Source organism: Microcoleus sp. POL10_C6 (genome assembly GCF_036701585.1).
Classification (GTDB): domain Bacteria; phylum Cyanobacteriota; class Cyanobacteriia; order Cyanobacteriales; family Microcoleaceae; genus Microcoleus.
In genome coordinates this window covers 1-57,671 of the sequence record NZ_JAUBRB010000042.1, presented here as the reverse complement: position 1 = coordinate 57,671, position 57,671 = coordinate 1, and the positions used below count along the sequence as shown (strand labels likewise).

Here is a 57,671-nt window from a genome sequence, read left to right as displayed (position 1 = left end):
AAAATCCAATTCTGAAAAAAGAGCTTCGGAGAAAGCTAATTCTAAAAAATCTCGTACCGACAAAGCAGAACCAGATAAAAAAGGTCCTTCCAGATAAATGTTAAAAGATAGATGTGAAAAATTATGACTGACAATACTTTAATCGTTTCTCCTGAATGGTTAGCCACCAATACCGACAATCCGCAAGTTGTAATTATTGACTGTCGGTTTTCCCTTGCCGACCCTGAATTGGGACAAAAACAATATCAAGAAAGTCACATTCCGGGAGCTTTCTATTTAGATTTAAACCGCGATCTCGCCAGTTCAGTGGGCAAACACGGCGGTAGACATCCGCTGCCAAATATTGAAGAATTAGCTGATAAATTGAGCGCTATCGGTATTAATTCAGCAGAAACTTTAGTCGTCGCCTATGACGATTCGCGGCTGGCTTTTGCGGCTCGTTTGTGGTGGCTGCTGCGATATATGGGACACAGCAAAGTCGCTTTGTTAGACGGCGGTTTCAGCGGCTGGAAAGCGGCGGGATATCCGGTAACAAATACTTTGCCAGACCCCCGCGAGGGTAAATTTGTTGCTCATTTGCAGCAGGATGTGGCGGTAGATATTGAGGCTGTGAAAGAGCGTAAAGACTTGCCGGGAAAGGTTTTGATTGATTCGCGAGAAAGCGAGAGATATGAAGGTTTGCGGGAGCCGATCGACCCCATTGCAGGTCACATTCCGGGTGCGGTTAACTATCCTTGGCAAGGGGTGACGGATGAAACTGGAAAAGTGCGATCGGCATCCGAACAAAAACAGCGCTGGACGGAATTAGAAAAAGCGGAAGAAATAATTGTTTATTGCGGTTCCGGGGTGACGGCTTGCGTTAATTTACTGTCTTTAGAAATCGCCGGAATTCCCGATGCTAAACTTTATGTCGGTAGCTGGAGTGACTGGTGTTCTTATCAGTTGTAGGGTACAGGAGGGAGATGATTGTTGACTGTTGACTGTGAGTTTTAGGGTAGCAGGCATTGATGTCAACTTAACGTTAAACCCTCAGTCCGGCAGCGGTTTCAACCCCTTCCTCAAAGCGAAATTCCTGGCTATTAGGACTAATGAGTTCTTCAGTCCTCTTTGAGAGGACTTTAGCTATGAGACAGGGAATTCATTCCCTGGCGGACTGTTGGGTGAGCGGGAGGACTGGCGAACTAAAACCTTAAGTTGACACCAATAGGTAGCTGGGAATCACTTCCGCGCACCTCAATGTAGTTGTAGGGTGCGCTGCACCTTACGGCGAATTAAATAATACCCTAAAAATCAAAATAAATATAAGGTAAACCCCCTTCGGGAGCCAACACCCAAACGGCATACAAACAAAGCGGCACTAACACCAATTTCAGCGGCCAATTTAACTCTAATTTCAAACCCCGACTCAACGCATAATTCCCCAACATCGCCGCCGCCAAAGCTGCCAACATCCAAGTTAAATGCACTCTTTCCAAACCCAAAGCTTCGCCATAAACTTTCTCAGCAAACTGCACGTCAGCAGCGTGTCCCCACAAATGCGAAATCGCCCATCCAGAATCCTTTAAATCTGGAAGACGGAAAAATATCCAACTACCAAAAACCATCGCCTGAGTCAACAGCCAACCGATCGCAATACCGATCGGATTTTCCCACAAAAACTCGATCCGCAACCGCTTAAACAGCACATCAGTCAGCCTGTGAACCGCCAAAGCTAAACCGTGTAAACCCCCCCATACAATAAATCCCCAAGCCGCCCCGTGCCAAATTCCTGCAATTAACATGACGATCGCCAAATTCAGACAAGTGCGCCACAAACCGACTCGCGAACCGCCCAAAGGAAAATACAAATAATTGCGTAGCCAATCCCCTAAAGTCATGTGCCAGCGTCGCCAAAAATCAGCTATACTGGCACTAAAATAAGGAAAATCAAAATTTGGCGGCAAATACCAACCCAGCAGCAAAGCAGTACCGCGCGCCATGTCAACATAGCCACTAAAATCGAGATAAAGTTGCAGCCCGTAAGCAAAAATCGCCAGCCACAAATCCTCGCTACCCGCCCGCTGCAAGTTGGTAAAGCTTAAATCGACATAAATTCCTAAGTTATCTGCGAAAAGACCTTTTTTTACTGCACCAAAGGCGATCGTCCAAAGTCCCTCAGAAATGCGATCGGGCGTCGGAAATTGCTGGGTTTTCAGTTGATAGATCAAGTTGTGATACCGAGTAATCGGACCGGAAATCAGCTTGGGAAAAAACAACTTGTAAGCAGCAAAGTGCAGCAGCGAAGTAGCAGCAGGCGCGCCTCGGTACACGTCAATCAAATAAGCAATGCACTCAAAGCAAAAGAAACTCAATCCCAAAGGTGCGATGACGTGACTTTTTACCCAGTCAGCCCCGTCGATAGCTACAGGCCAATTGAACAAAGTGCCGATCGAACTCAATAAAAAAGGCACATACTTAAAGCCCAGAAGCAGCAACACATTCAGGCAGATACCTATCCACAGCAGCAACAAACGGCGGCGGTTCCAAGATTCATTAGCAATCCGCCAATCCAGAGGTTCCCCAATCGCCATCGCCAAGCAGTAATTAAACAAAGCCCCGACTAACAGCAGAGGAATGTACCAAATTTGCAGCGAAGCGTAAAAAATTAAACTACCCGCCAGCATGATAAACAGCCGCCACCACCGCACCGGAACCAACCAGTAAGCCGCGAACAAAACTAACAGAAACAGGGCATATTGAAGGGAGATGAAAGTCATACCATTTTAGATTTTAGATTTTAGATTTTAGAATTGGGAATGGCTTATTTTGTATGGGTTTGGATCACGGGCCTACTGTGGCATTATTTTTATTAATCGAGACTTTGCTAAGAACGAGATTTATCAGGGATTTTAGCCGATCGCCGACACGAAAACAGGCCCTCGGTAAGTCCCTACTATATAGTCGGCAACTGAGAACTGCTACATTTTACAGCACAAAGGTTAAATTCTGTTGCAAATTAAATAAATATTGCCTGCTATAAATTAACTCTCTTACGAACCATATAAAATTCGGTGAAAAAAATATAATTACGTTCGCAGCATCCGACTTCAGTCCTCAAAAGCTACAATGCCTGATATCGTTTCCCTTTGCATCGGAATAATATGTTTCACCGTGCAGGCCTAGCATCCCGTACAGCAAAAAAGTGATGTAACCCAAAATGTTTTGAATTCATCACGATAGCAGATATTTGACAAGTAGTTCGATCGCACTTCAACCCTTCCAAAACCTCAAATTCGGTCAGAGTCAGTATCATAATGTCGATAAAAATTGCTGGCGGTTGCTCAAAGAGCAGCCGCACCCAACCTTCACCACCGTTGGCGACCTATATCGCAGTACAATGAATTGGTGGCAAGTTTTTCAGCAAATACCGAAAAACTATCTTCATCCTCCCCATTCAAAACTTTGGCTGCTGAATCCGCCGCTGGCGATGGCCCGGAACCCCTCAAGCTACGAGAATTTGCGATCGCCAGCGATATTTCATCTGCCTTAGCAGCAGATATTTCCAAAGGGTTTTCTTCCTCTCCAGGATACAGAATCGGCAGTGTAACAAAAAAAGTCGAACCCACTCCGGGTGAACTTGTGATTTCAATGCTTCCCCCCAGAAATTCCGCCAGTTTTTTGCACAGAGACAATCCCAATCCCGTGCCTTTGACGCGCTTCTGCAAGGGGTTTTCGAGTTGGACAAATTCTTCAAAAATCTGCCTTTGGTCGGCTGGGGGAATGCCGATGCCCGTATCTGCTACTGAAAAAGTAACTGTTCCCTCCTCTCCTATTTCCGCAGCAACTCGAACTTCCCCTGCTTCGGTAAATTTGAGGGCATTAGAAATCAGATTTCGCAAAATCTGAGAAACTTTGCCCTCGTCGGTTGTGAGGATTGGAAGTTCGAGAGGATCTTCAAAAATTATAGACACGGCAGAGTTTTGGGGAAGCAGGGGGCGCATCATTCCTCGCAGGGCGCTGAACAAATCTTCGACTTCAAAATCAGCCACGCGAACAGTTAGTTTTCCGGCTTCCACTTTGGCTAAATCTAACGAGTCGTTGACAAGTTCTGCGAGAGACTCGGCAGATTTATGAATGTAATTTACTTGCTTTTCCTGTTCGGCGGAAAGTTCTCCGTCTAGGCGATGTAACAATATTTCGGAAAGGCTCAGAATTGCCGTTAGCGGAGTGCGAAACTCGTGGCTCATATTGGAGAGAAAGCTAGTTTTGAGTTCGCTGGCGCGGCGGAGAGATTCGGCTTTGTCGTTCAATTCAGCGTAAAGTGCCAGGACTCCGCGATTGGTATCTTCTAGTTGTTGATTTAATTGTACGAGTTCTTCTTGACGCTGGCGGAGTTCGTCTAAAGTGCGTAGTAATTCTTGATTTTGCTGCTGAATTTCAGCGTAGGGATCTTCGGGAATTTGGCGCGCTAGTTTGTCAAGTAATTGATTGAGTTCGATCGCACTCAGCGCCGGCATATTTTTGGAAAACTGTTTAATTAATTGTACAGCCGTTCCGCGATCGGGCGCCGAGTCGATTTGCACTTCGTCCATCAAGCGTTTCGCTGCTGCTAAACCAAGTCCCGCGCCGGTTTGCGATCGAAAATTGGGGCTTAACACAGCCGCTAAATCAGCAATTCCCGGCCCCGTGTCGGAAATCCGAGTCCGAAAAATTTGGGGCGATTCCCCTTCCACAATGAATTCTACTTTGCCACCGCCTGCATATTTGAAAGCATTGCGGGCAATTTCGGAAACTGCTGTGGCGATGCGGGTTTGTACTTGGGAATCGAATCCCAGCCCTTTAGCAATTTGGCGAGCTCTTTGGCGTACTTGTACGATGTCTTGTTCAAAACGGACTTCCGTCGTCAGGATTGGGTAACTCACGCTGCTTCTCTCATCTTGGCTACTATAACTGTCATGTCATCGCGAGTGCGTTTGAAGTCCCGGTAGAGCACGGCTGCGATTAAAGCAGGATGTCTGGAGGCTAAACCCGGGTAGCGGTTTAAATTCCACTGCGCCGCCAAACCGTCGGAGTGCATGATGAGTAGGGACTGCTGCGACCAAGGATAGACAAATTCTGCTACTTTTCGCATCATATGTCCAACTGTGCCGTTGTAGGAAACCATGCTGCGGCTTTGGTTCTCTGTGACAACTACACCGCTGATGTTGCCAATTCCGGCAAAACAAATTGTTTGTTGAGTACGATCGATTTGGGCGATCGCCGCCGCCGCTCCTCTGGTATTTTTTAAAGCAGCGTGCGCCTTCTCTAAAATTGCTTTCGGCCCAAGTTTGGCGTTTTCCTCAAATACCCGCACTGCTTCGCGAGACGCTTCCTGGGCCAAATCCCCGTAGCCAAGCCCGTCTGCAACTAAGATCAGGTTTTTGTCAAGGTGATTTTCTGCCGCCCATGAATCGCCGCAAATTTGCTCTCCTACTTTTGGCAAGTGGACGACCCCAAATTCCAAATAATTGCTGTTTTGGGATGCTTCCCGGCTATTTTGGGTCGGTTCCAGCCGCGCTAATAAGGCTGTCCCCTGTTTTGGTACAGAATGAATATCAAACAAAGTAGAGAGGCGTTGAATTGCCCCCAGTCCCGTTCCAGGGCTTCCCGCTGTAGAAAAACCGTCCCGCAGACACAGCGCGACATTTGCCATGCCCTGCCCCCGGTCTAGCGCTACTATTTCAATGCTATATCCTGCCACTGTTTTGAATGTTCGCAGCAAAATTTCTCCTTCGCGGGCGTGCTTGACCAGGTTTTTTGCGGCTTCGGTGGTAACAATTGCCACTTTACCGCGATCGGTCTCGTTAAATCCGACTTCGGCCGCCAGGGCGACTGCGATTCGCCGCGCTTCTCCGACTTGACTTTCTTCTGTAACGGGCAGGGCTACGGCATCTATCATTTTTTATCAGTTCTCATAATGAAATCCTCCCTACGCCAACCCTCTCCGGGTATGCTGTGGGATGCCAAGAATCACTTCTTGGCTTTGCTGGTTACTCTTTATACCAATTAAAAAAATAATACAACTATACGCAAGCTCCAAACCCCGATCGTCCTCACTCAATCGATTTTAGATTTTAGATTTTAGATTTTAGATTTTAGAATTGAAGCATTAACCCCACGGATTCATCCGGGGGCTTGTATCCTGGATACTTTGGGTCATTCCCAATGGTTTAATCAAAAATCTCAACTCTCAAATCCTATTACTGGTTCACCGCCAGCGGACGATCGCAATTTTAGTTCCCTTACCCACTTTGGAAACAATCTCAAATTCGTGCATCAACCGCTTGGAACCACTGAGCCCCAAACCCAAACCGTGATTAGAAGTATAACCGTCAGTCATTGCCAATTCGATGTCGGGAATTCCCGGGCCCTTGTCTTCAAATATCAGCCGTAGCCCTTTGCGAGTGCCTAATTGGAGTGTTTCGAGAGTTACAGTTCCCCCTTTGCCGTACTCTACAGTATTGCGGGCGAGTTCGCTGGCTGCGGTAACGATTTTCGTTTGGTCTAGTAAACCGAATCCCATTGCTACAGCCCAAGTTCGCACTTGCTGTCGGACGTGGACTATATCGGATGACGATCGGATTTCTAGTGTCTCACGTTTTGACATGGCGGCTACTGTACCAAAATAGAACTTCTCCCCAAAATATAGGACTTACGATCATCAACTTAGTTTCTCCTAATAGGACTTACGCACTTACTACGATTTTCTCTCAAAAGAGAAGATTGTGCAGGAATCTCAAACCCTTGATTTAACCCCCTTGAGTGCGTAAGCCCTGTCCTAAGAAATCTTCAGTTTGTCAACAAGGTATCTACAAACAAACTAGGTTTCTTGACTGCCTGTGCCTCAGTCAGGGGACAATTAATCGACTGCTTAAGCTTGCTCGTCAAGAGACAAACCCAAGGATTTTCTTAACAAAATCATGCCCTTTTCAACGCTTAAAGCTGTGCGAACTCCTGTCAGGGAAAGCCCCAACTCAACGAGCGTAATAGCAACCGCTGGCTGCATCCCGACCACAACTGTTTCCGCATCTAAAATTCGTGACATACTAGCGATATTGTTGATAATGCGACCGATAAAAGAATCAACAATTTCTAGAGAAGAAATTTCTATCAACACACCTTTGACGCCTGTTTTGACAATGCGGTTTGTCAGGTCATCTTGCAGCGTCATTGCTAAGCGATCGTGCATATCTACCTGAATTGTTACTAGCAAAAATTCTCCCATTTGAAGGATCGGTATTCGTTCCACAAATTCACCTATGTGTTAAGCTTTACTTGAATTTTAATCTCAGACTGCAATATGTTTATCTTTCCTCTTTAAGATTTTTTATAGTTAAACCTTGGCGCTGCAACGCGACTTTAAAAGCATCTGCTAAAGTAGCTTTTGTGAGAATATCCTGCAAGTCAACTCCCAAGTGAACTATGGTTTGAGCTATTTGCGGGCGAATGCCACTGATGATGCACTCAGTACCCATTAAACGGGCGGCTGCTACAGTTTTTAATAAATGTTGAGCAACTAAAGTGTCAACAGTCGGCACGCCTGTAATGTCTAAAATCGCAAATTCTGAGCCGCTTTCCATGATTTCCTGCAACAGAGTTTCCATGACTATTTGAGTGCGGGCACTGTCGAGAGTCCCGATCATGGGTAAAGCGAGAATGCCTTGCCAAAGTTTGACTACGGGTGTTGACAATTCGAGCATTTCTTGCTGCTGGCGTTCGATGACTTCTTCGCGAGCTTTGAGAAAAATTTCTGTCACCCAAAGGCCAAGCTGGTCTAATAAACTGGTGGAAAGCCAAAGTTGTTCGACAAGTGCGTCGCGGTTTTCTGTCAGTTCATGACAAAGCCGATCGAACAATGGCTTTTTGAAACATAAAATGAAACTCGCTATCTCTGAGGGAGTAAAGCCTCTCTGAACCCGCGATCGCGAAACTTCTGCTAGCAACACCCGCATATTTTCCCATTCGGGTGTCTGGATGTCGCTAAAGTTACCGTGCCCCACTGCAATGTGGAGCAATTGCAGGAACTCTTGACACTCGGAGCGCAATTCTTTGGCTCTCATCAAGTCGTCCCGCCGCAGCCCGGTATTTTGCAGTTCTTTGAGCCAGTCTGCTAGTAACTCTGCTTTGTGTCTTTGTAGGATTTCCGCGATCGTATTATTGCTTGTGAGTTCCATTAAAATTATCTCCTGCTTAGCAATTGGGATGAAGTTGTACGAGCGATTCCCTACGGGATAGCTTCGCCGCGCGTACCAAGCGTGTTTTTTGATGGGGCAACTTCTGAGTTTAGCTCACTGTTTGCTGTTTGTGATCGAGGGTTAAGTACCTAATTGTAAAATGCGTTTGACGATCGCACTGGTAGAACTCGGAACTTCTATTTCGATCAAGGAAATCTTGCCACCTCCGGCGATAACAGCCGGTGCTTCCGGCAGAGTTTCGACTTGATAGTCGCCTCCTTTAACGTATATATCAGGCTTCAGGATATTTATCAGTTTAGTTGCTGTAATTTCGGAAAAAATTACTACGGCGTCTACTGGTTTAAGGGCGGCTAACACTTCGGCTCGCTGATTTTCCGGTACGATCGGGCGGGGTGGCAATCCCGGCTGCTGCGGTTTGATAGCTTGCACGCTGGCGTCGCTATTCAAGCCCACCACGAGCGATCGCCCCAAATTTTTTGCTGCCTGCAAATAGCGGACGTGACCGCAGTGCAGGATATCGAAGCACCCGTTAGTAAACACGAGCGGACGCCACTTGTCCGGATCGGATGCGAGCGATCTTTCAAGTTCTTTCAACGTGTAAACATTAGAAATCATTGCGGTCCTTACCACCAAATTTGAACAGCGAGCAAAAATATCCTACCAAAAAATCTGATTTTTTGCACTTTTAATATTGAATAATAAATCCTTCAATCTGGCAATAATTAATAGTTACAGGTGCTTAACTAGGTATTAGTAATTTGTGACTTTTAAGCAAGAATTTATAAGTAAAAATTACCAGCGACGAAACTAATATGGTAAACAGAATTCCCAAGTAAAAAACCGCTATTCGTGTATTTGTGACTGCAGTATCGTGCTGTTGGTAATTGGAGGTTAAAAAGGTTGGTAAACAATTATTTATTCCCGCCCTCTCTTATATCAATTACTATAAGACAAGGGATTTAGTTCCACCGCCTCGGGCAGGCGATCGGGTAGTGGGAGCCCTAGGGGGTGAAACCCTACGCAACGCGCTCCTCCTGTGTCTATTATTTCTGACACCGCCACGCGAGCGAAAGCTAGTTAAAAGCACCGAACCCAAGCGTGCAGAGCTCATTTTTACGCTGGATTCCTCAGACTATAGAAGAAGCCAGCAGTTGCTTGCTGTAGTTTGTGGGCGCTATCTTGACCAAGCTTTACAGCCACCCCAGAAGCGCACAGCCTCCTGTGCCCAACTGTATATAGCTGTGCAGAAACTCGACCTTTTGGGTCGCAACCGCAGCCTGTGAAAACCCAGAGGAAAGTCGAGTTCGGTACCCGAAACAGCTATTTTGGTGGAAAATAGCTAAACTCGTTCAACAAAATCCACTCAACTACCCCCTTGAATCTAACGGTGTAGAATTATCTAACACGAATTATGAAAGCAAGTAATAGCCGTCAATTTTCTTCAGTAGCTGCTCGAACTCTAAAAGTAGTCGGGATTATCTTGATTCTCTCTGCTTTGCTTCAGTGCATTGTTCTGTCGCTGCCGGGAGAAACTTCGGACTTTCTCAATCGAGGCTGGCAGCTTGCCGCAGCAATTCAGATAGTTGACAGGGGCATTATTCCTTTGATCGGTATCGCCCTGCTGATGACTGGCTTTTGGGTGGACAGCAGCAGTGGAGTCTCTATTGAGCGACGCAATGTTTGGCTGGACTTGCGATTCTGGGCGCTGTTGATTTCCAGCTTGTTAGGTCTAGTTTACCTATCTCTGGTTCCCGTTCACCTCAACAATACTCGTTTGGAACTCAAGGATGCTCTGGCTCAAGTCGATCAAGAAGCGGGACAAGCGGAAGGTCAACTTGAGGCACAACTTAAAAGCCCTCAATTTAAAGCTCAGGTAGAACAGCTCAAAAGCCAGCGTCGAAGCCAGATAGGGGCGCTGCTGGAAGACAACGGGAAGCTGCAACAAGCACTCAAGAGTCCAGAGGTGCCCAAGGAATTGAAAGCTGTGCTGGAGGAGTCGAAAAATGACCCGAAAGCCCTCGACAAGTTCCTGGAACAGCAAGCTCAAGCACTTCCGACTCAAGCTCGTAATGAGATTCGCACCCGCAAGCAACAAAAAGAGAAAGAGTTAAGAACTCGATCGAGAAATTCGAGTTTGCAGACGGGAATCACCAGTTTGCTGTTAGCAATCGGCTACATTACTGTTGGTTGGACGGGATTGAGAAGTATGGGAATTCTGCGGTTCGGCCGCCGCAAAAATTGACCAGCGCTGGCAGGGATCGCGCTGGTCGAGACATCCCTGAGAAATAGTTTGTTTACCAAATAGTTTGCCCTTACTGAAAGCTGGGAATGTTCTCAATTTATATTCTGACTTACAACGAAGAGATTGATATCGCCGCTTGCATTGAATCGGCGCTGCTTTGTGACGATATCATTGTAGTTGATTCTTTCAGCACCGATCGCACCCTTGAGATTGTTCAGAACTATGCCGTGCAAACAGTGCAGCACCGCTTTGAAACTCACGGACGCCAGCGGACTTGGATGCTCCAAGAAGTGCCGTGCAAGTACGAATGGGTTTACATCCTCGAAGCTGACGAGCGGATGACGCCTGCACTGTTTGCTGAATGCTTAAAGGCGATCGAAAGTCAAGAATATATCGGCTATTACGTAGCTGAAAAAGTAATATTTATGGAGCGCTGGATTCGCCGCAGCACTCAATATCCCCGTTATCAAATGCGTCTCTTTCGCAAAGACCGAGTTTGGTTTACTGACTACGGTCACACTGAACGGGAAGTCTGCAACGGGCCTACTCACTTTTTGAAGGAAACTTACCCTCACTATACTTGCAGCAAAGGTCTTTCCCGCTGGATTGAAAAGCACAACCGCTACTCGACTGACGAGGCGGCTGAAACTCTCCGTCAATTAGAAGCAGGTCAAGTAAATTGGTGGGATTTATTGTTTGGCGCGTCGGAGGTGGAAAGGCGCCGCGCTTTGAAAGATTTTTCTTTGCGCTTGCCTTTGCGGCCTGTGGTGCGCTTTTTCTATATGTATATTTTACTCGGCGGATTTCTTGACGGCCAAGCGGGATTGGCTTGGTGCACGCTGCAAGCTTTTTATGAATATCTAATTTTGCTGAAAGTTTGGGAAATGAAGCATCTACCACTGCCAGCTTTAGAGGTATCGACAGAACAATCTCTTTCGGAAGTAGTAACAGTTGAGCAGTCAAAAGTTTCTTATAATCTTGGCGCTTCCGATACTCGAAATTAAAAATTCGTAAGAGGTACGCTCGCCTAGCGGTAGTATTTGGAACTTATACCCTCGCGGTTCCCCCGCCGATCGGACTCGAGGGGTAGCCTAAGTATTTAGAAGAGTTATTATATCCTTTCTGTGTGCATCGAAATTATTCATCTCTCTCTTCTCTTCCTCTGCGATCTCTGCGATCTCTGCGGTTAAATCATTCCGATGCAACCGGAATTAATATTAAACTCCTTAAATCCGAAGAAAGCGAATCCGTTGCAGAACTTCCTTTGTTCGCAACAACAAAACAGAAAAAACCCGGTTTCTGCAAGAAACCGGGTTTCTAAATACCCTCAAAGTTTTAGGTTTAATAAAGTTTTGATGTTTAACTCAAAACTCTCATGACTCACAACTTAAAACTGTTGAGATTTTGCTGTTGTTTTTGCCCGATCGAGCTTTAAGATCAAGACCCCCAAAGGTGGCAAACACAAGTCGATCGAATAAGCACTGTTGTGGAACCACCACTCCTCAGTCCACTTACCGCCCAAATTCCCCATATTGCTGCCGCCGTATTCCCGCGCGTCGCTGTTAAACAACTCCGTATAGAAACCTGGTTCCGGCACTCCTACGCGATAGTGAGAGTGCGGCTGCGGCGTAAAATTGCACACCGTCACCACAAACTCGTCGCCATCCTTCTCTCGGCGCACAAATGCCACGACACTGTGTCGGTTGTCGCTGCAATCAATCCACTCAAACCCATCCTCAGCAAAATCTTGACTGTAAAGTGCCGTTTCGCTGCGGTACAAATTGTTCAAATCTTTAAAAAACAGCTTCAACTTTTGGTGCGGCTCGAATTGCAGCAAACGCCACTCCAAATCCCCCCAAACGTTCCACTCTTGCCACTGGCCGAACTCCATCCCCATAAAGATCGTTTTCTTTCCGGGATGAGCAAACATAAAAGTAAACAAACACCGCACGTTTGCAAACTTTTGCCATTCGTCCCCTGGCATTTTCCCGATGATGTGGGCTTTGCCGTGGACTACCTCATCGTGGGACAAAGCCAGCATGAAATTCTCGCTGTGGTTGTACCACATACTGAAAGTTATGTTGTTCTGGTGGAACTGGCGGAACCACGGGTCCATGTGGTAATAGTCGAGCATATCGTGCATCCAACCCATGTTCCACTTCAGGTTGAAACCCAAACCGCCTACATAGGTCGGCCATGATACCATCGGCCAAGAGGTAGATTCTTCGGCGATCGACAGCGCCCCTGGGAAATAGCTAAAAATGACGTGATTCGCCTGACGCAGAAAATCTGCCGCCTCGATATTTTCCCGGCCCCCGTACTGGTTGGTCAGCCATTCTCCCGGTTCGCGACAGTAATCCAAATAAAGCATCGAGGCTACGGCATCCACGCGAATCCCGTCGATGTGGTACTTGTCAAACCAGAACAGAGCGTTTGATACTAGGAAATTCCGCACTTCGTTGCGGCCGTAGTTAAATACTAGGGTTCCCCACTCTTTGTGTTCGCCCTTGCGGGAGTCCGCGTGTTCGTACAAGTGAGTTCCGTCAAAGAAAGCCAAGCCGTGGCCGTCTTTGGGGAAATGTCCCGGTACCCAGTCCACCAGTACGCCAATGCCGTTGGCGTGGCACTGGTCAACAAAATACATGAAATCTTCAGGTTTGCCGTAGCGGGAAGTTGGGGCGAAATAGCCAGTTACTTGATAGCCCCAAGAACCGTCGAAAGGATGTTCGGCGATGGGCAGCATTTCGATGTGGGTGAATCCCAAATCTTTGACGTAGGGTATCAGCCGATCGGCTAATTCCCGGTAAGTCAGAAAGCGCGCCCCGGGATTGAGTTCCGAAACCTGCACGGGGGGTTCTATTTCCCCATTTGCTAGCACGGCGGGTTCGTCAGTAGCCGCGTGCAGCCAAGAACCGATGTGGCATTCGTAAACCGAAATCGGCTGCGTCAGTGGGTCTGTGTGCCGCCGCTTTTCGATCCAAGCGCTGTCGTGCCAAGTGTAGGTGTCTAAGTCGGTGACAATTGATGCTGTTTTAGGCCGCACTTCTTGCTGGAAACCGTAAGGATCGGACTTTTCGTAGGGATGTCCGTCTTGGTTTTTCACTTCGTATTTGTAGGAAGTTCCCACGGATAGTCCCGGAATAAATAATTCCCAGATGCCGTTTTGCGACTTCCGCATTTGATGTTTGCGGCCGTCCCAATAGTTGAAATCTCCTAAAACAGAGACGTTGCGGGCATTCGGAGCCCAAACGGCAAAATATACTCCTGTGATGCCGCCTACTTCGGTGAGGTGCGCCCCGAGTTTTTCATAAATGCGGTGGTGATTGCCTTCTGAGAATAGGTGCTGGTCGAATTCTGTGAGTTTGGGCGATCGAAAGGCGTAGGGATCGTAGATGAAGCGCTCGTGTTCCCCTTCTTTGACCCGCAATTGATAGTTTGCTAGTTCTGGGGTGTCGATCGTACATTCAAAAAAGTGAGGGTGATGTTCTGATTTCATCGGGTATTCGGCCCTGGCCTCCGGCAAAACTACGGATACCGCATCCGCATTCGGCAGATAAGCTCGGACGACCCAGACTTTTTTGCCATTTTCTTCGATCGCGTGAGGGCCTAGCACTTCAAATGGATCGTGGTGCTGATTCCAAACAATGCGGTCAATCTGTTCAAAGGGGACGGTCGCGGGCATAAAACTACTTACCTCAATCTTTTAACTAAATGGCTTTCAAAACCTAGAGCGGCGCTGCACTTTACATTTGGATACATTTTTGATCGCTGATCCTACCACTGATTAGCATGATCTTGACTGCTGCAGCTCCAGCGCGCGCCCTTGCACACACGGCAGGCTGTTGCCTTGCCGGCGGCAGAGCTGGGGTTTTGCTGCTAACATCTAAGTATAGAAATATTAAAACAAATTGAAAAATTTATATTTTTCCGAAATATCCTTGACTTATTATTTAATATGTGATATGGAAAATTTTCCAACTATTGTCGATTTGCCGCGACAGGAGGGTCAAGCCTGTAAGTGTGGGTCAGCAGTTAATAGTTTACCTGGAATTTTCAGGTAGGGAGGATAGCCTGATCGATAGACTTTCAGATTCTGGAGGCTGGGTTTCCCCACAAAGTCCATGAATTTGGGCAATACGCTCAAACAGCCAAGGATGCTTAACTCGGTATTGAGGAATCAAAGCTAAAGCACTCAGCATGGCGACAACAGCAAGCAATATCTGCCATCCTCAAGGAATTGCCTACCAAACTAGCACCATCCTACCAGCGACGGTGCAATAGGTTTAAAGCAGCACTGAGGCGCAACTGGAGCGAGTTTTGCCGAGGCAGGGTTAATACCGAACTGGTGCGGCACCAATTGAATCACTAAACTTGCTCAAAACAGACGGCTCGATGTGCTTGACCGCACAGACGCGAAACTCGTAGTCAACAAATCGAGTAGCAATGCCGCTGCTGTCATCGAGCCAGTTTTCGACGAGCATCCAAGTCTCTGCTTGCTTTCCTCTCGTCTGTGGGAACAGTTGCGGGGAAGGCAACCGAGACTGGATAGAGTGCAAAATTTGCGTCGAGTCTCGCTTGCCTCCGGTGGATATTCAGTTGAGGCAGCAGCAGTGGCAATGTCCTCAAACATCCTGTCACAGGTTTGAGTTTCAAGACCTGCAGGCCGGGAGTCATTCGATTTGAGATTTTAGATTTTAAATTTGAGATTGACACCACGGATAAATCCGGGGGCTTGAGGATGCAAGGATTTTGGATTTGGGATTGATTCCACGGATAAATCACGTGGCGGGTACCATCAAGAAATTATTGGTCAAATTTTCTAGTTGAAAGGGAATGTTTTTGTAACGCAGCGAATCAGCGGACTTTGCTGCGGTAACGGGACGTACTGAACTTTAGTAGTAAAAGCATCAGACAATCACTACCACCCAACTTGAGACCTAGACCGATGAGATGAAAAAATGCGAGGAGCGAACCATTTTTCACCCCGAGGCTAGGCTCGTTGGGCACCGACTCGGACAGAGCCCTTGTTAGGGCTTTTTAGGAGTAGGGGCAGGGCTAGTAGTGGGAGTGGCCTTTGGAGATGGAGAAGAAGCAGCAGGAGGAGTAGTAGTAGTAGTGCCAGGTCCGCCCGGAGAAGGGCTGGTGGGGCTGGTGGTCTCACCTCCGCAGGCGCCGAGGGCGGCTGCCAAGCCCACTACCAAAGTCAAACGAATTAATCCCTTGTTCATAAAAACTCCTTAACATTGAAAACCCATCGCAAGGAAGGGAATAGTGTACTTGAGAAACAATGCTGGCACGAATAGCTCAACGATTCGCTCGTTGATTACAATACTGCATTTATTAATAAATTTCACATAGATTATCGCTAACCAGCAAAGATTTCTTTTTTTTGGCAAATCCTGAAGTCAAAGAGACCAGTGGTAGGATGGGTTGGTTGGCTTGTGAGGTATCCTTGGTAAGGATAACCGATCGAACGCAGATAGCCACCACTGGCGATCTCGGAGACAAAAAACTTTTAACCTCAATCAAGCTGAAGCTACCCCATTTTACGTATTGGTGAACTCTATGACCGCTGCTATCAGATCCCCCGATTCTCCCCGCTCCCGATCGACCCGCAAGCCCGCTGCTGGCGCTGCCAAAAGCAAAGTTACTTCTATTGCCAAAGCTAGGCGGGCGAAGACAGGGCCGGTATTGCCCAACTACTCGCCAGCAGATGAACAGGCTCAGACTCGATCGTCGGCATCAGTGCTGAAAGTGTTGCCCAATCGCCAGCAGCAGCCAGTGTGGTTACGATCGCTCCTGCAGGCACAGCGCGCCTCCTCAGTGGTAGCGCTTATGCTTTTGGGCGGTGCTCTGAGTCTCTACGGCTTGACAGTTTACGGCGAGCAGCGCTGGAGTCAGGAGTATCAAAAACTGGAAACTCTGCGCCTCCGGGAACAGCAATTGAGTGCTTCTAGCGAAGTCTTGAAACACCAACTTGCTAAAGAAGCCCAAAATTCCGAAACCGGTTTGGTTCCACAGAATCCTGGGGACACGATTTTCTTGCAGCCGGCCCCTGAAACTCGATCGCCCGTTGCGGCACCAAATTCTGAGCCCGCTCTCAAGAGTCAAGCCGGTGTGGAAACACCGCTGGGCTATTAAACCTGTGTCAAAGCGGAGAGCGCCCGAGGGCCTGAGTGTCCGAGGGCTTGAGAATTGGAGGATCTAATTTCCTTTTTGACTTTTTTGCAAGTCGCGATCGATTTTCTGCTTCCCACCGTAAGTTACAGATTAAAAATAATTAAGACCACTTCAAAAAATAGAATGCAACTGTAGGTGATCCAAACCCTGATAGGGAATGCTCATATCATTTCCGGTTACACTCCTTATGATGTTGACGGTTGACGGTTGACAGTGGACAGTGAACAGTCAACCGTCAACAGTGAACAGCGAACTTGAATTTACTATTCCGATGCTAACGGATTTGATATCATTCCCAAGTCGTGAATTTTATCTTTTAAGATTTAAGTTATAAATTCTAAATTCTAAAACGCTCTAACTTGCTATTGAATTTTTAATGCCATGAGCTACGACCCCCGTTTTGACCGCTACAGATCGCCGAATTTTAAACGCAAAAAACAGGCGGGCGATTCCCTACGGAATAGCTTCGCCGCGCGTACTGGGTGGGAAAAACCAGCCAAACCTAGATCTTCCGGCAGTTTCGGCCGATCGCCACAACAGACGGCTGCATCTTGGGGGCGACCGGTGGAGCGTTTAAAGCGCAGCAAGTTCCGTTTGTGGGCGGTGTGGGCGGTGTTGATGCTGGGGGGGCTGGGGCTGGCTGTGAATTTGTTTTATTTGCAGGTGACGCGAGCTCCGGCGCTGCGTAAACAGGCCGAGCAGCAGCAAACTCTCAAAACGAAGCCCTTTGTACCGAGACGCCCGATAATTGACCGCGCAGGAAATGTTTTGGCGATCGACAGACAGGTGTACACGCTCTACGCTCACCCGAAGTTGTTTAACCACTCGAAGGCGGAAATTGCTGCTAAATTGGCTCCGATGCTGGCGATCGAACTGACTCCGGGCACTACGTCGGAAACTGAACTGATACGCAGGTTTAATCTTGCTGAAAGCGGTATTACAATTGCGGAGTCTCTGCCTCAAGAGGTTGCCGATCGCGTCGCTCAGATGCAAATTAAAGAGAGTCTGGTCGATGGCTTGGAGTTGCTGCGGCAGCAGCAGCGTTTTTACCCGCAGCAGGAGTTGGCGGCGGATATCCTCGGTTATGTGGACGGGGAACGGAAGGGACAAGCCGGGGTGGAATACAGCCAGCAGAATTTGTTGGAACGATCGATGCCGTCGATTCAGTTTAGCAGGTCGAGCAATGGGAATTGGGTTCCAGATCGGCTGACGGCGGGATTTGTACAGCTTGATGACTTGAAATTGCAATTGACGATCGACAGTCGCTTGCAGCGGGCTGCCCGAAGTGCCCTCAAGGAAAAAATGAAACAACACGATGCGAAGCGGGGCACAGTGATTGTGATGGATGCCCGTAACGGGGAATTGCTGTCAGTTGTGGCGGAACCTTCTTATGACCCGAATCAATATTTTAATTTCGATTTGTCGCGCTATAAAAATTGGGCTGTCACTGATGTTTATGAGCCTGGTTCGACTTTTAAAGCGATTAATGTGGCGATCGCTCTGGAAGCGGGTGCGGTGAAACCTAATACTGTGTTTAACGATGAAGGTCGGATTTATATGAATCCCTGGACTATCCAAAATTCCGATTACCAAAGAGCAGGCGCGCGCGGCCCTTCGACTGTTACTGAGATTTTGAAACATTCTAGTAATGTGGGGATGGTGCACATCATGAGAACAATGAAACCTTCTCTTTACTATCAAGCTTTAGAAAAACTCGGACTCGGACAAACTGCGGGAACTGATTTGCCTTTTGAAGTAAGCAGTCAACTTAAAAATCGAGAGCAATTTATTAACTCTCCGGTGGAAGTTGCTACTACGGCTTTTGGGCAAGGTTTTTCGATTACTCCGATGCAGTTGGTGCAGCTTAACGGCGCTTTGGCTAATGGTGGCAAGTTAGTGACTCCTCACGTTGTGCGGGGACTTTTTGATAGGGAAGGTGAAGCTTATTGGAAGCTTCCGAGGGCGGTTCCAAAGCAGGTTTTTTCGCCGGAAACTACTAAGCAGGTGTTAGAAATGATGGAAACTGTGGTTGATGGTGGTACGGGGAAAGCTGCACAAATTCCTGGGTATCGGATTGCTGGAAAAACAGGCACGGCTCAAAAAGCTAATGCTGGTGGGGGTTATTCTAAGAACGCGATTATTACTAGCTTTGTGGGGATAATGCCTGTGGAGGCTCCTCGGTATGTGGTGCTGGCGGTGATTGATGAGCCTAATCAGGGTTCTTCGGGGGGTACGGTGGCGGCTCCGATTGTGGAGTCGGTGATGGAGGCGCTGATTTCTATTGAGAAGATTGCGCCGAGTAAGAAGTAGTTGATTATATCTGAGATGTGGCGTCAGAAATTGACATCGAATATAGCTATCGACAACAAGGCGATGGAGGAGACGGCAATGCCGTTTCCCTACCCCCAACATAATTCATCGGGTGATCGGATGTAAGCATCGCCCAATTTGTATGAAAACGGCACTGCCGTGTCCAGATTTCGGGTAATATCGTTTTCCCTGACGCACCTTACATAAGTGACTCAGTAACAATATCTTTTATTTTCGTTGGGTTTTGATTGTCGTTTGGAGGTGCGTTTATGTCCTAAAAGAGTGGAGATGATGATGCAGCGTTGGCTGTTTCTTAAGCTGGGATGATATAGCGTTAGGGTTCCTTTGGCTCTTATACTCGTTAGCGTGCAATCGTGGTCGCTTCGAGATACGGGGCAACCTCTGTGGTTGAACATGACGCGCCGGATTGTGCCGTTTGTTTTTTGCTCGTTGCTTTCATTTACTTGGAGCACTGTTGTTTCATCTGGATCTATATGAATTTGCGGTTCTAGGTTTTTCCATTGACTGTCTGGTATTTGAGCTGGGGGAATGTCGGCTGGGTGAACGGCTATTTGTACATTTTCTCCTACTTGTTTGAAGCTGGCTTGCCATGAAATTTTGGATCGTTTGGCGTTGCTGTGGGCAAGTTCCATTGCCCAATAAGCTCTATCGAGCGATAGCTTTAAACGGTGGTTGTTGATAAACATTAGCCAAGAGGGGGCGACGATCGCACAAAATATTCCTATGATTAAAAGAATTATCAATAGCTCAATCATTGTAAAACCTGCAGCAGGTGTAGTGGCTCTGCCTTTAAGCGTTTTATTTATTGACACGTAGATGAACTCCCTGATATTTAGCTTGCCAAAAAAACAGCTAGGAAGAGCTATTTTTTTTATTGGCTATATTTTAACTTTGGGTTTGGGAAGTGTGTAGATCGGTATTTACGGAAAATTTATGCGACTTTAAAAAAAACTGGGGGTAAGGAAACAGCAGTCAGGAAACGGTAGTGCGGTTTCCCTACAGCAATCTTGTCGATCGCCCGATCGCATCAGAGCCCGAAGGTATGTAGGGAGAATCTCAATTTCTAGCTTGCCTGTTTTCATTGAGATGCTCCCGACTTGCCGGGAGTCAAGGTGGAAACTTGTACTCAACTTGAGAGACAAATTTACTTTCGACGCTCGTGTTTTAGCGTCAAGAATAGTTTGTCCTCACGGTGAGAATTATACAGAAGAACTCCATCAGAATCTCCCGGAGTCCAGGGCGATCGCGCGATCGGATATAACGATTCCCCGGTTAATGGTAGGAAAACGGCAGTGCGGTGTCCTAATTTCGGGTAACGGGTAAAATCAACCGGGTCGGATGTAACGATCGCCCGATTTGTAGGGAAACGGCACTGCCGTACCGCGATTTCGGGTAATATCGTTTTCCCTGACGCACCCTAGATCAATGACTATTTGGTTTTTGATGCGGGCGATCGATCCTCCTGCACTAAATACTCCTATACCTAACGGTAAATTGTTATTAGCAAGGGATCTTTTACATTGGAATACGAGCGGCAATTACTATTAAAATACCAGATTGATATAATTGTTAGTAAAAACAGCGGAGAATCTGCTACTTATGCTAAAGTTGTTGCGGCTAGAGAACTGGGAATTCCGGTGGTGATGGTGCAGCGCCAGCAGATTCCCGATGTTGAGCAGGTTGCTGATGTGGAAGGGGAGATTGATTCGCTCATTCAGCAGTTGAGTTCCCTAAAATGAGTGTCACTCAAATAAGCGACTGGTCGAAAATTTTCAAAATAGTTAAAGTAGATATAACTGATTAAGGGAGAGCGATCGCGCTCTTAGATTTTGCCATCCCACCTCGATGGCAATTTCGCTCGCACGATTTGCGCTCCCGACTAGCAATTTCAGGAACTAAAACAATGGTTATCACTGGAACTGAAGAAGCAGACAGCTTGAAAGGAACCCTAGAAAATGATGTCATCTACGGCTTAGCAGGGGATGATTCTCTAGTCGGCGTGGGCGGAAACGACTTTCTGTACGGTGGCGAAGATGACGATACACTCTATGGCGGTTTTGGCAACGACCAACTATTTGGTGAAAATGGCGATGACTTCCTCGACGGTGGCTATGGATACGACCAATTAAATGGGGGTAGCGGTAATGACGAACTGCGGGGCGGGTATGCGGATGACATCCTAATTGGAGGTAGCGGGAACGATAAATTAGACGGCGAGTTTGGAGATGATTTTCTCATCGGTGGCACGGAAAATGATTCTCTTTACGGCGGCGATGGAAACGACATCCTAACTGATAGTGGCGTAGGCCGCGATGGCAGCGACTATTTAGATGGCGGTAGCGGAAATGACCGAATAATTGCTTACGGTTACGGGGCGGAAATTGATGCAGATACGCTGATTGGCGGGACAGGATTGGATACCTTCGTTCTCGGTGCGCCCGGTCAGGCTTTCTACAATGTTGGCGGCGATGGTGACTACGCATTAATTACTGATTATCTGCCCTTTGCAGACACAATTCAACTGCCAGGAAGTGCGTCTGACTACCTCTTAGATGGCTCTCCAATTCAGGGAATTTCTGGCACTGCTATTTACCGCGAAAAAAATTCAAATTACGAATTAATTGCCGTTTTGCAGGACAGATTTTTAACTCAGAGCGCTCTAGGTTTGTTCAGTTACGTGTAAAAAACACTTCTCCAAAATAAGTGGTAGGTGGTAGGTGGAATAGACTAAGTATCCAACCTAAAACCTAAAACTTAGATAGAGTGCTATTCAGTCCCCCCGCCTTAAGGGAGGGATTTCTTATTATCTGGAGGTTTATTTAAAGAGTTAAGATGATTGTTCATATCCTGCAAATATTTTGATAAAATTGGGTATTGCGAAGTTGCTAAGAGTGGATCTTTTTTATCGGTGACAGTTTTTGCTAAGGGCAAAACGCGGTAGTTTAATTTGTTGTTCAAGCTGTAGCGTTGTACCCAAGTAGGATATGTTTTCACATCTGTAATTTCGGTGGTTTTTTCGGGAAGTTTTTTGCGAATATTTACTTGCAAAATTACGCCTAAGTCTGTATATTTTTTATTCTGACCGGAAATGAAGTTTCCCATTGAATAAATTGCTACAGCTTTGCGAGTTTTGCCATTTTTTCCGGGAAACTTAAAAATTTTGTAAGGTTGAACGACGTGGGGATGGCTGCCGAGAATGATGTCTGCACCAGCTTTTAATAGGTTTTCAACTAATTGTTTTTGTTGGGTGTTTGGCTGTCGCTGATATTCGTCGCCAAAATGCAGGGAAATTGCGATAATATCTGCTCCTTGCTTTCGGGCTTTGGCAATGTCTTTGACTATCTTTTTTTCGTCTATTAGCGAAACTAAGTAATCTTTGCCTTTGGGTATGGGAATGCCGTTTGTGCCGTAGGTGTAGGCTAGCTTGGCTAATGAAATGTTGTTTTTGGTGCTGATTAAAGTGCGTGAAGCTTCGGCGGCTGATGTGGCTGTTCCTGTGAACGCAATTTTGCGATCGCTCAGATTGGCGATCGTCCTAATTACCCCTTTTTCTCCACGGTCTAAAGCATGATTGTTCGCGGTTGTCAAGATATTAAATCCGGCTTTTTTAGCAGCATCTGCTAATTGAGCCGGTGCGTTAAATAGCGGATATCCCGTATATCCGCCCGCATCTTCCCCCGCTAAAGGTGTTTCGAGATTTCCGATGACCCAATCGCCTGTTGATAAGATACTTTTAACTGGTGCGAAGAAATTGTCAAAATTGTATGTTTTCTTTTTTGCATCGTAGCCCGATCGCGTTTGGGTACTGTGCATCATGATGTCGCCGACAGCAATTAGTTTCGCTTCTTTGATCTCCGACTTTGGTTCGGCGGGAACAGGGGCTGCAATTGGCGATGGCGTCCCGCCCCGCAAGCTACGACTTTCTGTAGGCTGTGTGTTGGTTTGTGGCGTTTGGATATTGCAGCCTGCGATCGAAAGCATGGCAATTAGCGAGAGCAACCGACGAAAATCCATGATTTTTGAGAGTGACTTGTCGGCTTATATGGTATCATAACTGATTTAGTTACGGTTAAATAGATGAAAAAAAACTATCTAATTCTTGCCTTTATTGTTTTTGTATCAATTACGGGTTTTGGTATTTTAACTTATGCTCAAACTTCGGGGAATCGACCTTTTGAATTTGCCTTGATTGGTGATTTGCCCTACAGTGCCGAACAGGAAGCACAATTTCCGAGTTTGATTGCAGATATCAATCGATCGCCCGCAGCGTTTGTAGTCCACGACGGCGACATTAAAAACGGTTCTAGTGTCTGCGATGATGCAACTTTTTTCAGTCGCAAGCAGTTATTTGATAATTTTGAAATTCCATTTATTCTAGTTTATGGTGACAATGAATGGACGGATTGCCACCGTTCAAAAAACGGCAGTTACGATCCAGTAGAAAGACTCGCTAAACTGCGGGAAATTTTCAACCAAGGTAATCAAAGTTTGGGAAAGCGCACTTTAACTCTCACCCGTCAAAGCGAAAACCCGCAGTTTGCTAAATTCCGCGAAAATGTTCGCTGGATTTATCATGGCGTTGTGTTTTTCGCGATTAATATGCCGGGAAGCAACAACAATTTTGGCCGCACTCCCGAAGCAGATGCAGAATATGCCGATCGCAATTGGGCTAACTTAGCCTGGATAAAAGAATGTTTTGCTTTAGCCAAACGCAGCAACAGCAAAGGAATTGTGTTAATTGCACAGGCAAATCCGGGATTTGAACTCGATCCGACGGACAAAAGAAGAAGTGGCTACAACGATTTTATCGCAACTCTCGAAACAGAAACAGGTAATTTCCCAGGACAAGTTGTATTCGTCCACGGCGATACTCACTATTTCCGCATCGATAAACCTTTACCCCGTTTTACCGATGAGACTCAATTACCTAGAATGAAAAACTTTACTAGAGTTGAAACTTTTGGATCTCCAAACGTGCATTGGTTGCGGGCTTTTTATGACCCTACAAATCCTAATTTGTTTGAGTTTAAACAGCAGATTGTTCCGGAAAATTAGGTGAGATAGCACCATTTTCATGCAAGATAAATATTTTTTTCTTACACTGGAGATAGTATAATCGAGGAATTTATTTATGACAATCGCAATCGGGCGTTTCACCCTGGAAGAATTTCTGAAACTGCCAGAAACCAAACCGGCTAGCGAATACATTGAGGGGGAGATTATCCAAAAACCACTGCCGAACACAAAGCACAGCTTATTGCGATTAAAAGGCTGCAACGAAATTAATCAGGTGACGGAAAATCCAAAGATAGCTTATGCGTTTCCAGAGTTGCGGTGTACGTTTGGCGGTCGATCGATTGTTCCAGATATTGCGGTACTATTATGGGAACAAATTGAATTTGATGACAGTGGCGAACCAGTGGATGATGTGCGAATTGCACCGTATTGGGCGATCGAAATCCTGTCGCCACAGCAAAGCTCAAATCGCGTAACTAGAAAAATTATTCACTGTCTGCAACATAATTGTCAGTTGGGGTGGCTAATCGATCCAGACGATCGATCGATTTTAGCGTTTTTACCCAACCAACAACCTCAATTCTGCGAAGGTAGCGATGTCGTTCCGGTTCCCGAAATGATTCCCCTGAATATCACCGCTGAACAGGTGTTTAGCTGGTTGAGAATGCAACAATGAATCAGGGCGAGATCCTTTTTTGTACCACTTTTAAAAATCTCCTGGTGTGGTTTGTAGTGAGGACTTTAGTTTTCATCTCAACTAAGGACTGAAATCCTTACTACAAACCAAATTCCCTATTGCCGCCACCTGTCAAATTGGTCTTCGGAACAGCCATTAATAAATTGATTGTTCACCCAACCGTCAAGGATTGTCAAAGTTTCATTAGGAGGATTACCCGAAAATCTGGCCGCAATTTTCACCCAATTACCTTGTCTGCTGACAGCTCTAACTCCGTCTCCTCTTTTGAGTTTAGCTACAACCGCGTACTTATTGCCTGGGCCTTTGCGAATGTTAACAGCGCCACCTTCACCTGTAATAAACGAGCAATGAGTTTGCTTTTTTAAAGCTTCTGCTTTTGCGGGAGAAAGACTTTGCTGCTTGCCGAAAACAGGAAAACTGTAAAGTGAGAAGCTAAAACTTGCAACGACGGCTGCAATAAAAAAGGCTTTTGATTGAGTAAAAATTAGCATTATTTCATTTCCGTGGATTGACTGAACTGAAGTCCTGACTATGAATTTTTTGAGAAGGATTTCAGTTCTTACTACTAACTATTATTTGACCGAGGCAAACCATTCGGTAACACCTTGGGCAATCGCCTCAGCTAATTTCTTTTGTTCTGTCGGATTCACAATCCATTCAAATTCTTCGGGATTGATCATAAATCCCAATTCCATTAAAACAGATGGAGCAACGGCAGGACGAGTCATGGCTAAGTTGTTCCAGAATACACCATAGCTCGGACGGTTCAACTTGGCAACTAAATAATTGTGCAAAAACACTGCTAAGCTGTGCGCTTGCGGGTGAAACCAGAAAGCACCGACGCCTTTAGTCTTAATGGCATCGCCGTTATCTGGCAAAGCATTGTAGTGAATTGAAATTGCGATCGCAGGTTCTTCTTTTTGAATCCTTTCCACCCTCGGTGGCAAATCCAAATCGACATCTTCAACCCGCGTCATTACCACATTCGCGCCCCGATTTAGCAATTCCTGTTGCACCAATTTCGACACTGTTAAAGCTACTGTTTTTTCTCTAATCCCCACTGGACTCACAGCACCTCCATCCTCCGGGCCGCCGTGCCCCGGATCGATGAGAATCTTAATTCCCGATAAGGGCTTTGCTTGCGAATTCGGCATCATGCTTGTATTCGCAGGCGGGTGTTTTAAAGACAACACTAAAGTTGTGCCATCGTATCTCAACTTGTAACCCCACTGCTGGGCAGATTTGAGATTAAAAGTGTATTGTACTTGCAGTGGCGAGATTTGTTGCCATTCCAAACGTGAAATTACCGGGTCATCAGAAACGCGAATAATGTCAGTTTGAGCAGTAGTATTGTACAGCGTTAAAGTAAAAGTGCCTTCTCCTTCCTGCACGGTGACTGGGACGGGTGTTTCTAAGGGAAATAATACCTCTGTCCAGCCGGAAACTTGACGCGAGCTGGCGCTGCGAATAATCGAGCGCGGAGGCACTGTATCCTTGACAATTCGCACTTCCGCTGCTTTAATCCAAGCACCGTAATCGAGTCTGAGCCATTCTCCTTCGCGCCCGATAATTGTTGCTCGCGTTCCCTTCGGCAGCGGTGTCATCCGAGAAAAATCTGTACTCGCCCCAGTTCGGGCGACACCAGGATCTGCTGTTACTTCGGCTATTTCTAAGTCAGCCGGAGAAAGAATAGTAATCTTGCCAGTACCTTGTTGGCTGATAGTTTTATCATTCATTGTTAGCTCAAATACAGGCACTCCTAATTCAACTTTTTCAGCCTTTGGTAGGGAAGATTTAGACTCATTGCTTCCCGTTGCCAAGGGTGGGGTGGGGGGAGTTTTAGCACAGCCTTGATACTGTTGGCTGCCGCCTTTTTTGATGGGGGAATTTGCATCTAACAGTACAGATGCGTTGTCGGGTAGTTCGACTTGCGATCGCGCTTTTAAAGGAATAGTAACGCCCGCCAATTTTACCGAAACTTGAGCATTCGCAGGTGCGATCGCCCCAAAGCAAATATATTCTCCCGGCAAACTCGCCACATCGACTTTCGGCGTCAGGGAATTTTTAGCAAAAGCCAATCCTACAGGGGCTTCCGGCTGATTTGACTCGCGCGTCACCTTAATTTTGACTTCCTGATTTTCGTAACGCAAGGTAAAGATATTTTCGCCGGGTTGCAGCGGAAAAGTAGGGGCGAAATGCCCGGATGCGGTGCGCGAAATTTGGTTGCCATTTACCAACACTTGTCCCGGTGCAGGCGCTGTACCGATTAAAAAAATGCGATCGGCTGTAGTTTTGTGGTTGGCGGGAGGATAAGCGAGAAACAAAGGTTGAGCCGCGACAGCTACAGAGGCGATCGCCATTATCAGCCCAAACACACATAATGCTAAAAATTTTCTCATTCTAAACCGCAACTAATTGAGACTCTGTTGGTTATTTATACTAGAACTTGGCCTAAGAAACCGGATTTCTGAGGATTAGCCGTAAGTCCTATTTACTATACAGGGCCCATTTTATCAGGTTTGTAGTTGCAATTGAGCGATCGGCAAAATAAATTACCGCATCAAACCATTAAGTTTTAATTAATTCCGAGGTCGTTCTCCACAGTTGCTCCAACCGATTCGCCGGCATCGTCAAATACAAAACATCCCCCGTACTCAAACAACAATTCAGTAAATCCCAGCCGTGGAGAGTTTGACAATTAGTTTCCACATACAGAGGCACAAAATCCGCAGACTTAGCAGCATCTTGAATACGGTGGCCACAGAAAGGATGGTTTGGCGTAATCAATGTGGCCAAGCAAACCCATAGACTATCAGCCGTCATTCCGTTGCCCAAAATTCTGCCTCCAATCGCCGCCGCTGCGAAAGCAGGAGCCGCCAATTCCGTCGGGTTCAAAACTCCTTCAAACTCAAAAACTTGCTGCACCATCAAAGCAAAACGTGGGTCTTGATTGCGAACAATAACTGATAGTTTTGGTGCCAATCCTTTAGCGCTCAAGGCAATTTCGACATTAGACATATCGCTGCTAGTTACCGCCAAAAGTGCTGCCGCTTGCTTAACATTAGCAGCTTCCAAAGTTGCAGGTAAACTGGCACTTCCCTGAATGACCGGAATTTTCATTGAGCGAGCCGTGTTCAGAAATCGGCAGTTGGGATCTTGCTCGATCGCCACAATATCGTAACCGTTAGTGTGCAGTTCTTTAGCAATTTGGATACCGATTCCTCCGAGCCCGCAAATAATGTAATGATGGCGCTGCGGCACTCGCGCCACATCCCAATATTCGGTAAAGCGAGTTCCCAATACATAATCGTTGAGCAGTGCGTAGCAGATGCCGACGATGCCGGCTCCAACTAACATCATGAGAATTGTAAATAGTTTAATGCTTTCTGGAGCTTGTTCTGCCACTTTTTCATGGCCTCCGGCTCCGGTAATCATCCCTACGGAAAAATAGAGAGAATCAACAATTGAGATATTATCGTCAACACAAATATAGGTGGCAGTAGCAACGGCAATCATTGCCAGCAGCGTCAATACAACAATTACTGCTGCTTGGCTGTGCTGCTGAAATCGGCGCAGGCTAGTTAATGTTTTTAGCAGTTTTTGAGTTAAAGTTTTTTGGGGGCTGTGGAGAGTCGGCTGAGTGGCAACAATTAGCCGATCGCCCTGCTGACACTGCCGATCGGCAAGCACCGCCGATACTAAATCAGTTTTGTTAGCAGCTGGCAGATAATAAATCAACATTCGCGATCGATCGTCCCACAAATCGCTCAGTTTTCGATTTTTCCAAGGATGTATTTCATCGATATATTCTTCGTGAATCGCCCAAGTGCGATCGAACAAACGTAACTGTCCGATCGCCTGATTGCCGAGAGCCGCAAAAGCAAAAACCGGAGCAGCCAATGATGAAACGCTCATGGAAGTGTGATCGGGCAAAGTGTGGTCAATTCTGTCGCCCAAGCTAGTATTAAACAATCTGTTAATGATGCGAATCTGAGGATTGAGAATCCTCGCCTGCATCAAAATTGCCAAATTTACAGCATCATCGTCTGCCGCAATTACTAAAGTGTGAGCGTTTTGAATGCCCGCCGCCAACAAGGTAGAAGCTGCTTGCAAATTGCCGACAACCACATCAGAAGTTTCGCCGCGAATTGGGCGATCGCTAATACCAACCACAATCGCTCCTTGCTGTCTCAACAAACAAAAAATCTTGTGTCCCGTGTGGCCCAACCCGCAAACAATGATTCGAGGTTTCATAAAAATTTATTTGCCAGCCAATTTCCGAGCTGTGCTTTCTAGTTTTACTTACCATTGTTGACTGCTCTGGCTTTGAAGAATGTAGCTAAAAACACTATCTAGGATACTTGTGCCACAGTCTCGAAGTGTTGGAAACAAAGAAATGGCTGTGCCGTGTTCCTAAAGCCACGTTTCCAAGTGTTGAAATAAACACACCACACTGCCATGTACCTACAGACAAGAGGTGCAACTAACCTGATTTAATATTTGAAAAATATCCGGGTGTGACAGCCAACCAGCGGAATTTGAATAGGTACGGACACTGCCCTGTCCCTACAACTATGACTTCCTACATAAATTTAGCTGCCTTAGTGGCAGGAGTTATTATGAAATTGACTGCACCCTTATTAGCATCCGCTTTAGTTTTCGCAGGTACTGTCGCCTTGGCAAGCCAAGTGCAAGCAGCTCCAACGAGCAACTGGAATAGCCCTAGAACAACATTTCAGTGCGTTACTTCCGGTCGGAATTTTGTCACAATTGCGCGGCGGGGAAATGTCACGACAGATCCAATGATTCTGTGGAAATCTACCGAATTCGGTCGCGAATATACACCTTGGCAGCGCTGTCAAATTGTTTCCAATAGATTGACAAAAGCTGTTGCCCAGAATGGTGGAAGATTGAGCAACTTGCAGTTAACAACAGGAATTGTTAATAACTTGCCCGTAGTTTGTTACGTGAACGGACAGGGGCGTTGCAACTCTCAAAATCTGCTGTTCACCCTAGACAAGCGCAATGCTAAAAATCCCGGTGATGCTTTAACGAGATTGATTAATTTTGCCCAAGACGGCAGCGGGCCAGTTACAACGTTCAGAACCGGAGCTCCATCGTCTGCACCGCAGTTTGTTCCCTTTGGAGATATGGTCGATCGAGCTTTTAATTCTCCAAACAATAAACCGTCAGTTCCTGTAACAAAACCGCAGGGCGATCGAGGTATTTAATAGCCGCGCCTCTAACTTGCACCTGAGAAATTTTGAAACTATTGTGGGGTGGGCTTCTAGCCCGCCCCTAAATATTTATATTAAAAACACTACACTGTCACCCCTTCAATCTTCTCATCTGTTAACTCGTACAACTCGCGCAACTGCTGCAACTTATCCGCATCCGGCAGCCAAAAACCTCGCCCGTTAGCCTCCAACATTCTGCCGACAATATTGCGAAAAGCTTCAGGATTGGCCTCCCGCAACTTCTTCGCCATCTCTTCATCTAAAGCATAAGTATCAGCCGCCTGATCGTAAACCCAACTATCAGTAAAATCAGCCGTTCCGCCCCAACCTATTAATGCCGTCATCCGCTGCGAAATTTCATAAGCGCCGCCAGAACCTTGATTTGCCATCGCGTTAGCCCACTTAGGATTTAGCAACTTAGTTCGATATTCCAAGCGCAGCAAATCTTCTAAATTGCGCGGAGTTGTATCCTTAGAAAAACTTTCTACAAAACTCGTGTTAACCTTTTTGCCGCGCTGCTTTTCTGCGGCTTTCTTCAAACCGCCAGTATTCGCATAATACTCTTGAATATCAGTCAAACCGTATTCCACAGAATCAATTTCTTGAATTATGCGATCGCACCCTTGCAACAACTGAGTCAAAACCTCCGGCCTCGCTTCCCCCTTATCCTTCCTCCCGTAACTAAAAACATTGCGACTTTCCCAAGTTTTCCCCAACTCATCCCCCGATTCCCAACTACCATCAACAACCCTATCGTTAACCAAAGAACCAAAATCCCCAGCCGGATTAGAAAACAACCTTGCCGAATAATTCTGCACGCCTTTTGCCTGCAAGATTAAAGCGTGTTTGCGAATAAAATTCTCCGATTCCGGTTCATCCGCATCCGCCGCCCGCACGAACAAATCATCCAACAATTCAATAATATTCACAAAGCTATCTCGAAAAATTCCCGAAAGATTTCCCAACACATCAATCCGGGGATGACCGACATCAGCTAACGGTTTTAATTCATAGCGAACAATGCGGCCAGTACCTTCTTTAAGAGGTTCAGCCCCCACCAATTCTAGCAAAATGCCAATAGATTCGCCCCGCGTTTTAATCGCATCCAAACCCCACAACATCACCGCCACAGTCTCAGGATAATTCCCATGTTCCTCAAGGTGCTTCTCAATAATTTTCCGAGCAATTTCGCGCCCCCTTTCATAAGCCGCCGGAGAAGGCATCCGATAAGGGTCTAAAGCGTGAATATTCCTGCCCGTTGGCAGCACCCCAGCCCCATCTCGCAGCAAATCCCCACCAGGGGCCGGCAGAATATATTCCCCATTCAAACCCCGCAAAAGATTAGTCAACTCATCCGTCGTTTGCAACAACAAATCCCGCACCAACAAACCCTCCTCAAAAAGCCCGCCAAACCCCTCTTGTGGCACAGGCATCTTGCCTGTGCTTGTTTGCGAAACAATTTCTTTTACCTGTTCTTGTGATAACCTCTCCCCAAAATAAGCCTCAAGATAAGAGGTCATTTCCTCAGAATTAGGCGGTTCCCCGAGAACGTGCAAACCAGAAGAAAACAAGCGACATTCCACCACCTGCAAATACTCGTAAAGCTTCACCAGATAGCGGTTAAAAGCATCAGAACTGAACATTCCCACATTTTCAAAACTAAAAGCAATACCCAACTTGCGAGCCTCATCAAACGGACAATCAGCCTCCAAACCGCTATCTAAAATTTTCTTACAAATAGCCTCTTTCAGCACATAATTATTTGCCGGATCTTCCCGATATTCCGCAATCAAATCCCGCAAAGCCATCAATTCCTTGTACAAGCCAGCGCGGCCGTAGGGCGGCACGTTGTGAGAAATCAAAACACCGTAACCGCGCCGTTTAGCTAACATCGATTCCGACGGATTGTTGGCGGCATAGATATAAAGATTCGGCAAACTTCCTAACAGAATATCCGACCAAGAATAGCCAGTATTTCCGAGAGGAGATCCCGGCAACCATTCAACAGTGCCGTGCATTCCGAAGTGAACCACAGCATCAGCTTGAAAATCATTTTGCAGCCACTTGTAAAAAGCAGCATATTGAGGGTGAGGTGTCAAATCGCGATCGAACATTAAGCGCATCGGATCGCCCGAAATTCCCAGCGGCGGCTGCAAACCTATCCAAACATTCCCCAGTTGAATGCCACCGATTTGGAACTCATCGCCGTCTGTCTTAATCCCAGTACCAGTTAAAGATTTCCACTGTTTTTCGATACGGCTTGTTGACAAGTAGCCCAGCCATTTTTCTAAAGTTTTGACATTAACAGTCTCTTTTGTGGTACGGGCATCTTGCCCGTCACCAGTAGCTTCATCCGCGTCTTTAACCCTGCGAATTAACTCCTCCCCGTCAGCCGGAATTTCTCCAACTGTATAACCTGCTGCTTGAAGTTTGTGCAGGAAATTTAGCAGCGATTTCGGTACATTTAATAAAGCAGCCGTACCCGCCGCACCGTAACCGGGAGGAAACCCGTAGAGAATAATCGCAATTTTCGTTTCAGATGGCGGAGTTTGCCGCAGTTTCACCCAATTTTTAATTCTACTTGTCAGGCGTTTCGCGCGATCGGGAACCAGATAAATATCCTCACCCACCAAACCGCCCAGGGGCACTGGATCGATCGCGCCATCCAACTCAGGCAAAGCATACAATACCACACTTTGCAAACCTCCAATCCCCTGACGAGTCCAAGAATGGATATCCTGAATCAGCAGAGGTGCGGACACAAAATAAGGTACATTTTTAGCAGTTAAAATCCGCTTAGCAACTTCCACCTGCCTTCCACCCTCCATCGAACCCGCAGGCCCGCCAACCAAAGGAAAGCCAATAGTAGAAACAATCGCATCAACTTCCACAGCATCTTTAGAAAGCGAAAGAGTTTCAATATTGCCTTGTTTTCTGCGCCCAGTTTCATCAGCAGTAGTCATCCAATCCCGCACCGCCACGTGGCCTTCAACACCATTGATAAAAATCGGCAAAGGCACAATTCCCGCATCTTCAAAATAGCGAATCAATTGAGGAATATAAGGCTGCTTGGTGATAACGTGTTTGCGGTAAAGCAAGATGCCCACAACAGGGGATTTTCCTCCCTCCACTTTTTGAGACCAATTGGTCTCAAATTTTGTGGAACGGGCATCTTGCCCGTTAGAAATCCGGTCTAAATTTTCAGACAAATTAGTCTCAAATTTTGTGGAACGGGCATTTTGCCCGTTATAACTATTTTTATCAAAATGTCTAGCCTCTTTTGTGGAACGGGCATCTTGCCCGCCCCTAGCACTTTGATTACCGAGATACCAATCCAAATATTGCCGAGGCGATTCAAAATAACCATTATAATCGGGATGCAATAAACCCATATTGGGAGTTTCCACAGGCGGCGGAATTTCTGCTACCTTCAGCCCCAAATACTTTTCGGCAATAATCCAAAACATTGAGACAACATTATCCGCACCGCCCGCATTCCAGTAACCATAAATAATCAGCCAGTTTCGCAAATCTTGCACTTTTTGCACGGGTACATATTTTAATAACTTCGGCCCAACCTTCAAAAAGCTGATATAACCAGCCAGCTTATCTTCTTCTCGCCCATTGCTGAACTTATCCAGAATAAATTTAACAGGCTTCGGCATTCCCTTCGGCTTGTCGCCCATTTTAAAAGCGCCGATTTGAGTAAGACTCATCAATTCCAAAGCCGACTCAAAAACCAGGCGAATAGGGATATGTTGCACCCTTTCCCGCAGCCACATTACCGCATCGTAATCAAACAGCAAACTCCCAAAAAACACATCAGCATTCGAGAGAGCGGTGGCTACAGCGTCAGGTTCCTCTGCGAGGGCCCGATCGCTAAAAACCCGTACTTCCAATCCCTGACAGCCAGAAACAGCCAACTCGGCAGCTTTACGGTACAAATCAGCATTAAAAGATTCAAACCCTGCAATTAAAACAATGCGTTTCACAGCCAAACCTCCGAATATTTGCTTGTTTTAATGATAAACTAATTGCAGAGATGCACAGGCAAGATGCCTGTGCCACTAATAAAACAGAAAAACTTCTTGCTTCAATTCTTTCTCTTCTTTCTCTTCCTTCGCGCCCTAGCGCTTACGCGCGGCTTCGCGGTTCGTCAAATATGTCTTATTAAAGTAAGAAGCGATTAAAATAATCAAACCAATCCAAACACAGCCATAGTTACAAACGTGAATCGAATTCCTCCCGCAATAGTTATCTTAGGTCAAAACAGCCTGCCGATCGCCAAAAAAATCTCCGCACATTTTCCCGGTTCCCAGATTTACGGTTTAATCGATCGCACTTCCAACACAGACATCAACTTTAGCAACTTCGGCGAAACATTGCGGGAATTGTTTGCCACAGAAACCCCAATCATCGGCATCTGCGCCGCCGGAATTATCATCCGCACCCTCGCCCCGCTGCTGTCAGACAAACGCGCCGAACCGCCAGTTTTAGCCGTCGCCGAAGACGGAAGCGCCGTCGTACCCCTGCTGGGCGGTTTGCACGGCGTTAATGATTTGGCCAGAGAGATTGCAGCAGCCCTCGGCGTACAACCTGCAATTACCACCACCGGAGATATCCGGTTTCGCACCGCCTTACTGAGTCCTCCCCAAGGCTATTATTTGGCGAATCCAGAGGATGCGAAGACTTTTATTTCAAATTTGCTCGCGGGGGCAAAAGTACGCCTAGAAGGGGCTGCAAGCTGGCTTTCCGAGAGCAATTTGCCGTTAGCGCAGCCCTCGGAGAGGATCGCCCCCGACGCCCAATTAACTATCCGCGTCACCGAAAAAGCAATTGCGCCGACGCCAGATTGTTTAGTTTACCATCCGCAAATTGTGGCAGTTGCACTTGCGAATCTATCGAATATTCAGCCAGAAATAGCCCTGTTTTGCGTGCAGGAATTACTGGCACAAACAAATTTGGCAGCCGCTGCAATCGCTGGATTTTTTGCCTTAAAACATGAAATGGGAAATCCGGTATTAGAAGCAGTTTCAGCATATTTTAAAGTCCCCGTCCGCTTTTTCAATCTCTCCGAACTTGTCGAATTAGACTCAATTGAATTCATCGAAAATAAGGCCGCACAAATTGCCCTGACAGCAGCAGGTGCAAACAGTCAGTTAATCGAATGCGATCCCACTTTATCCCTGAATTGCGCGATCGCCCTGGCCGCCGAACCCATAAATGCTAGCGCGATCGGATTTAGCCGCGGCAAACTCGCGATCGTCGGTACCGGCCCTGGAGGCGCGCCCTGGATGTCGCCGGAGGTTAAGGAAATTCTGCGCGAAGCCACGGATTGGGTGGGTTACAAGTTCTATCTCGACTTAGCTGGAACCCTGCGGGAAGGGCAAAAGCGGCACGATTCCGACAACCGCGAAGAGATCGATCGCGCGCGTTTTGCCCTAGATTTAGCAGCATCCGGCAAATCTGTCGCCGTTGTTTCGTCGGGAGATCCGGGTATTTTTGCGATGGCTGCAGCGGTGTTTGAGGCGATCGACTTTGACGCCAAACCCGAATGGCAAGGCATCGATATTCGGGTAGCACCGGGCATTTCAGCCATGCAGGCGGCCGCTGCTGCGATCGGAGCACCCCTCGGACACGATTTTTGCGTGATTTCCCTTTCGGATATTCTCAAGCCCTGGGAGGTCATAGAACAGCGGCTTTCGGCCGCTGCGATCGCAGATTTCGCGATCGCATTTTACAATCCCATCTCGAAACAGCGGATTTGGCAACTCGGAAGGGCGATCGAGATTTTGTTGCAAAGTCGCGATGCTAATACCCCCGTCATATTGGGGCGAAACCTCGGCCGGCCCGGTCAATCTGTGCGCGTTTGCACCCTCGGCGAATTCCAGCCGGAAGATGCAGACATGAGAACTTTAGTGATTGTCGGTTCGAGTCAAACTCGGATTATTCCTCGCAAATATGGAGATGTTTGGGTTTACACGCCGCGCAGGTACGAAAAATAAGTAAAGCAGCAAAAACTTCGGAAATCAGCAATTGACTGAAAGCTAATTAACTTTGACAAGGAGATTTTTTGATCTTGCTGGGGGAAGTCTAGGTTAACAAATGGCGGCGAATCACTCGATCGCGATCGACCTCTTATTTCCTCTCAGGGTTTTCACTCTCGATTAATGAGTGATGACCTTTGATTACAGACATCCTCGGTACTGAGGGATCTCGGCTTCCTGAAGCCGAGTTTCTCTGGCAGATATCGATCGAATTTAGATATCGACTAAACCGTAGTAAGGATTTCAGCTTCTTTTTTGGAGATATCTAATTTACATTTCAGGAAACAAAAAAAAATTATATAGCCACCATAAAATTAAGGGCGATCGAGGTCTGCTAAATTCCTTAATCCTACGGTAACAACAAAAATAAGGCCTTCACCCAGATGAGTCTTCTGTGTCTTTGGGTAGACCGATTTTTTTTTGTCTGTTGATAAGATTCTCTTAAACAAAGCTTAAGAGAACGGTTAAAAGAACATGAAATTCCAAATCCCTTTAGCTCCTAGGGCTGTAACCCAATTTTTGCTTCGAGTGGTGACCTGTCTAGTTGTACTATCTTCTTTAAGTCACATCAATCTGCACTTCTTCCCGGATTCCCCGTTTGCAGCCTACTTTTCAAAGGTATTCAACGTTGATTACGAGCGGAACCTTCCAAGCTTCTACTCTGTTTTGGCATTGCTGTTTAGTTCTCTCTTGCTGGGTGTGATCGCCTATGCGAAAAATTTGGATAGCGATCCATACAAGCATCACTGGAAAATTTTATCATTCATATTTTTATATATATCTATAGACGAAGCTGGTCAATTGCACGAAAAATTGATTGACCCGATGCGAAGCCTGCTAAAGGCCACAGGATTTCTTTACTTTACTTGGGTTGTGCCGTTCGGTTTTCTGGTAGCGATATTTCTATTATCCTATAGTAAGTTTGTGTTCCACCTTCCTGTTGCCACAAGAAAATTGTTTGTTGCAGCATCCGCTGTTTATATTGGAGGAGCAATGGGGGTGGAACTGCTAGGGGGATACCTAGCTTCTACAACGGGGATGCAGGATCTATCCTACGCGATAGTAGTGACCCTTGAAGAGTTATTAGAAATGGTGGGCATCGTTGTATTTATCCACGCCTTGATTTCATATATCAAGACCTATATAGGTGGGGTAAGTTGGAATATTTACATACCAGGAAAAAACGCACAAGTTACCGATGAGCAAAATCTCGGCATACCTGTCCTTAGCGAACCCGCAAACAGAAACCTATCAAGGTAAATCACTTGAAACCCGGTTTGATGGACGACAAAAATGCTGCATTATGGCCTTTGAGCAGGATAAAAAACCCGCTTTCTTTGGTACTGATGTGTCCTGGACTGGAGATTCTGTGATCGGCGGCGCACCAAACGACTAATATATAGGCTGCTTGCTGCACGAAAAGACTAATTAGAGGTGGAACAGCTTAGTTCACAGATGACATCCTCACCTTTACCAGAAAATCGTTAAGAGCAACCTTTGCATGAGGATTTGACGGCAAATGACTTGTAAAACTTGCATCTTCTAATATATTAATTAGCCGATCGCGCTCTTGCTGATAAAATTCTATATCTGTATCTTCCAGCACTGATTTTTCCTCCCCAGCCAGCTTGCGAGCAATCAAATCAGGAATATACGACAACTGAAACTTCTCGTTAAGTTTTACCAAATTCGCCTCAACTTCCCCCGTTTGCATCAAGTGAATCCCAGCTAGCAACACTCGGTAAACGTATAGCAGCGGCTTAACCCGACGCGGGCGTTCTTTCTCAAACAATTTCCATTGAGTTTGAGCAAAACCGAGATAGTGGTGGCTGTGGTGCTTGGTAATGCAGTTTGAGGCGAGATCCTTTAATTCCTCGTGTTCCTTTGTAGTGTAAACTATTAGCGGCGAATACAGTTGTTCTAGCACGTAGCCGTTGCGCTTCAACAGCAACTCAAAAAATTTCTTGATGTCGTGAGTTACTAAATCGAGTTGCATTCCATCCCGAACTTCAGAAACTTCGATGGTTTCTTCTCCAGCAATCAGCCCAATTACTTTCGGTAGTGGTAAGATGTGTACTCCCCGCAAGTCGAAGTCAGAATCGGCGGAAGGAAACCCGTATAAGTGCGAACCGCTGATAGTAACAAACAGCAGCGGATAAGGTTGAACGGAGATAATTGGGGCGAGATTCGAGATGTATTCTGTCATTTTTTCAACATTTTATCAATGTTAATTTCAATTCCGGTTAAACAATCGCAAATACCTGTAGGGGCGGGTTTTACCAACCATATATGTCTCAAATTAAGCATCTCGTAAACCCGCCCTTTTAGCCGATCGCACCTCTACGAGATTTAATCAAAAACAGGTTCGCTTTCTCGTAATTAGGACGTTCCGGTAAGGAAGTTGCAGCAAAAGCGCGATCGAACTCACCGTGCAAACTCAACCGCCAGCGATTCACCTCATCCCAGGATATTTCTTGGTTGCGGATAGATAAAAGTTGCGATCGATAATCCTGCACCCGAACGGGTACAAACCCCTCCTTGAGGACAGTAATTCCTGACAGCAACAAGCGAATTAAGTGCATCGCGTGCTTCCAACGAATTTCCCCGGTATTGCGGAGGTCTTGCTCCATTTTTTTAAATTGAGATAAAACGTAGCTATTGTAAGTTTGATAAACCAATTGAGAAAGAAAGATTTCCCTAATTTCCAGCAATTCTTGTGCGACAGGAGAAACAGTTTCTACTAAAGGCGTGTACAAACATTCTAGCACATTTGGATTAGCTTTTAGTGCCAAAACTAGAAACTTTTGCAGTTCCCAATAGCATTCCTGATTTTCCTTGTTTTCCAATTGTTCTGGAATGCCGTAAAGCGACCAATGAAGTATTGCAGGCGGCAGGTAAATCCCGCGTCTGTCTGTATCGGATTGCTCGTTATCAAGACCATACGCTCTCGAACCAACAATGCAGCGGTAAATTACAGAATCATAGAGATTGTATTCTGCAAGAAAATCTCCTCCTGACTGCAATCCTTCGCTCTGAAACTGCTTGCGGATACTGAGTTCGTGTCGCCGCAGACTAACTTCTGTTCCGTCTGGGAGTTTGACTAAATATGCGTGGGAATTGTCTGTAGGCGATTGAACGATGACGCCTACTAATCCCGGTTTCCAAGATTGGTCACTGGCGGGGTTTTTGACCTCGATTCGGGTGACAATTTGGGTTCCTGCGGGTAGGATTAAGTTGAAATTTTGAGGAATATTGGCATTTGCCATGAGGAAACCTCCTGCGGGGGCACGAGCTACAATGTTAGTGTAGCATAGGTGTAGTATAAAGTGGTGCTTTGGGCGATCGGGCCCCTGCCGGCAAGCTATGGCAATTTTGGCCTTCTTGAACAGTGTCTAATTCATAATCAATTGTGCAAACATAGAAACAGAAATAATTAACGTATTTTCTAAACTCTGAACTTCAGTAAAATCGCGATCGCCTGTAATTAAAAAATCAGCATTAGCAGAGAGTGCACAAGCAATAAACTTAGCATCTTTTTGATCTCTAGGAAAATCAATTTCTATAGAGACATCAATGAGTTGGGTGGAACCTTGAATCAAATTCAACCATCTTTCTTTCTGATCATCTGTTAATTTTAGTTTTCGTCTACTTAATACCTCCTGATACTCTCCTAAAATTTCTTCTGACACTATCCATTCATAATCAGGTTGATTGATAACCCAGGTAATAACAGATGCTGGTTTTCTTCCAGCAATCGCCGCAGATACTAAAATATTAGTATCTATAACAACTCTCATTCTCCTCTCCGATAAGCTGCAATTTCTTCGGCAATTTCTTCATCAGTTAAAGGATGCTCCGCGTGTAAAGCCTGGGTTTCTTCACATAAGTTGCTAAAAGTTTCAGCTAAAGCTTGTCTGTGCGGATCGGGCTGATAATTATTCTTAAGTTCTCGGCTGATTTTAATTTTTTCTGCAAGTAAATCTTGTGCAGGTTTTCCTGAAAGAATCGTTACTACTTGCCGAGGTTGATTAAGATGCTGTTTTTCTGACAAAGCTTTTAAAGCATCAGTAATTACCTGATCCGGGGTTGTATATTTCCCTGTCTCTAACTGTTGTTGCAATAACTTTTCTTGTTCTGAGTTCAGAATTATTTGCATCGTAAAGTTACCTCTATTCCTGCGATCGCCTAAATGAGTCACCTTAAAATTTTGAATGGGCAATACTGGATTTGAACCAGTGACCCCTTCCGTGTGAAGGAAGTGCGCTACCACTGTGCTAATTGCCCGCAGATAATTAATATACCATACTAAGTCGAACTTCGCAACTAAATTTTTCCGAAAAATTCAGCCGCTTGTTTCCGAGTTAAACTCGACACAATGCCAAGAATACAGGCATTTGTCGAGTCTGGCATCAGTTAACCTGCCACCAACCCGCCGACGGGCCGACAAACCGCACTACAATCCACCAAGCCACCAAAAGACTAATCCCCATCCAGCTTCCGCGACTTGTCCACTTCACAAAATCTTCGCTTTGGGTTTTCGTGATTGGCAGCCAGGGAACGATGCGTTCTTCTTTACCGTATTCGTCGCCGATCGACTCTTTGCGACGCTTAGCTTCACCCATAATCTTTGTCTACTAAATTAGATTTCAACTGGATACCTAACCAAATTATACGCCAACACGTCATCTCAAGCCTGCGTCAGCCAAGTCGTATCCAAATAATCAATCCTCGCAAAAGGACTCAAAGCCGCTAAAACCTGCTGTCCGTAACTGCGGTGAATCACCCTGCTGTCGAAAATCGCCACCACCCCTTGACGTTCTCGCACCGGCGCGATCGCCCGCTGCAACTCATTCAGCGCCGCCGGCAGCAAATACAACCGAAACCAATCCTTGCGCCGTTCCTTATAATAAGCCACACGCGCCGTCACCAAAGGATTCTCCAAAGAAGGTAGCGGCAAAGTTGCGATCGCCAGCAAATGAGGCGCTCTCAATTCCCCCTGATGTTCCCGCCAAAACTCCCACCCAGTCACCAAAATCGCATTCTCGCCCACATCTGTTTTTTCTACCTGCACCCTAGAACCGAACTCAGAAGCCAAAATCGCCGCCAGCCGAGCCTTCAGCGGTACATCACCAACAATCAGCACCGTTAAACCCGCCACCGACGCGCTCATCAACAGCAAAGTCCGAATTTCTTCAATTAAAACACCCTGAAATTCCGGCGTATTTGGCAGCGGCAGCCAGTTGGGAATGTACAGTTGAATTAATTCGCTTTGTCGATCGGGCGAAAACTTAACGCTCGTCAATTCTGGAAGTCCCAGCATTTCCCGGAAAATCGGAGCCTTCGGTTCCACATCCACCGCCCCACCAATCAACACCACGGGCTGATCGTCCCAAATTTTGCTCAAAACCTCCCCCACCTGCACCGGCGCGCAGTACAGAGAAAATGAGCCAGCCTCCCGATTAATTTCCGCCCACCGCAGTTTTCCGTTTGTTTCCCACCGCTGCCAAAAATTGCTCCAAGCAGCCGGAATTAGGGGGTTTGGCTGGATTTTTTCAAACAGCCCCTGCAAAATATTTTGCTCTGCCGTTTCCAGCAAATAGCACTCCTCTGGTTTCGCCGGATGCTGAAAGAAAGCCCGCGTTAGCAGTACCCGCCCTTGGAGGATGGCATCGGCTTCCAAAGGCTGAGATTGCATTAAATCGTTCCAGTCAGCCGGTTGCAAACCCGCCGTCAATTGCTGGCGCGTCCAAACTTCCAAGTCATCCACACCGTCGATAATTGTCGGAATATTCCTGTGCAGTTCCGAATTCCCCGCCAAGCGAGCCGCCAGCCAAGACTCGGGATCTGCTAGCATCAAGCCTCGTCCAGTGGCACGATCGGAATAAGTCTCGATCGACCCCTCTGTTTGCAGCCACTCTTGCAAACGCGGAATTTCCACTGCTCTCAAATGCTCAATCAGCGGTGTCGGCGCCACTAAAATCACAGGCTCCGGCCACATCAAAATCGGCATCAAATAGCTGACTCGATACCGCTGTCGGTAAGCTCCAGCAGGAAGCCCCGTTTGGATCAGAGCGCTGCGCCCCAAGCGCAAAGCCCGCGCCACGAGCCGCGCCATCGTTAAATGGTGTGGCCAGTGCGGCTCGGAGTTCGATCGCAGGAAGCGGAGCAATGAGTTGTGGACTTCTACCTCAATCAATGGGTTTTAAAATTGACATTTCTCACTCAAGATAATCAAAACTGGCCAGAAAATCAACTAATTTTTGACCGAGAGGCAAACAGAATTTACTCGGCTGATGACTTGCACCTCCCTTCCCAAAATTCCCGTGAGAATTCACCATCAAACTCTCCTGTCCCGAACTAATTAAAATAGTTTGGGTAGGTGAATCAAAAAACTTTGTTGGTTGACTAAGCCGTGATATATTAGAGAGCAATTTTATCAACTCATTTAACTGATTTGTAGCTTTAGTCAATGCTTTACGCAACTGCACTATTCGTTTCTCATCTAAATTTTGAGTTTCAATATTTTTACCAATATCCATAATATTTCTCTGAGTTTGTACAGCATCCTTAAAAGGAAGAATCGCTAAAAAAGCTGCTGGCAATAAATGCTCATCGCTCTCAAATCTAAAAGTTAGAGTTGTGCGGCGGTAGCCGACTTCAATATTAGGAGGAAAATTCATGGCCCGGTAATGCCGAGCTATTTCGCTGTAAACTGTTGCTAAAGTGCTGTTTGCTGAGTAGTCTAAAAGTGCGTCAACCCCAATTTGCACTAACCCAGGCGTGTGATTTAAAAATTTTATCGATTCTGACGGCGAATTAAATTGTTGAATCTGAGTGCGATCGCCTGCGGGGCTGAGGTCAATCCACTGGCAAGTAATATCATCTGAAATGATACCACATCGAGGAACCAAATACAGTTTTGCTCCTGTTAAAGTTGCTCCCCTCAAATCAGCGCCCACCCAATCGGCATTAATCAAATTTGTTTCTGTCAAATCAGCGTGAACGAAACTAGCACTTCCTAAATTAGTATTTCTTAAATCTGCTCCGTTAAGGTTAGCTCCGCTCAATTTAGCACAGCTCAGATCTGCCCCGTTGAGGTTAGCTCCCGTCAAATCAGCCCATTTGAGGTTAGCTCCGCTCAAATTGGCACTGCTGAGATTCACCTGTTGCAAAGAAGCTTGTCTCATATCGGCATTGATCAAATTGACGCCGCTAAGTTCTGCTTTCGTCAAATCTGCGCCGTGTAAGTTAGCTTCTTGAAAGTTAGCTGAAGCAGCCGAAGCACCCCTGAGATTTGCACCGGACAGGTTAGCACCGGACAGGTTAGCTTCCGTGAGTTTTACCTCTCTTAAATCTGCTTCAGTCAGGTTAGCGCCGCTGAAGTTAGTTTTGCTGAGTTCGCAGCGGACTAATTCGCTTCTAATTAGGGATGCTCTGATTAATTGAGCTGCACTTAAATCGGCTCTCACTAAGTTTGCTACGTTGAGAGTAGCCCCGTTTAAGATTGCCCGCGAGAGGTTGGTGCTGCTGAGTCTAGCCACATTCAGGTTAGCTTCGCTCAAGTTAGCTTCGCTCAAGTTAGCACCGCTGAGGTTGGTGACAAATAAGCTAGCCCCCTTTAGAATTGATTGGCTGAGGTTGATGCGGCTGAGATTAGCTTCATTCAGGTTGATTCCTGTGAAATCTCTGTCGCCTTCAGTGTATCTTTTGACGATTGCAAATCGTTTGAGCAGTTCTTCAGCTTCCATTTGTTTACCTGAATAAAATGGCGATCGGCTAACTTTTATATGGCATAAATAGAAATAATATCAAATTAAATTATAGTATTTACTCACCGAGCTGATAAAAGCTTTTGACAAACTCAATGACCGTATTTAGCGGCGGGGTGGTAAATCTTTGGGCTTTAATTGCAGGACTGATAGAGGTTTTGTTGACTCCCGGTAAATTTGTCAAGTTTCTGCCAAAATCTGGGTGATAGTGAATCATCAAAGTTTCGGCGCTGGAGTTAGCCAGTACAGTTTGGGTAGGTGATTGGAAAAAAGTTGACATCGGTTCGCGATCGAGGCGAATCGGCTGAATTTTCATTTCCCCTATTTTTCTCATTGTTTTGGTCAGGGCTACGTTTAATTGCACTACCATATTTGAGACTCTGACGCCCAGGTTATTACCACTTTGGGGTTGAATCATCTTGATCAAAGTAATCAAATTTTTCTGAGTAAATGCTGCATCACTAAAGGGAACAATCGCAACGAAAGCTGTGGGAAATAGTTGCTCGTCCTGCTCTATTTTAAATGATATGATTGTGCGTCTGGAATTAACTTCGATACTGGGAGGATGATTCAAAGCAGGGTATTGACGGGCAATTTGGCGGTAGGTAGCTGCAAGGACAAAGTTAGCATCGGGGTCGAGGGGTCGATCGACAATAATTTGAACTGTCGGTGGTGTAGCATTGAAAAACCTTTGAGATTCTTCAGGGGTAAAGCGCTGAATGTGGCTGCGATCACCGTTAGGACTGAGGTCAACCCAATCGCAGGTAATGTCATCTGCTTTCACATCAAACCTAGAAACCGCGTAAATTTTTGCCCCCGTCAGGGCCGCCCCCGTCAAATCTGCGCCCACCCAATCAGCGTGAATCAAATTAGCTTGGGTCAAATCCGCGTGTACCAAAGTAGCGTTCAACAGATTGACATTGCTTAAATTTGCTCCGTACAAGTTTGCCCCGCTCAATCTCGCTTCATCGAGGTCAGCGCCGGTCAGGTTCGCCCCGCTGAGGTCAGCCCACCGGAGATTAGCGCCTCGCAAGTCAGCGCCGCTAAGGTTTGCCTGAGACAGATTAGCTTGTCTGAGTTCGGCATTGCAGAGGTTGACTCCTCGCAAGTCTGCTCTGCTGAGGTCGGCTCTGTGCAAGTTGGCCCGTTCCAAGTTGGCCGCTGTTAGAAAAGCGCCTCTCAGGTGAGCCCCGCTGAGGTCGGCTTGCTCTAGATTGGCTTCTCTGAGGGTTGCTTCTCTCAAATCTGCTTCGCTGAGATTTGCACCGGTCAAGTTAGCACTGCTGAGGTTTGCTCGAATCAGTTCGGATCTGATCAGTGTAGCTTCAACGAGTTGGGCTTCGCTGAGGTCGGCTCTAATCAAGTTGGCCACGTTGAGGATAGCGCCGCTGAGGTTGGCTTTGTGGAGATTAGCACCGCTGAGTCTGGCAACATTAAGTTTGGCTTTTCTCATGTTGGCGTTTGACAAATTGGTGCCGCTCATGTTGGTGAGGCTCAAGATTGCCTCACTGAAATTAGCCCCGCTGAGATCGATCCTGCTGAGATTTGCCTCGCAAAGGAGGATGGCAGTAAAATCTCTTTCTCCTGCTGCATATTTGGTGATGAGTTCTTCGGCATCCATGCTTTTCAATTTCCCTGATGTCTTAGCTAGAACAAAGCTTTATTGTCCCAACCTTTAAACTAGAATAAGCATTTTTTGTAACTTGATGCAATATGCCTAGACATCTATATTGTGGAAGCCTTTTATAAAATCCAAAATGGTAGTGATATTAGCTTGAGCCAATTTTGTGCTTTCAGCTAACTTACCCGATGGTGAGTTACTTTGCTCGTATTTTTTAATCAGGCGCTTGCCGAAGCCTGGGTGGTGATACACGCTGAGTCTTTGATCGCGGGAATTAATTAAGCTCATCTGTGTTGGAATTTGAAAGAAATTGATGCTTTCACCGATTTTTGGAAAAGAACTGGAAATTTTGATTTGGTCTACTTTGCTGATAGCTTGGTTGAGAGCTTTGCTGCATAACTGGACGTGTTTAGATTCTTTGACGTTAAGTTTGCCTGCATCGTGGGATTGAATCATTTTCATCAAAGCTATTAGGTTTTTTTGAGTTATGGCAGCGTCGTTAAAAGGAATGATGGCAACGTAAGCGGTGGCAAATAATTTATCGTCGCTGTCCATTTTAAAGGCGAGTACGGTGCGCCTGGAGCTGACTTCGATCGTGGGAGGCTGACTTAAACTCGGGTATTGTTGGGCAATTTGGTAATAAGTTGCAGCTAGTGCAAAATGAGCGCCTTGGTCTAAGGGCGAGTCAATTACAATCCGAACTGTGGGCAAGGTTTCATGAAAAAATTCGTGGGTTCCTCCCGAGTTCAACCAGTAAATTTGGCTGTGGTCGCCGTTGGGGCTAAGATCAACCCACTTGCAGGTCATGCCTTCGGTTTTGATGCCCAGCCGCGAAACTGCGTGAAGTTTTGCTCCGGTTAAGGTGGCTCCGGTTAAGTCGGCTCCAATCCAGTCGGCGCGGATCAGATAGGCATTTGTCAGGTCGGCGTGAACTAAGCTGGCATTCAGCAAGTTGGCGTGGCAGAGGTCGGCTCGGCTGAGGTCGGCACCGCTCAATTTGGCTTCGCTGAGGTCGGCCCAGCGGAGATTGCAGCCGCTGAGGATGGCCCAGCGCAAATTGACGCCGCTGAGGTCGGCGCCGCTGAGTACGGCTTGAGTGAGGTTGGCTTGTCTCAGTTCTGTGCCTCGCAAGTCTGCGCCGCTGAGGTCGGCTCGGCTAAGGTCGGCTCCTTGCAGGTTGGCTTGTTCGAGGTTGGCTTCTGTCAAGCACGCGCCGCTGAGGTGAGCGCCTCGAAGGTTGGCTTGAGCGAGGTTGGCTCCTCGAAGGGTGGCTTCGGTGAGGGTTGCGCCGCTGAGGTTTGCGCCGCTGAGGTTTGCGCCGCTGAGTTCGGCTCGAATCAGCTCGGCTCTGATCAGTTTCGCTCCTATGAGTATGGCTTTTTTGAGGTCAACTCGCACTAGATAAGCGACGTTGAGGTCGGCGTCGGTGAGGTCGGCGCCACCTAGATGGGCGCCACTGAGTCTGGCGATGTTGAGTTTGGCACCTGTGAGGTTGGTTTTGCTGAGGTTTGCTCCGCTTAGGTTTGCTACACTCAGATTCGCACCCTTGAGGTTGGCTCCGCTCAAGTTGACGCCGCTGAGGTTGGCCTCAGTCAGGTTGATTCCGGCAAAGTTTCTTTCTCCGGCGGCATATTTTTTTAGGAGTTCCTCGACTGTCATGGGGGCGGCACCGTATCAAATATCCCCATTTTATTGCTATGAATATCGGTATTGTAGGACTGGGTTTAATTGGTGGCTCGATCGGGCTGGATTTGCGATCGCGCGGGTTTAATGTTTTTGGGGTTTCGAGTCGGCAGCAGACTTGCGATCGGGCGCAAGCTCGCGGTGTTGTCAATGAAGCCAGCATAAACCTGTCTCTGATGGCAGCAGCCGATGTGGTTTTTATTTGCACGCCACTGGGGTTGATCGAGCCGATCGTCCGAGAGTTGGTGCCCTATCTTTCCCCTGATACTATTGTAACCGATGTCGGTTCCGTAAAAACACCCATAGTGCAGGCTGTGTCTTCTCTGTGGCCGAATTTTGTGGGGGGACACCCGATGGCGGGGACTGCTGAAAGCGGGATTGAGGCGGCGATACCGGATTTGTTTGTGGGCCGGCCTTATGTGGTGACGCCGACTGCCCAGACGCCGACGTTTGCGGTGGATAAGGTTGAGGAAATTGCGCGGTTGCTGGGTGCTAAAGTTTACCGATGTGAGCCGATCAAGCACGATCGAGCTGTGGCTTGGATTTCTCATTTGCCGCTCATGGCGAGCGCGACGCTGGTTGCTGCCTGCGATCGAGAGGGCGATCGGGATATTGTTAATTTAGCCCAACATTTGGCGAGTTCGGGTTTTCGGGATACGAGCCGGGTGGGGGGTGGCAATCCCGAACTGGGAGTGATGGTGGCAAAGTACAATCGAGAGGAATTGTTGCGATCGCTCTCTATTTACCGCGACAGTCTCGACGAGTTCATCACTGATATCGAAGCTCAAAATTGGCAAGCTCTCGAACACAAGCTGAAGCTGACTCAACAAGCGAGAGAGAATTACAACTTGTGAGCCAAATATTACTTAAAACAGTCCTCGTCTAGATTATGATTTGTGGATGCCTATATATTGAGTTTCAATGTACACTTATTCTCGACTCAAGCGATTTTTACTAGGTGAATCTCTCCCCACTAGCGCATCTATTCATGAACGGTTGAGCAACGCTACAGGACTAGCGGTTCTGGCTTCCGATGCACTTTCATCTGTTGCCTACGCTACTCAAGAAACTCTGCTGGTGCTGTTACTAGCAGGGAGTAGTAGTTTGAGTTTATCGCTGCCTATTTCTGGCATTATTATTTTACTGTTGGCGATCGTGGCGCTGTCTTACCGACAGACAATTAAAGCGTACCCCAACGGCGGTGGTGCTTACATTGTGGCCCGAGAAAATTTAGGTATTTATCCTGGTTTGATCGCCGCAGCTTCACTGATGATTGATTACATTTTAACTGTAACTGTCAGTATTTCGGCTGGGGTGGCGGCCTTGACTTCAGCAGTTCCCTCGCTGCACCCCTACACAGTTGAACTGTGCTTAGTTTTTATTGTCCTAATCATGTTTGCCAATCTCAGGGGATTGCGGGAATCGGGAAATATATTTATGGTTCCCACCTATGCGTTTCTCGTTGGCATTTTTGTTTTGATTGGCTGCGGTTTATTCCAACAGGCAACAGGTAATGTTATGCCGACATTACAAAATATTCCAGCTAAGGAACCTTTGGGATTATTTCTGCTGGCGCGGGCTTTTGCGGCGGGCTGTACAGCCCTGACTGGAGTTGAAGCCATATCAGACGGCGTGTTGGCTTTTAAGCCTCCTGAATGGAAAAATGCGCGCCTGACTTTGAGCTATATGGGGGGAATTCTGGGAGCAATGTTTTTGGGAATTAGTTACTTGGCTCATATTTATCAGGTGATTCCTACAGAACATGAAACGCTCCTTTCTGTGTTGGGAAAACAGATTTTTGGTGTCGGTATATTTTATTACTATTTGCAGGCAGCTACTCTGTTGATTTTGCTGTTGGCGGCGAATACGAGTTATGCGGATTTTCCGCGACTTTGTTATTTTTTGGCCCGGGACGGGTTTTTGCCGAGGCAATTGTCGCTGTTGGGCGATCGCCTGGTTTATTCTAATGGCATTAATCTGCTAAGCTTCTGCGCTGCTCTTTTAATTATCATCTTTCGAGGCAATACAAGTGCGGTGCTTCCCCTGTATGCGGTGGGAGTTTTCACTTCTTTTACTCTCTCCCAATCGGGAATGGTAATTCACTGGTTTAAGGAACGAGGTAAAGGTTGGCAAGTTAGTGCTGTGATGAACGGTATTGGTGCAGTGGCAACAACGGGAGTTTTGGCTGTAATTCTCGCTACAAAATTCCTTTTGGGAGCTTGGGTTGTCGTAGTAACTATCCCGATCGTAGTCAGTCTATTTTTAGCTATTCACCGGCACTATCGCTATGTAGCGGCTCGCTTGAGCATTCAGGGAATAGAACCGAGGTCTTATCTTCGCAGACCTAGAGTTAAGACGGTGACACATCCGGCAGTGGTGTTAGTCGGGCAGTTGCACCGGGGAACTTTCGAGGCCCTCGATTACGCTCGTTTAATTGCTGATGAAGTTGTGGCAGTTCACGTCGATATTGGTTTGACCGATCGAGAAAAATTACAATTAGCTTGGAAAGATTTGCAGTCAGATATTCCTTTGGAAATTCTGGACTCGCCTTACCGTTCTGTGAGTTCGGCTTTGACGCACTTTTTGACTTTGTTTGAAGAGCAGCGACCGGGAGTTTATTTAACGCTGATAATTCCGGCTTTTGTGACGCGAAATTGGTGGGAGGGACTGCTGCACAATCAAACTGCTTTCTTTTTGAAAGCGACTTTGCGGGCTAAAAAAAGTCGGGTGGTGACGACGGTTAGGTATTATCTTTAAGTGGGGAGGGGCAACCGTTTGCTGCTAGCAGAACTTCTGCGCTGGCAAGTTTTCGGGGATGTCGAAGCTCCCTTAGTATACGATTTGCCTCACAATATTACCTGAGCTGAAGGTGTCGGCTGGGTAACTGGCAAAGGCGCTTGTCCCGCACATTCTGGTCAGCCTGTAATTGTACCGGGTTCGATGGGCGCGCCGTCTTATTTGCTGGTTGGTTCGGGGAACGAGCGATTTTTGCGGCCTCTCACGGTGCCGGCAGAGCGCGATCGCGCTTCGATATGAGTCGCAAAGGTGTTGACAAAACTGACTGCGCTTTGGGATTAACTGGCGTAGATTGCATTACCGGGCGCGAAGAACGCAGAATCGAAGAAGCACCGGCCGCTTACAAGCCAATTCAACCAGTAATTGACGTTCAGGTTGAGGCGCAAATAGTTGGTGTAGTCGCTAAAATGAAGCCAGTGTTAACGTTTAAAGCCTAGGAACCGGGCATTTGAGAATTAAAAATTAAACAAGGGTAAGGTGCGCGCCGAGCACCCTACTAATTTTTAATTCTCGGCCCTATTTCCCATTCCCCATGCCCTATGAATGATTCTCAAGCATCACCAAATCCATTAAAACCTGTCCATCCCCTAAAGCGGCTGCTGAAGTACGGCCGCCGTTACCGCCTGAAAGCTTGGCTGGCAAGTATCTGTTCGCTGCTGAATAAATTCTTTGATTTAGCGCCACCAGCATTAATCGGTATTGCCGTTGATGTGGTGGTGAAACAGCAAGATTCTATCCTCGCTCAGTGGGGCATAAAAGATGTCTTTTGGCAACTGGCAATTATTACTTTTGTGAGTTTGATTGTTTGGACCTTGGAATCTGTTTTTGAATATGCCTATGATTATTTGTGGCGCAATTTGGCTCAGGATATTGAACACGATTTGCGTCTGGAAGCTTACAGCCATTTGCAGGAATTAGAATTAGCTTATTTTGAAGAACGCAGCACTGGCGGTTTGATTTCTATTCTCAATGATGATATCAATCAACTCGAACGTTTTTTGGACGACGGTGCTAATGAGGTGATTCAGGTAATTACCACTGTTGTTGTGATTGGCGCGGCTTTTTTTGCTGCCTCTCCTGGTGTTGCTGGGCTGTCAATGCTGCCGATACCTTTTATTATTTGGGGTTCGATCGCCTTTCAAAATCGCCTTGCTCCTTTCTATGCTGACGTGCGGGAAAAGGTGAGTTTTCTGAACGGACAACTGTCGAATAATTTGATGGGAATTACTACTATTAAAAGTTTTACTTCCGAAGATTATGAAATTCAGCGCATCGAAGCACAAAGCCAAGCTTACCGCCAAAGCAACCGACGGGCGATCGTACTTTCGGCAGCTTTTATTCCGCTGATTCGGGTTGTGATTTTCTTGGGGTTTATTGCAACACTATTTCTGGGCGGTTTGGAGGTGGTGGCGGGCCGGTTGTCTGTGGGAACTTACAGCGTTTTGGTGTTTTTGACCCAGCGGTTGCTGTGGCCTCTGACTCGCCTGGGAAATACTCTGGATCAATACCAGCGCGCCATGGCTTCTACTAATCGGGTGATGAATTTGTTGGATACTCCGATCGCAATTCATACGGGTGATATTCGGCGGCCTGTTAGTTCGATTAAGGGTGAGTTGGAATTTAAAAATGTTACTTTTTCTTACAATCAAAGAAAGCCGATTTTGCAGTATTTTTCTCTGACTCTGCCTGCGGGAAAAACTACTGCGATTGTTGGCGCTACTGGTTCGGGAAAAAGTACGCTGGTGAAACTAATCTTGAGGCTGTACGAGGTACAGCACGGCAATATTTATCTCGACGGTATAGAACTAAATAACCTGAATTTAAAAGATTTGCGGAGAGCGATCGGATTGGTGAGTCAAGATGTGTTTTTGTTTCACGGTACGGTGGCAGAAAATATTGCTTACGGCAGTTTTGAGGCCAGCAATCGAGAGATAGTAAATGCTGCGAAAATTGCGGAGGCTCACGAGTTTATCGTACAATTGCCGGACGGTTACAACACTATTGTAGGGGAACGCGGTCAAAAATTGTCGGGGGGGCAGCGGCAGCGAATTGCAATTGCACGGGCTGTTTTGAAGAATCCGCCGATTTTGATCCTTGACGAAGCTACTTCAGCGGTGGATAACGAGACTGAGGCGGCAATTCAGCGATCGCTCGAACGAATTACCAAGAATCGCACTACAATTGCGATCGCCCACCGTCTTTCTACTGTCCGCAATGCCGATTGCATTTGTGTCATGGAAGAGGGGCTGGTGGTAGAATCGGGGCAGCACGAACAACTGATCGAACAGGACGGAATTTATGCGGCGCTCTGGCGTGTGCAATCTGGTATAAGATAGAAACGCAGCGGTTTTGGGTAATTGGGAATTGCTAATTTGTAATTGGGGATGGGCCATTGGGCATGGGTAACTAATGACAACAGTCAACAGCCAACTGCCAACCGCCAACTGCTAACTGACAACTGACTGCAAAATATTAGTTTCTACAAGCAAGAAGAGAAAATGTTTCTATTTGATAGCCCTGAGTCCAAACCCAACGAAAATAGCTGGAGCCGCAAATTAGATAAATTCGTGAAAGCTAATCAAAATGAATTGGCTGCTTTGGCTTGGGGGCTATTTCTGGAAAGGGGAGAGGAAAGCGAGGAGATTTTGGCAATTGATGTTGCAGAAACTGCGCGTTTTGTGTATTGTAAGAAAGAGGCGGTTGAGGAGTTGAACCGTCAAGTAAAAAGTCATATTCAGGAAGTTGTAGGTGTGTTGAATGCTCACAAACCTGAGACAGAAGTGGCGATTTTGGCGATCGGTGAAGGTCAAATTAAGTTAATTTTTTTTGAACCTAAGCCTGAACCTCCTGTTTGTTTTGAGGAAGCGGCAACCGATGTGGATACATTGTTGGCTAAGCTGGAACAGCAGATGGTTGAATATATGAAATAGGAGTTATATCAAATCCGGTGGTATCGGAATTGATACTCCCTACAGTCAGGAGACGACGCCGTGCGGTTTCCCTACAATTAATCGGGCGATGGTTATATCTCTTATCGAGGAAGATTGATTATCTTGAGGTAGGGAAATGGCAATGCCGTGTCCTGCGTTGCCCTATTGTCGATAGTTATATCCGATCGCACTCTGAGAGCAATTTTATCCCGCAGTCTCTTTCAATCCCTGGGTGATCTCAACATTGTATCAGTAACAGGCAAGATGCCTGTTCCACAAAGAGTAAACCCGGACTTATTATAAATATCAGAATAACCAGCAATCAAAATAACCAGCGGGCGGCGAATCGTCATGCAAAATTTGAGCTTTGTCTAAATTAGGTATAGCTTCCGCCAATTCTCTACCTAATTTTACTTCCTGTGATCTGTCTGTTAATGGAAATGAAAATTGATAGCTATCTTGCAAATATTTTGCCTTAGCAACAATCTCATCTTTCTCCAAAATCTGGCTGTTGCTACCAATCAAAATGCTATTACTTTCCTGGCAAACACACACGCACACCTGAGAAAACACACTTTGAAAAGTCGTGATTTTTTCGGCATAAAACTGATCTCTGTGCAGCAGATTGGCTAGCAAAACTCCCTCGCTTGACAAGTGTTTTTCGCAGATTTGATAAAATTCTTTGGTGGAGAGGCGGTGCGGAAAGTAGCCGTTGCCAAAAGCTACGTCGATCATGATGATATCGTACTGAGAATCTGATTTTTGCTGCTCTAAATACTCTCTGCCGTCTTGAATTGTTACAGTTAGCCGATCGTCAAACTGCACTCCAAAACACTTTGTAGCTGCTTCGATCGCGATCGGATCGACATCCGCACATTCTATAACCGTTTCCGGCAAATAGTGGTGCAAAACTAAGGGAATTCTGCCGCCGCCAAATCCCGCTATGTAGATTCTTTGAGGTTGGCTTTGCCACACTAAACCCAACATCATCGCCTGAGTATATTCAGACACTAGATGTAAAGGATTGTTGAGATCGAAAATAGATTGCAGTAAATCTGTTTGCCGATTTACTTTTTCTACTAAAGATAGCTTAATGTGCGATCGATCTTTTGTGACTCCCACATAGTGGACACCAGACTCTTTGCAAAAAATAACTTTGTCGGGCTGTTGCTGCAGCCAAGCCAGTCGCTGTCGAATAGCGGATAAATTAATAGATTGCCAGGTTTTGTGTTCCTCAATCATCTGATTTTAAATTTTATTTAAATTCTATATTCTCTAATAATATAGCCTCATCAAGCCGGTTTCTACCAAAATGGCCGAGTCGCTCGATATCTGCGAAGAAACCGGGTTTCTACTCAAGGCTGGGGCAAGTCATGTTCTCATTTTCCAGCATGGCGAAAAACGAGAAGACAACAGAAATTCACCCGATTACAGCCGCTTGTACGCCACCAATTCCAAACCTGAAACCGAAAGTTCCACTTTTTCCCAATCTTGCTTGTCACCTTCCAACTTTTCAAAGGCTGCTGAGGTAAGCAAAATCTCTCCGCGTTCCGCCAAATCCTCTCCCAGCTTAGATGCCAGATTAAATTCCGATCCGTACATATCCTCTCCTTCCAGCATCAAAACATCGCCACAGCCAATACCAATGCAGAGGTAAATATCCATCTCCGGCGGCAGTGTTGTGTTGACAGCCGCCGTTTGTTTCAAAGAGTCGATTGCAGCTTCCACCGCTGATTTTACATCAGAAAAAACTGCAAAAATATTGTCTGCTTCCTCCTTAACTACAGTGCCACCGTATTCTGAAATTATCGGTTTGACAATGCCGTGCATCCGGTGAATCATTGCCAAAAAATGAATGATTCCGTAGCGGACTGTCGTGCGGGAAAATCCCGACATATCCATTACTAAAATTGCGTAATTTTTGCGGAAAGTGGCATTAATCTTTTCATCAATTTCAGCCATTTTTTCGGGATGTTCGTTTCTTTCTTGCAGCAACTTTTCCAAGTTAGCGCGGTTATTTGTTTTCATTTTATTTTAATTAAATTCCCAATCGCGACACAGTTCTTGAGGGCGGCCAGCCGGATGCACTGCACAATTGATGCCATCCTTACCGTAATAATAATCGCAGACTTTGCAAGGTTTAGTTTGCTCTAATTTTTTCATCAAAATTCCCCGAATTGTCTGGACTCGGTTGCGGTACTTGTTTGCATTCGAGTGACTCGGTTCAATTGCCAAAGCTTGCTCGAAAGCTGCTAAGCTGGAATCGTACAATTTAATAATTTGGGAGCTGTATTTTGTCCAAGCATCGGCATGGCTTTGATACAGTTCGACTGTACTTAAGTTTAAAATTCCGTATTCTGTCCAAGCGTCGGCTGAAGCTCGATCGAACTTAATATTGGCATTGAGCAAAACTTTTTTGATCGTTGCCAAAAGTTCCCTCGGCTGCCAAGGTTTGCTAACATAAGCCTCGGCGCGATCGCCCTGGAACCTCGCAAATAAAGCTAACTGCTGTCCCTTGCCTGTTAAAAATACCACCGGTATGTTCCGAGTTTCGGGATTAGCTTTAATTAAACGACAAACCCCGTAGCCGTCCAGACGGGGCATTATGACATCTAATAATACTAAATCAGGACAATTTTTCTCAATTTTATCCAGCGCTTCCACACCGTCAGATGCCTGAATTACATTTAATCCGCTGCACCTCAACTGATGTGAAATGCACTCCCGCTGGCTGCGGGAATCTTCCACCACTAAAACTGTACTCATCACTCCCCACCTGGTTTCTGAGGTAAACTTGTTCGCTGCTTCGAGTAACCCTTGCTGAAATCAGTTTACCCGCCTTGGATGAATTTGTTATCACTGGCGACCTAAATTTACTCAAATTGCAACAAATCTTAAAATGGGGAGCGAACGTGATACTTATCAGAAAATGCTGGTTGCTAATACCCGGACAATTGTTGAAAGTTTAAACGGTAAATATTCGGCTTTTAAACCTTAATAACGGCAAATCGTACTGATAGCGGACGAACACCTTGTTGAATTGCAACAGATAATCGGCTAATGTATACATTAAAGTTCTTAAGCACGACAAATGAATCGATTGCTCCTCACTTTACTTGTAAGTCCGACGCTGTTTGGATCTCTGATGTCTTTGAGCGCGATCGCAAATCCCGCTCAAATTGGCGAAACACCAGCTCAATCGGCTGATTCGCCCCAATGCGTGCGATCGCCCCACACTCAGCGCCTGACTTGCGTGCGGCTTTCTGGCAAGTCTGCTGCTGCTAATTCTAAAGTAACAATCAGTTGGCAGCGACCTGCTGACGAACAAGTGGCGATGCTGGATTTTTCGGAAGAAGAAAGCGATGCCGCGGTGGCGCTGTTTGGCTGCGACTGTCAGATGTGTATCAACTCGCTGCGACAGTTGCGCGGTTTGCCACCTCTGGATTTAGCTTCTTGAGGGCGAGCCGACAGCATTGGGAGTCAGGCTCAAAAACCCGGTTTCCGATCGCTGCGCGCTTGGGAATGCCTTTAGCTTTCTCACTTTTAGAGAAATTGTAGTCAATTTGTTGCAGGATTTTTATAGATTTTGTATCTCTCAAAATCGGGTCTCTACTTTTTAGCTAGAACTTGTTTAAATTGAGCAGTTGCTTGCTCAATATTTTCGATACTACCTGGGTTGACCAATCCATAATAGTCAAAAACGTAAACTCGATTATTTTTGGTGGCTGTTAGTTGATTCCAAAATGAATCAGATTTAAATTGGTCTAAAATTCCTTCTCCCCGATCGACAATAATGATTACTTCGGGATTAGCCTCTCAAACCTTTTCCGCTGAAAGCGTCACGTCGCCTTGTACGTGGCTATCTCCTTGCAATTGGGCTGCGACATTTTTCACGTTAAACTTACCCAGCAAATCTCCAGCCCAACTGCTTTGATTGGGTGATCAAATCGGTTGTCTGCTTACCAAAACTCAAGTAGCGGGGCTTTGATTTGGGATGTCTGCTAAAAATGTTTGGTAGCGTTTTAACAGAGGTTCAAGATTGGTATTGAGAGATTTAGCTAAAGTTGTTGTTAACTCTTCTAGAGATTTCCAGCTATCAAATTGAGTGAGTAAAGTTTTAATTCCTAGCTGCTGCAATTTTTGCATTGTTTCGTCATGAAACCCCGACGCACCTACCAAATCCGGTTTCAATGCGATGATTTTTTCCAAATTGGGAGGGTGCGTTCGGCAGTGACTGCGGTAATCCCTACGTTCGACAGAAATTCCCGTTTTAGTTTGTCCCAAAAAGTAGACCAGCATCGAAGTTAAAATAGCACCTATCCAAGCCGCCAAAGCCATCCCAGTTTGAAATATTCCCAAAGTCAGCATGGTAATCGCAACTAACCCCGCACCCGCCTAAATCCCTAATACAAAAGGAGCGGCTAAACCGTTGCGGAGCAGCCCTTGCAGCCAAGCTGCCGACATTCCTAACGCCGCACCAACTGTCAGCGCTGCCGCCACTCTGTGCAAACGCACTTCCCAGAAAATAGTTTGATTTACAGCATCACCTCGGTGCAGAAATGCTTGCCACAATTGAGCTGAACTCATCGGCACCGCACCAAAAGAAAGTGAAAGGGCGATGGTTAACAGCAAACCCAATCCTAAGAATACAACTGCCTGAAAAACTCGATATTTTAGCCAGATTTTTTTCACAATATATTATACCGCTTTGCTTTTAGATAAATAACCTTTTTGCAGAGTTATTCCTGCGCGATCGCCCAAACTCCTAAGAGACAATCCGGCTAGTTACTTACCATATATTCTCCTGTTTGTGGATAGATCGCGCTCGTTAACTAGGGTTTGCTGAATAATCGATCGCAAACTAAGAACAGGAGCTCACGATATATTCAAGCAGAGTTAAATATAAGTT

General features: G+C 46.3%; 49 protein-coding genes, 1 tRNA gene and 1 pseudogene (1 of these 51 running past the window's edge). 19 read left to right on the top strand and 32 right to left on the bottom strand.

Annotated elements, in window-relative coordinates:
• Both QUA34_RS21305 and QUA34_RS21300 read left to right on the top strand, forming a co-directional pair.
• A protein-coding gene (locus QUA34_RS21305) for a hypothetical protein (protein ID WP_333389158.1) crosses the window boundary here: on the top strand, positions 1 to 97 show its final stretch. The gene continues 869 nt to the left of window position 1, outside the view; 97 of the gene's 966 nt are visible here — the last part of the coding sequence; its start codon lies beyond the left edge, outside the window; the stop codon is at positions 95 to 97.
• Between the two features lie 26 nt (positions 98 to 123).
• On the top strand, positions 124 to 948 hold the full coding sequence (locus QUA34_RS21300; RefSeq protein ID WP_333389157.1) for a sulfurtransferase: 825 nt from the start codon (positions 124 to 126) through the stop codon (positions 946 to 948).
• Between the two features lie 335 nt (positions 949 to 1,283).
• Here the strand turns inward: QUA34_RS21300 and QUA34_RS21295 are convergent, their stop codons facing one another.
• From QUA34_RS21295 to rfaE2, 7 genes are all read right to left on the bottom strand, one after another.
• A complete protein-coding gene (locus tag QUA34_RS21295) occupies positions 1,284 to 2,756 on the bottom strand; it encodes an MBOAT family protein (protein WP_333389156.1) in 1,473 nt (490 codons plus the stop codon).
• Between the two features lie 588 nt (positions 2,757 to 3,344).
• Entirely contained in the window at positions 3,345 to 4,901 is a 1,557-nt protein-coding gene (locus tag QUA34_RS21290) for an ATP-binding protein (protein WP_333389155.1), read from the bottom strand.
• The gene (locus tag QUA34_RS21285; protein ID WP_333389154.1) at positions 4,898 to 5,917 is read right to left on the bottom strand and encodes an ATP-binding SpoIIE family protein phosphatase; all 1,020 of its coding nucleotides are present in this window, start codon (positions 5,915 to 5,917) and stop codon (positions 4,898 to 4,900) included. The genes QUA34_RS21290 and QUA34_RS21285 overlap by 4 nt, the downstream gene beginning before the upstream one ends.
• Positions 5,918 to 6,226: 309 nt before the next feature.
• Entirely contained in the window at positions 6,227 to 6,625 is a 399-nt protein-coding gene (locus tag QUA34_RS21280) for an anti-sigma regulatory factor (protein WP_333108114.1), read from the bottom strand.
• Positions 6,626 to 6,889: 264 nt separating this feature from the next.
• Entirely contained in the window at positions 6,890 to 7,267 is a 378-nt protein-coding gene (locus QUA34_RS21275; RefSeq protein ID WP_333081356.1) for an STAS domain-containing protein, read from the bottom strand.
• Positions 7,268 to 7,322: 55 nt separating this feature from the next.
• Complete coding sequence (locus QUA34_RS21270) at positions 7,323 to 8,192, bottom strand: STAS domain-containing protein (protein ID WP_333389153.1); 870 nt, start codon at positions 8,190 to 8,192, stop codon at positions 7,323 to 7,325.
• Between the two features lie 141 nt (positions 8,193 to 8,333).
• Entirely contained in the window at positions 8,334 to 8,828 is a 495-nt protein-coding gene (gene rfaE2, locus QUA34_RS21265; RefSeq protein WP_333389152.1) for a D-glycero-beta-D-manno-heptose 1-phosphate adenylyltransferase, read from the bottom strand.
• A gap of 796 nt (positions 8,829 to 9,624) precedes the next feature.
• On the opposite strand from rfaE2, the gene hpsJ-B reads away from it, so the two are divergent.
• On the top strand, positions 9,625 to 10,455 hold the full coding sequence (gene hpsJ-B / locus QUA34_RS21260; RefSeq protein WP_333389151.1) for a hormogonium polysaccharide biosynthesis protein HpsJ: 831 nt from the start codon (positions 9,625 to 9,627) through the stop codon (positions 10,453 to 10,455).
• A gap of 86 nt (positions 10,456 to 10,541) precedes the next feature.
• Complete coding sequence (locus QUA34_RS21255) at positions 10,542 to 11,459, top strand: glycosyltransferase family 2 protein (RefSeq protein ID WP_333081351.1); 918 nt, start codon at positions 10,542 to 10,544, stop codon at positions 11,457 to 11,459.
• A gap of 383 nt (positions 11,460 to 11,842) precedes the next feature.
• On the opposite strand, the gene glgB is transcribed toward QUA34_RS21255, so the two are convergent.
• The 3 genes from glgB to QUA34_RS21240 all read right to left on the bottom strand — a co-directional run bounded on the left by glgB (position 11,843) and on the right by QUA34_RS21240 (position 15,683).
• Positions 11,843 to 14,137 carry a 1,4-alpha-glucan branching enzyme gene (glgB, locus tag QUA34_RS21250; RefSeq protein WP_333324931.1) on the bottom strand — a complete coding sequence of 765 codons (2,295 nt, stop codon included), beginning with the start codon at positions 14,135 to 14,137 and terminating at the stop codon, positions 11,843 to 11,845.
• Between the two features lie 649 nt (positions 14,138 to 14,786).
• Positions 14,787 to 14,936 (bottom strand): hypothetical protein, encoded by a 150-nt coding sequence (locus QUA34_RS21245; RefSeq protein WP_333389150.1) that lies wholly within the window; start codon positions 14,934 to 14,936, stop codon positions 14,787 to 14,789.
• Positions 14,937 to 15,482: 546 nt separating this feature from the next.
• A complete protein-coding gene (locus QUA34_RS21240; RefSeq protein WP_333210036.1) occupies positions 15,483 to 15,683 on the bottom strand; it encodes a serine protease in 201 nt (66 codons plus the stop codon).
• A gap of 337 nt (positions 15,684 to 16,020) precedes the next feature.
• On the opposite strand from QUA34_RS21240, the gene QUA34_RS21235 reads away from it, so the two are divergent.
• A complete protein-coding gene (locus tag QUA34_RS21235) occupies positions 16,021 to 16,596 on the top strand; it encodes a hypothetical protein (protein ID WP_333389149.1) in 576 nt (191 codons plus the stop codon).
• Positions 16,597 to 17,016: 420 nt separating this feature from the next.
• A complete protein-coding gene (locus QUA34_RS21230; RefSeq protein ID WP_333389148.1) occupies positions 17,017 to 18,945 on the top strand; it encodes a penicillin-binding protein 2 in 1,929 nt (642 codons plus the stop codon).
• A 212-nt stretch (positions 18,946 to 19,157) separates the two neighbouring features.
• On the opposite strand, the gene QUA34_RS21225 is transcribed toward QUA34_RS21230, so the two are convergent.
• Entirely contained in the window at positions 19,158 to 19,778 is a 621-nt protein-coding gene (locus tag QUA34_RS21225) for a prepilin-type N-terminal cleavage/methylation domain-containing protein (RefSeq protein WP_445242834.1), read from the bottom strand.
• Positions 19,779 to 19,907: 129 nt separating this feature from the next.
• Positions 19,908 to 20,048 (bottom strand): hypothetical protein, encoded by a 141-nt coding sequence (locus tag QUA34_RS21220; RefSeq protein ID WP_333324921.1) that lies wholly within the window; start codon positions 20,046 to 20,048, stop codon positions 19,908 to 19,910.
• A gap of 438 nt (positions 20,049 to 20,486) precedes the next feature.
• Here QUA34_RS21220 and QUA34_RS21215 point away from each other — a divergent pair, with 438 nt between their 5' ends.
• Together QUA34_RS21215 and QUA34_RS21210 are read left to right on the top strand one after the other, a co-directional pair.
• Positions 20,487 to 20,705, top strand: coding sequence for a precorrin-6A/cobalt-precorrin-6A reductase (locus QUA34_RS21215; protein ID WP_333389146.1), 219 nt, complete (start codon positions 20,487 to 20,489; stop codon positions 20,703 to 20,705).
• Positions 20,706 to 20,869: 164 nt separating this feature from the next.
• Positions 20,870 to 21,649, top strand: coding sequence for a calcium-binding protein (locus QUA34_RS21210; RefSeq protein WP_333389145.1), 780 nt, complete (start codon positions 20,870 to 20,872; stop codon positions 21,647 to 21,649).
• A 101-nt stretch (positions 21,650 to 21,750) separates the two neighbouring features.
• Here the strand turns inward: QUA34_RS21210 and QUA34_RS21205 are convergent, their stop codons facing one another.
• A complete protein-coding gene (locus QUA34_RS21205; protein ID WP_333389144.1) occupies positions 21,751 to 22,980 on the bottom strand; it encodes a CapA family protein in 1,230 nt (409 codons plus the stop codon).
• Positions 22,981 to 23,043: 63 nt separating this feature from the next.
• Here QUA34_RS21205 and QUA34_RS21200 point away from each other — a divergent pair, with 63 nt between their 5' ends.
• Together QUA34_RS21200 and QUA34_RS21195 are read left to right on the top strand one after the other, a co-directional pair.
• Entirely contained in the window at positions 23,044 to 24,021 is a 978-nt protein-coding gene (locus QUA34_RS21200; RefSeq protein ID WP_333324912.1) for a hypothetical protein, read from the top strand.
• A 76-nt stretch (positions 24,022 to 24,097) separates the two neighbouring features.
• Positions 24,098 to 24,658 (top strand): Uma2 family endonuclease, encoded by a 561-nt coding sequence (locus tag QUA34_RS21195; protein ID WP_333389143.1) that lies wholly within the window; start codon positions 24,098 to 24,100, stop codon positions 24,656 to 24,658.
• Positions 24,659 to 24,774: 116 nt separating this feature from the next.
• On the opposite strand, the gene QUA34_RS21190 is transcribed toward QUA34_RS21195, so the two are convergent.
• From QUA34_RS21190 to QUA34_RS21180, 3 genes are all read right to left on the bottom strand, one after another.
• Positions 24,775 to 25,170: an SH3 domain-containing protein gene (locus tag QUA34_RS21190; protein WP_333324908.1), complete on the bottom strand. Its 396-nt coding sequence runs from the start codon at positions 25,168 to 25,170 to the stop codon at positions 24,775 to 24,777.
• 81 nt (positions 25,171 to 25,251) lie between these two features.
• Positions 25,252 to 27,078, bottom strand: coding sequence for an N-acetylmuramoyl-L-alanine amidase (locus QUA34_RS21185; RefSeq protein WP_333389142.1), 1,827 nt, complete (start codon positions 27,076 to 27,078; stop codon positions 25,252 to 25,254).
• 169 nt (positions 27,079 to 27,247) lie between these two features.
• Complete coding sequence (locus QUA34_RS21180; protein WP_333389141.1) at positions 27,248 to 28,933, bottom strand: NAD-binding protein; 1,686 nt, start codon at positions 28,931 to 28,933, stop codon at positions 27,248 to 27,250.
• 320 nt (positions 28,934 to 29,253) lie between these two features.
• Between QUA34_RS21180 and QUA34_RS21175 the strand changes: the two genes are divergently transcribed.
• Positions 29,254 to 29,910 (top strand): COP23 domain-containing protein, encoded by a 657-nt coding sequence (locus QUA34_RS21175; protein ID WP_333389140.1) that lies wholly within the window; start codon positions 29,254 to 29,256, stop codon positions 29,908 to 29,910.
• A gap of 89 nt (positions 29,911 to 29,999) precedes the next feature.
• On the opposite strand, the gene QUA34_RS21170 is transcribed toward QUA34_RS21175, so the two are convergent.
• Positions 30,000 to 33,908 (bottom strand): cobaltochelatase subunit CobN, encoded by a 3,909-nt coding sequence (locus QUA34_RS21170; protein WP_333389139.1) that lies wholly within the window; start codon positions 33,906 to 33,908, stop codon positions 30,000 to 30,002.
• Positions 33,909 to 34,145: 237 nt separating this feature from the next.
• Between QUA34_RS21170 and cobJ the strand changes: the two genes are divergently transcribed.
• Together cobJ and QUA34_RS21160 are read left to right on the top strand one after the other, a co-directional pair.
• Entirely contained in the window at positions 34,146 to 35,921 is a 1,776-nt protein-coding gene (gene cobJ, locus QUA34_RS21165) for a precorrin-3B C(17)-methyltransferase (RefSeq protein ID WP_333389138.1), read from the top strand.
• Between the two features lie 516 nt (positions 35,922 to 36,437).
• Entirely contained in the window at positions 36,438 to 37,223 is a 786-nt protein-coding gene (locus QUA34_RS21160) for a hypothetical protein (protein ID WP_333324896.1), read from the top strand.
• Between the two features lie 184 nt (positions 37,224 to 37,407).
• On the opposite strand, the gene QUA34_RS21155 is transcribed toward QUA34_RS21160, so the two are convergent.
• The 10 genes from QUA34_RS21155 to QUA34_RS21110 form a co-directional block, all read right to left on the bottom strand.
• Positions 37,408 to 38,169, bottom strand: a complete 762-nt coding sequence (locus QUA34_RS21155) for a nucleotidyltransferase domain-containing protein (RefSeq protein ID WP_333324894.1) — start codon at positions 38,167 to 38,169, stop codon at positions 37,408 to 37,410.
• Positions 38,170 to 38,287: 118 nt separating this feature from the next.
• Positions 38,288 to 39,229, bottom strand: coding sequence for a DNA polymerase beta superfamily protein (locus tag QUA34_RS21150; RefSeq protein ID WP_333389137.1), 942 nt, complete (start codon positions 39,227 to 39,229; stop codon positions 38,288 to 38,290).
• Between the two features lie 126 nt (positions 39,230 to 39,355).
• Entirely contained in the window at positions 39,356 to 39,760 is a 405-nt protein-coding gene (locus QUA34_RS21145; protein ID WP_333389136.1) for a putative toxin-antitoxin system toxin component, PIN family, read from the bottom strand.
• Complete coding sequence (locus QUA34_RS21140) at positions 39,757 to 40,119, bottom strand: hypothetical protein (protein ID WP_333332476.1); 363 nt, start codon at positions 40,117 to 40,119, stop codon at positions 39,757 to 39,759. The genes QUA34_RS21145 and QUA34_RS21140 overlap by 4 nt, the downstream gene beginning before the upstream one ends.
• 56 nt (positions 40,120 to 40,175) lie before the next feature.
• Positions 40,176 to 40,247: transfer RNA gene (locus QUA34_RS21135), tRNA-Val, on the bottom strand.
• Positions 40,248 to 40,372: 125 nt separating this feature from the next.
• Positions 40,373 to 40,585, bottom strand: coding sequence for a DUF2839 domain-containing protein (locus tag QUA34_RS21130; protein WP_333063857.1), 213 nt, complete (start codon positions 40,583 to 40,585; stop codon positions 40,373 to 40,375).
• Positions 40,586 to 40,650: 65 nt separating this feature from the next.
• Positions 40,651 to 42,159 (bottom strand): helicase C-terminal domain-containing protein, encoded by a 1,509-nt coding sequence (locus QUA34_RS21125; RefSeq protein ID WP_333389135.1) that lies wholly within the window; start codon positions 42,157 to 42,159, stop codon positions 40,651 to 40,653.
• Positions 42,160 to 42,181: 22 nt separating this feature from the next.
• The gene (locus QUA34_RS21120) at positions 42,182 to 43,711 is read right to left on the bottom strand and encodes a pentapeptide repeat-containing protein (RefSeq protein WP_333389134.1); all 1,530 of its coding nucleotides are present in this window, start codon (positions 43,709 to 43,711) and stop codon (positions 42,182 to 42,184) included.
• Positions 43,712 to 43,790: 79 nt separating this feature from the next.
• Positions 43,791 to 45,353, bottom strand: a complete 1,563-nt coding sequence (locus tag QUA34_RS21115) for a pentapeptide repeat-containing protein (RefSeq protein WP_333210420.1) — start codon at positions 45,351 to 45,353, stop codon at positions 43,791 to 43,793.
• Positions 45,354 to 45,449: 96 nt separating this feature from the next.
• Positions 45,450 to 47,012, bottom strand: coding sequence for a pentapeptide repeat-containing protein (locus tag QUA34_RS21110; RefSeq protein ID WP_333389133.1), 1,563 nt, complete (start codon positions 47,010 to 47,012; stop codon positions 45,450 to 45,452).
• Positions 47,013 to 47,050: 38 nt separating this feature from the next.
• Here QUA34_RS21110 and QUA34_RS21105 point away from each other — a divergent pair, with 38 nt between their 5' ends.
• From QUA34_RS21105 to ccmS, 5 genes and pseudogenes are all read left to right on the top strand, one after another.
• Positions 47,051 to 47,890: a prephenate/arogenate dehydrogenase gene (locus QUA34_RS21105; RefSeq protein WP_333389132.1), complete on the top strand. Its 840-nt coding sequence runs from the start codon at positions 47,051 to 47,053 to the stop codon at positions 47,888 to 47,890.
• Between the two features lie 67 nt (positions 47,891 to 47,957).
• On the top strand, positions 47,958 to 49,793 hold the full coding sequence (locus tag QUA34_RS21100; RefSeq protein WP_333389131.1) for an APC family permease: 1,836 nt from the start codon (positions 47,958 to 47,960) through the stop codon (positions 49,791 to 49,793).
• A 168-nt stretch (positions 49,794 to 49,961) separates the two neighbouring features.
• A pseudogene (locus tag QUA34_RS21095) lies at positions 49,962 to 50,269 on the top strand (RtcB family protein).
• A gap of 102 nt (positions 50,270 to 50,371) precedes the next feature.
• On the top strand, positions 50,372 to 52,168 hold the full coding sequence (locus QUA34_RS21090) for an ABC transporter ATP-binding protein (protein ID WP_333389130.1): 1,797 nt from the start codon (positions 50,372 to 50,374) through the stop codon (positions 52,166 to 52,168).
• Positions 52,169 to 52,330: 162 nt separating this feature from the next.
• Positions 52,331 to 52,762, top strand: a complete 432-nt coding sequence (gene ccmS / locus QUA34_RS21085; RefSeq protein ID WP_333389129.1) for a beta-carboxysome assembly chaperone CcmS — start codon at positions 52,331 to 52,333, stop codon at positions 52,760 to 52,762.
• Positions 52,763 to 53,068: 306 nt separating this feature from the next.
• Here the strand turns inward: ccmS and QUA34_RS21080 are convergent, their stop codons facing one another.
• The 3 genes from QUA34_RS21080 to QUA34_RS21070 all read right to left on the bottom strand — a co-directional run bounded on the left by QUA34_RS21080 (position 53,069) and on the right by QUA34_RS21070 (position 55,528).
• Positions 53,069 to 54,004 (bottom strand): fused MFS/spermidine synthase, encoded by a 936-nt coding sequence (locus QUA34_RS21080; protein WP_333389128.1) that lies wholly within the window; start codon positions 54,002 to 54,004, stop codon positions 53,069 to 53,071.
• A gap of 186 nt (positions 54,005 to 54,190) precedes the next feature.
• On the bottom strand, positions 54,191 to 54,790 hold the full coding sequence (locus tag QUA34_RS21075; protein WP_333389127.1) for an adenylate/guanylate cyclase domain-containing protein: 600 nt from the start codon (positions 54,788 to 54,790) through the stop codon (positions 54,191 to 54,193).
• A gap of 6 nt (positions 54,791 to 54,796) precedes the next feature.
• Positions 54,797 to 55,528: a response regulator gene (locus tag QUA34_RS21070; protein ID WP_333331384.1), complete on the bottom strand. Its 732-nt coding sequence runs from the start codon at positions 55,526 to 55,528 to the stop codon at positions 54,797 to 54,799.
• Between the two features lie 325 nt (positions 55,529 to 55,853).
• Between QUA34_RS21070 and QUA34_RS21065 the strand changes: the two genes are divergently transcribed.
• Positions 55,854 to 56,219, top strand: coding sequence for a hypothetical protein (locus QUA34_RS21065; RefSeq protein WP_333389126.1), 366 nt, complete (start codon positions 55,854 to 55,856; stop codon positions 56,217 to 56,219).
• A gap of 512 nt (positions 56,220 to 56,731) precedes the next feature.
• Here QUA34_RS21065 and QUA34_RS21060 read toward each other — a convergent pair.
• Positions 56,732 to 57,130, bottom strand: coding sequence for an ABC transporter substrate-binding protein (locus tag QUA34_RS21060; RefSeq protein WP_333389125.1), 399 nt, complete (start codon positions 57,128 to 57,130; stop codon positions 56,732 to 56,734).
• A 27-nt stretch (positions 57,131 to 57,157) separates the two neighbouring features.
• A complete protein-coding gene (locus QUA34_RS21055; protein WP_333389124.1) occupies positions 57,158 to 57,454 on the bottom strand; it encodes an iron chelate uptake ABC transporter family permease subunit in 297 nt (98 codons plus the stop codon).
• Positions 57,455 to 57,671: the final 217 nt, after the last annotated feature.

What these genes read in the sequence shown, in the direction of transcription:
- rfaE2 (WP_333389152.1), bottom strand. Translation starts at nt 8,828, where the DNA reads ATGATTTCTAATGTTTACACGTTGAAAGAACTTGAAAGATCGCTCGCA.
- QUA34_RS21180 (WP_333389141.1), bottom strand. Translation starts at nt 28,933, where the DNA reads ATGAAACCTCGAATCATTGTTTGCGGGTTGGGCCACACGGGACACAAG.
- QUA34_RS21200 (WP_333324912.1), top strand. Translation starts at nt 23,044, where the DNA reads ATGAAAAAAAACTATCTAATTCTTGCCTTTATTGTTTTTGTATCAATT.
- QUA34_RS21160 (WP_333324896.1), top strand. Translation starts at nt 36,438, where the DNA reads ATGAAATTCCAAATCCCTTTAGCTCCTAGGGCTGTAACCCAATTTTTG.
- QUA34_RS21270 (WP_333389153.1), bottom strand. Translation starts at nt 8,192, where the DNA reads ATGGAACTCACAAGCAATAATACGATCGCGGAAATCCTACAAAGACAC.
- QUA34_RS21190 (WP_333324908.1), bottom strand. Translation starts at nt 25,170, where the DNA reads ATGCTAATTTTTACTCAATCAAAAGCCTTTTTTATTGCAGCCGTCGTT.
- QUA34_RS21115 (WP_333210420.1), bottom strand. Translation starts at nt 45,353, where the DNA reads ATGGATGCCGAAGAACTCATCACCAAATATGCAGCAGGAGAAAGAGAT.
- QUA34_RS21245 (WP_333389150.1), bottom strand. Translation starts at nt 14,936, where the DNA reads ATGCTCGTCGAAAACTGGCTCGATGACAGCAGCGGCATTGCTACTCGA.
- QUA34_RS21185 (WP_333389142.1), bottom strand. Translation starts at nt 27,078, where the DNA reads ATGAGAAAATTTTTAGCATTATGTGTGTTTGGGCTGATAATGGCGATC.
- ccmS (WP_333389129.1), top strand. Translation starts at nt 52,331, where the DNA reads ATGTTTCTATTTGATAGCCCTGAGTCCAAACCCAACGAAAATAGCTGG.
- QUA34_RS21060 (WP_333389125.1), bottom strand. Translation starts at nt 57,130, where the DNA reads ATGCTGACTTTGGGAATATTTCAAACTGGGATGGCTTTGGCGGCTTGG.
- QUA34_RS21140 (WP_333332476.1), bottom strand. Translation starts at nt 40,119, where the DNA reads ATGCAAATAATTCTGAACTCAGAACAAGAAAAGTTATTGCAACAACAG.
- QUA34_RS21065 (WP_333389126.1), top strand. Translation starts at nt 55,854, where the DNA reads ATGAATCGATTGCTCCTCACTTTACTTGTAAGTCCGACGCTGTTTGGA.
- QUA34_RS21070 (WP_333331384.1), bottom strand. Translation starts at nt 55,528, where the DNA reads ATGAGTACAGTTTTAGTGGTGGAAGATTCCCGCAGCCAGCGGGAGTGC.
- QUA34_RS21155 (WP_333324894.1), bottom strand. Translation starts at nt 38,169, where the DNA reads ATGACAGAATACATCTCGAATCTCGCCCCAATTATCTCCGTTCAACCT.
- QUA34_RS21130 (WP_333063857.1), bottom strand. Translation starts at nt 40,585, where the DNA reads ATGGGTGAAGCTAAGCGTCGCAAAGAGTCGATCGGCGACGAATACGGT.
- glgB (WP_333324931.1), bottom strand. Translation starts at nt 14,137, where the DNA reads ATGCCCGCGACCGTCCCCTTTGAACAGATTGACCGCATTGTTTGGAAT.
- QUA34_RS21175 (WP_333389140.1), top strand. Translation starts at nt 29,254, where the DNA reads ATGACTTCCTACATAAATTTAGCTGCCTTAGTGGCAGGAGTTATTATG.
- QUA34_RS21210 (WP_333389145.1), top strand. Translation starts at nt 20,870, where the DNA reads ATGGTTATCACTGGAACTGAAGAAGCAGACAGCTTGAAAGGAACCCTA.
- QUA34_RS21105 (WP_333389132.1), top strand. Translation starts at nt 47,051, where the DNA reads ATGAATATCGGTATTGTAGGACTGGGTTTAATTGGTGGCTCGATCGGG.
- QUA34_RS21120 (WP_333389134.1), bottom strand. Translation starts at nt 43,711, where the DNA reads ATGGAAGCTGAAGAACTGCTCAAACGATTTGCAATCGTCAAAAGATAC.
- QUA34_RS21280 (WP_333108114.1), bottom strand. Translation starts at nt 6,625, where the DNA reads ATGTCAAAACGTGAGACACTAGAAATCCGATCGTCATCCGATATAGTC.
- QUA34_RS21205 (WP_333389144.1), bottom strand. Translation starts at nt 22,980, where the DNA reads ATGGATTTTCGTCGGTTGCTCTCGCTAATTGCCATGCTTTCGATCGCA.
- QUA34_RS21235 (WP_333389149.1), top strand. Translation starts at nt 16,021, where the DNA reads ATGACCGCTGCTATCAGATCCCCCGATTCTCCCCGCTCCCGATCGACC.
- QUA34_RS21295 (WP_333389156.1), bottom strand. Translation starts at nt 2,756, where the DNA reads ATGACTTTCATCTCCCTTCAATATGCCCTGTTTCTGTTAGTTTTGTTC.
- QUA34_RS21075 (WP_333389127.1), bottom strand. Translation starts at nt 54,790, where the DNA reads ATGAAAACAAATAACCGCGCTAACTTGGAAAAGTTGCTGCAAGAAAGA.
- QUA34_RS21255 (WP_333081351.1), top strand. Translation starts at nt 10,542, where the DNA reads ATGTTCTCAATTTATATTCTGACTTACAACGAAGAGATTGATATCGCC.
- hpsJ-B (WP_333389151.1), top strand. Translation starts at nt 9,625, where the DNA reads ATGAAAGCAAGTAATAGCCGTCAATTTTCTTCAGTAGCTGCTCGAACT.
- QUA34_RS21240 (WP_333210036.1), bottom strand. Translation starts at nt 15,683, where the DNA reads ATGAACAAGGGATTAATTCGTTTGACTTTGGTAGTGGGCTTGGCAGCC.
- QUA34_RS21195 (WP_333389143.1), top strand. Translation starts at nt 24,098, where the DNA reads ATGACAATCGCAATCGGGCGTTTCACCCTGGAAGAATTTCTGAAACTG.
- QUA34_RS21150 (WP_333389137.1), bottom strand. Translation starts at nt 39,229, where the DNA reads ATGGCAAATGCCAATATTCCTCAAAATTTCAACTTAATCCTACCCGCA.
- QUA34_RS21285 (WP_333389154.1), bottom strand. Translation starts at nt 5,917, where the DNA reads ATGATAGATGCCGTAGCCCTGCCCGTTACAGAAGAAAGTCAAGTCGGA.
- QUA34_RS21145 (WP_333389136.1), bottom strand. Translation starts at nt 39,760, where the DNA reads ATGAGAGTTGTTATAGATACTAATATTTTAGTATCTGCGGCGATTGCT.
- QUA34_RS21230 (WP_333389148.1), top strand. Translation starts at nt 17,017, where the DNA reads ATGAGCTACGACCCCCGTTTTGACCGCTACAGATCGCCGAATTTTAAA.
- QUA34_RS21080 (WP_333389128.1), bottom strand. Translation starts at nt 54,004, where the DNA reads ATGATTGAGGAACACAAAACCTGGCAATCTATTAATTTATCCGCTATT.
- QUA34_RS21090 (WP_333389130.1), top strand. Translation starts at nt 50,372, where the DNA reads ATGAATGATTCTCAAGCATCACCAAATCCATTAAAACCTGTCCATCCC.
- QUA34_RS21110 (WP_333389133.1), bottom strand. Translation starts at nt 47,012, where the DNA reads ATGACAGTCGAGGAACTCCTAAAAAAATATGCCGCCGGAGAAAGAAAC.
- QUA34_RS21300 (WP_333389157.1), top strand. Translation starts at nt 124, where the DNA reads ATGACTGACAATACTTTAATCGTTTCTCCTGAATGGTTAGCCACCAAT.
- QUA34_RS21220 (WP_333324921.1), bottom strand. Translation starts at nt 20,048, where the DNA reads ATGAAAACAGGCAAGCTAGAAATTGAGATTCTCCCTACATACCTTCGG.
- QUA34_RS21100 (WP_333389131.1), top strand. Translation starts at nt 47,958, where the DNA reads ATGTACACTTATTCTCGACTCAAGCGATTTTTACTAGGTGAATCTCTC.